The organism is Streptomyces sp. NPDC004542, from assembly GCF_040610035.1.
GTDB lineage: Bacteria > Actinomycetota > Actinomycetes > Streptomycetales > Streptomycetaceae > Streptomyces.
Window position 1 is genome coordinate 1 of record NZ_JBEXLP010000044.1, and the last position, 57,671, is coordinate 57,671.

The following is a 57,671-nucleotide window of genomic DNA, read 5'->3' on the forward strand; positions in this document are numbered from 1 at the left end:
GGGGCCGCCCCGCGGGCGGCCGCGCCCGGGGGCGGCGCGGCGGGCGGTGCGGCCCGGCACGGGGAGGGACGGAAGGCGTCCGGCCCGCCGTCCGGTCAGTTTTCCCTCACACACGTCGCCCTACGATCGCCCCGGCGAACGGGAACGCGCCGAACGGCGCCGTTCCCCCCGGGCCTCCCCCAGGCCCACGCCCGCCTCTTACGGCAGCAGCGCGGCCCCCTGGGCGGCCGAAGAGCGTCCCCGGGCCGGCCCGTCGCCCCGGACCTGCGAACCGGACGCCCACCACGGGGACATGAGGAAAGAGAGGCTGAACGAGCCGTGACCGACAGTGCGGTGGCCGGTCTGTGCCGGGTGACGGTGCAGACGTCCCAGAGGTCCGTTGATCTCGCGGTGCCCTCGGACATCCCCTTCGCCGACCTGCTGCCCATCGTGATCGGCTACGCCGGCGAGGAACTGGAGGAGTCCGGTCTGGAACACGGCGGCTGGGTGGTGCAGCGGCTCGGCGGCGCGCCCCTCGACCTGGAGGCGACCCCGCAGTCGCTCGGCCTGCGCGACGGCGACACCCTGCATCTGCGCCCACGCGTCGAGGCCCTGCCCGAGGCGCACTTCGACGACCTGGTCGACGGTATGGCCGGCACGCTGCGGGAACGCCCGTACCGCTGGACCGAGCAGACGACCCGGTGGCTGCTGCGCACGCTGCTGGCCGCCGCGTCGGCCCTCGCCCTGGTGGTGCTCGCGCTGCCGGGCGGCCCGGTGGCGGTGCGGGCCGGCACGGCGGCCGCCATCGGGCTGCTGCTGATCGCCGGCGCGGCCACCGCCAGCCGGTCCATGGCCGACAACGGCTCGGCCGCCGCCATCGCCCTCATGTCCCCTGCCTGCCTGGCGCTGGCCGGCTGGCTGCTGCCCGCGCTCAGCGCCGACGGCGGCTCCGGCCCCGGCGCCACGGGCGTCCGGCTGCTGTCCGCGTCCGCCGCGTGCGCGGCCGGTGCCGGTCTCGCGCTCATCGCCCTCTCCGGTCCGGCCCGGTTCTACCTGGCGCTTGCCGTGGTCGCGGTGGCGGCCTGGCTCGGCGGGCTGCTGATGGTGCTGCTCGACGTGCCGGCGGCGCACGCGGCGGCGGTCGTCGCGGTGGCCGCCGTCCTGCTCGGCGCGTCGGCACCGGCCTGCTCGTTCTGGCTGGCGGGCCTGCGCATGCCGCCCCTGCCCACCAACGCCGACGAACTCCAGCAGGGCATCGACCCCGAACCCGGTGAGCGGCTGGTCACCCGCACCGTCCGCGCCGAGGCGTGGATGACCGCCCTGTACGCGGCGGTCGGCGTGATCTGCACCGGCGCCCTGACCGCCCTGGCCGCCGACCCCGGCACCCCCGCGCGGGTCACCGCGGCCGTGCTGGCGCTGCTGCTGGCGCTGCACAGCCGGGGCATCGGCAACGCCTGGCAGCGCACCGCGGTGCTGGTCCCCGGCGTGTGGGGGGCGGCCGCCCTGGTGACGGCGCTCGCCGCGGAATCGGGTACGCAGACCCGGCTGCTGCTGGTCGCGGCGCTGGCCGGGGTGGCCGCGGCGCTGGCCGTCCTGTGCTGGACGCTGCCGGGCCGCCGGCTCGTACCGCACTGGGGGCGGGCCGCGGAACTGCTGCACTCCACGGCCGCGATCGCGCTGCTGCCGCTGGTGCTGTGGACCTTGGGCGTCTACGGCCGGATGCGCGGGGTCTTCGGCTGAGAGCCGGTCCGGACGCGGAAGACCCGTCCGGGAGAACGTGAGAGCCGGAGCAGGAAGAGGAAGGAACAGCGGGGATGCAGTCCAAGCGGGACCAGGTCGAGGCCCATGTCTTCATGATGGGCCGGCTGTCCTCGGGCATGCTGCTCTCGGACCCGGACGCCCCGGAGAGCCCCACCGGCCGCACCGGCCGCGGCGCCGCCATGGGCCTGCTGATCGGTGCGCTGGCGGCGGCCGGCTGCGTCCTGTTCGGACTGCTCTCGCCGGGCGGCGACAGTTCCTGGAAGAGCGCCGACGGCCTGATCGTGCGCAAGGAGACCGGGGCCCGCTATCTGTACCAGGACGGTGTCCTGCGCCCGGTCCGCAACTACGCCTCCGCCCGGCTCATCGGCGGCTCCGACCTGTCCACGACCCTGGTCTCCGGCGCCTCCCTGAGCGGCACCCCGCACGGCGCCGCCGTCGGCATCCCCGGCGCACCCGACGACCTGCCGGCCGCCCAGGACGTCAACGCCGGCCCCTGGCTGGTGTGCTCCGGACTGTTCAGCCCGGCGGGGGGCAAGCAGACGACCACCACCACCCTCGTCGTCGGCGCGCGGCCGCCGGCCGGCGACGGGCTGACCGCCGGCCAGGCCCTGCTGGTCGCCGCCCCCGACCGGGCCCGCTACCTGGTGTGGCGCGGCCGCCGGCTGAGACTGGACACCGAGCACGGCGCGGACCGGGCGCTCGGTTACGGCGGCGCACCGGTCCGGGCGGTCTCGGCGGAGTTCCTCAACACGCTGCCCGCCGGCCCCGACCTTTCGCCCCCGGCGGTGCCCGGACAGGGCGAGAAGGGTCCCACGCTGGACGGCCGGACCACCCGGGTCGGACAGCTGTTCACCGTGCAGGTGCCCAACTCGCCGGTGCAGTACTACCTGCTGTCCCGGCAGGGCCTGGTCGCGGTCACGGCCACCCAGGCGGCGCTCGCCCTCGGCGATCCACGCACCCGGGAGCACGGCTACGAGGGACACAAGCCGGTGCCGGCACCGCTGGCCACCGACACCGCCGACGCCCACCTGGCCACCGGCGCGTCGGCCGCCGCCCCGGGCTGGCCCGCCGACCCGCCGAAGCTGACCGGCCCGGCCGCGCGGGACGACGTGTGCGCGGCCCTCCGGCCGACCGGAAAGGGCCCGGTGACCAGTGTCGCCGTGGTCTCCACCCTCGGCGCCGCGCCGGCCGCCACCCCCGAGGAGGCCGCCCCCGCCTGCTCCCCGGTGGACGCCGTCGCGGTGCGCCCGGGCGCCGGAGCGGTGGTCCGCGCGCTCAGCGCGGACGGCGGAACGCTGGGCGACACCACCTACCTGGTGACCGACGCGGGCGTGAAGTACCGCATGGTCTCCTCCGGCGCCGTCACCGCGCTCGGCTACGGCGGCGCGGACGCCGTGGGCCTGCCGTCCCCGCTGCTGGCCATGCTGCCGACCGGGCCCGACCTGGACCCGGCCGCCGCCTCCGGCAGCGCCCCGGTCCGCACCACGTCCGCGGGCGGCTGCGCCACCGGCACGGCCGCCGGGCCCGGGGGCGCCCCCGCGGGCGGCAAGCCCGTCGCGTCGTCCGGGGGCACCCAGTCCCCGACCGGCTGACCGCACTTCCGGACCGTCCCCGGGCGGCCCGGACCACCGAAACCCACTCATCGGAACGAGGTACGCAATGGCAACACCGCTGCAGCAGTCGACGAGGGCTTCGACCACGGCCGGCATCAACGCCCTCCAGTCGGCCCACCAGGGCATCCAGCGCTGCAAGAACGACGTCGACACCACGGCCGGCAACCTCGCCGTCGCCTACAGCGCCAACTCCGCGGACGGCCGCGAGTTCCAGAACCTGCTGACGCAGTGGGACGGGCAGGCGCAGATCATCCTCAACAAGCTGCAGGGCCTGATCGACCGCCTGAACCTGACCCTCCAGACCCACGGCAGCACCCAGTCGAACATCACCGACATGATCCGCACCTCCAGCGGCGCGGCGGACTCGGCCTACAACCAGCTCACCTGACGACGACCCCACGGCCCGCCGGCCGGCACCCCCCGGACCGGAACCGCCCCGACCCCCAGCACGAGGAGTATCCGTGAGCGACATGACCGACGGCGTGATCCACGTCGAGTACAACCACGTCGAGCAGGGCGTGGAGGACATGATCCAGCAGACCAGGGCGATCGAGACCACCCTGGACAACCTGGAGGCCGAGCTCAGCGCGCTCAAGACCACCTGGCAGGGCGCGGACGCCGAGGCGTACACCACGGCCCAGACCGACTGGAACAACGCGGTCACCACGATGGAACAGCTGCTGATGTCCCACGCCACCCTGCTCGGCGAGATCTCCAACAACTACCGGCAGACCGAGACCAGCCTGTCGCAGATGTGGAGCGAACTGAGCTGACCGGCGGGACGGCGTCGCCCGCCACCGCCCGCCGACCGGGCCGCGCCGTCCCGGACCCGTCCCAGCCCCGATCCGGACCCGTCCCGGACCCGATCCGGACCGACTCCGAGGGAAGGAAGCAAGCACCATGGCAGACCTCACCCATCTGGACTCCGCGTCGCTCACCCAGTTCGCCGACAACGAGGTCCAGACCTTCATCGCCGAGATCAGGAAGATGCGCCAGGACACGGCCGACACCCCGTCGGTCGAGTCCCTGTTCACCATCTCCTCGACGCTCAGCAGCGCCCCCAACAAGCAGCTGACGATCGGTCAGATGGGTGCCGGGGCCACGGTGCACGGTGACAGCCTGCGCACCAACATGGTCGCGCTGGCGACCGCGATCGACAAGGTCTTCGTCAAGCACCAGGACCTCTTCCGCGACATGGACACCGACCTCCGGGACACGGTGCGCACCCTGCTCAACACCGCCGGGACGTCCCTGGACTCCATCAGCAGCGACCGGTTCATCTCCGCCATGGCCGACGTCGGCCAGGACCTCGGCGGACACAGCACCACCTGACCCTCCCGACCGAAAGGCGAGCCCCCGCGATGGCAGACGAAACGCCCGGCAAGTGGGAGACGACCGTCTACCTGATGACCGGGTACAAGGTCCCGACCCGCGACTCGGTCACCGAGGACCTCAAGGGCAAGGCCAGGAAGTACGGCGACAGCGACGACAACGCCGTGGACGCGCCCTGGATCGATCTCACCATCAGCAACGTCGGGAAGGTCGACGGCACCGCGCTGGCCAACCGGTTGGCGTCACGGGGGGACTTCCTCCTCTTCTACGCGGGTACCGGCGACGGCGGCCCGATGACGAACGCCAAGAAGCTCAACCTGTACGTGGTCCGGATCGGCTTCCCCTGGCAGCGGGGCTCAGGGCAGGCGGGCACCAACTTCCAGAAGTACTCACTCGGCTCGAACGCGGCCATCAGCCAGTTGTCCTACCCGCCGTACCGGACCACCGGCTTCTCGTTCGACGGTCTGAGCGTGGCCGAGGAGGACGCCGTCGACCTCGGCACGTTCTCCCACCGCGCCCGGTCCATCGACCGGGCCATGGCCTTCTTCGACCAGCACGAGCAACGGCTCAAGACCTGGACCGACGCGATGGACGGGCCGGGCGCGGCCTGGCAGGGCAACGCGGCCGGCGTCTTCCAGAACCTCATCACGACCCTGCACACCCAGTACAAGCACTACAAGGAGCAGTTGGCGCCGCCCGGCTTCAGCGCGCCGCTCGAGAGCAAGGTGGACCACTACCGGCCCCGGACCTACCACGGGGCCGGGCTGGTCCGCGCCGAGATGGCGCTGAGCGTCGGCCTGCGCACGCTCAAGGTCGCGTTCGACGACTGGCACAGCGACAAGGGCACGGTCTCCGGCACGGCCCCCGACGGTTCCCCGACCACCGCCGCCGCCCACTGGGACCCGGAGGTCACGGTCCGCGGCGTCCTCCACGAGGTCGCGCAGTGGATCAACGCCAACAACGCCGGCAGGGTGGTCACCCACTCGAACACCTACGGATCCACGGGGAGCAGCTCCGGCGGCGACGACTACTGGTACGACCTGATGGCGGGCTTCAAGGAGAACGTCCCGGCCTACGGTCCCCTCACCGACCCCAACACCTGGGTGAAGATCGCCCAGGAGGCCGTCACCCGCTGGAACAACAACGTCGTCGCCCACCTCGACCCGGCCGCCGAGACCGCGCAGACCGGCCTGGCGGAGGCCTGGTCGAAGCTGCTCAACACCGCCTGGGACCCGGACTACGGGTTCGAGGAGGCACCGTCGGCGACGCTCAGCTCCACCGGCAACGGGAACAGCGACGGCAACGCGAACTCGAACTTCGACCCGAACGACATCGCCAGCCTGTTCAACAACCAGAACGCGTCGGTCAACGACGCGCTCAACAACATCTCCGGCTCCATGAACAACGCGCTCAACGACCAGAACCAGGCGTTGAACGACATGGGCGCGTCCACCAACGACGCGCTCAACGACCTGTTCTCCGGCGGCGGCCCCGGCACCACCGACAGCGCGCTCAACGACACCGGCCTCGCCGGTACCCCGGGCATCGACGGGCTGCTGTCCGACCCCACCGGCTCCGGTACCGGCGACACCGGCTCCGGCGGCACCTCGGACACCGGCGCGGGGGTTTCCCCCGCCTACACCTCGCTGCTCAACGGCGCGCTCAACAGCCTGGGCACCGGCGGCGGCAGCGGCTCCACCAAGGTCAACCCCGACGGCAGCATCACCGTCACCAATCCCGACGGCAGCACGACCACGACCAAGCCGGACGGCACCGAGATCACCACCTTCCCGGACGGCAGCACCTCCACCACCGACCCCGACGGCCGCACCACCCTGGTCGACGCCGACGGCAGCACCTCGGTGCAGAACGCGGACGGCACCGTCACCACCACGTTCCCCGACGGCAGCAAGGTCACCCTCGGCCCGGACGGCTCGTACAGCACCACCAGCGCGAACGGCACCGTCACCCACGGCGACCTCCAGCCCGGTCAGAGCATCACCAACCCGGACGGCAGCACCACCAGGGCGAACGCCGACGGCAGCATCACCACCACCTTCCCGGACGGTCTGGTCAGCACGCTCAACCCGGACGGCAGCTACACCGTCGACCAGCCCGACGGCGCAGGCATCGACACGTCGTCGCTGGGCGGCGGCTCCTCGACGAGCACCACCACACCCGGCCTGAACGGCTCGACCGGCTCGGTCAACACCTCCCTGAACGGATCCCTGAACGGCGGCCTGTCGTCCGGCTCGTCCTCGGGCGTCTCCCTCCCCGCCTCCCTCACCGACTCCGCCACCGACGGGGACTTCCTCTACGACGACGTGCCGTACACCTCCTCCCTGTCCGGCGCGCTGGGCGGCACGTCGGGCACCGACGGCCTCTCCGGCGCGGGAGGGCTGAACCCCGGCGCGCTGGCCGCGGCCTCCAGAGCGGGCGCGATGGGCGGTGACCTGTCGGGGTCGGAGCGGGTCCGCTCCGGTTTCGCCGACACCGACAGCGCCGTCACGGGCACCCCGCGTACGACGGCCGCCGCCTCCCGGGCCGCCGCCGCTGCCGAGGAGGCCGCCGCGGCCCGGACCGCGACCAGCAGCTCGGGCGCCCCGTTCTTCCCCGGTGCGGGAGCCGGGCCCGGCGGCCAGCCCACGCAGAGCGAGGACCGTACCCGCACCACCTGGCTGTCCGAGGACGAGGAGGTCTGGGGGACCGAGGACGGGGGAGTGCCCGCCGTGCTCGGCCGGGACGACTGACGTATCGCACGGCCCCGGGACACGCCGGCCACGAAGACCAGCGGAAAGCAAGGAGACATACGGATGGAACCCGTCGAGGAGCGTCTTGCCAAGGCGATGGAGGCCCTGGAGTCCACCAGGGCGGCGGTCGCCGACGCCGAGCAGAAGCTGCGGAGCGCGGCGGTCACCGTCATGTCCAAGGACCGGTCGGTGGAGATCACCGTCGGCCCGCAGGGCGAGGTGACGGCCCTGAGGTTCCACGACGGCAAGTACCGGGCGATGGCCCCCGCCCAGCTGTCCGCCGTGATCATGCAGACGCTGGGACAGGCCCGTTCCCGTATGGCTCAGCAGGTGCTCGACACCTACCGGCCGATCTCCGAGAGCGTCCCGCAGCTCACCGACGTCCCCGGGGTGGAGATCGACTGGGAGGGACTGTTCGGCTCGATGGTCACCGAGGGAGAGCGCGGGCCCGGCAAGCCGGCCGGCGGACGGCTGCGCGACGAGATCGTGGAGGACCAGGACACCGCCTGAGCGCCCGCAGTCACCCAGCAGACCCGGTCCGGTGCACACCCGCACGGGACGCGTCACAGAAAGCCCCCGACCTGGAGAACCCTCATGGCTGGAAACTCGTTCCAAGCAGACCCGCACCGCACCCGCGTGGGTGCGAAGCTCCTGGAAGACATCGCCAGGGACGCGCACGAGTTCGTCACCGCCTTCGCCGGCCACCGGAACACGCTCACCGGGTGGGCCGGTGACAACGACGACTACGCCCAGCAGGTGGGACCCCAGATCCGGAAGACCTACCGGCAGACCATGGAGTCCGGGCGGCAGGTGATCGAGGCCATCGTGTCCGTGGTGGACCAGACCGCGGGCTCCGCCACACACGTCGAGAGGGCCCGGGACGAAGCGTTCGAAGGGGTCGCCGCGGAGCAGGCGGAGTACGGCGGCAGGCACTGACGATGGGTGATCTGCGTGTTTCGAAGGAGTTGAACGGGCTTCTGATCGCGTTGATCGGGGCTGGTCTGCCGCAGGCGAGTGAGACGGGTGCGGCGGCCAGCAGCCGGCAGTTGCGTGATTTCGGGCGGCGGATGGCTTCTTTGGAAGACGAGATCGCGTATTCGGTGCGGCATGTGGGTGCGTCGTTGCCGGGTGATGCGGGGCGTTCGTACGTGCGGGCGATGTCGGTGCTGACGGGTGCGGGCGGGGGGACGAACTACCTGCGGGAGTACCGGGCGAGTCTGGAGCAGGTCGGGGCCGGTCACCGTGATCAGTCGTTGAACATCCAGGAGAGCAAGTGGCAGATCATCGCCGAGTTGATCCGGCTGGTGATCGAGCTGATGATCCTGGCGGCGACGGCGTGGTTCAATCCGGCGGCGGCGGGTCAGGCGGCGGCGGCGAAGGCGCGGAGTACGACGACGTTCCTGACGGCGCTGGACCTGTTCTTGCGGCGGACGCATCTGATGCCGAGTCTGAGCGAGGCGTTGGAGGAGGCTTTCCAGACGCTGGTGGTGCGTCTGGGGCTGATGGCGTTCAACGGTCCGGACATGAAGCCGCGTGGTGTGGACTGGGTGGCGGTGTGGCAGAGCGCGGCGTTCGGTGGGGCCGCGGGGGGCTTGTCGGGGCCGTTGCGGGGGTTGGCGGACCGGTTCAACGGGTTGTTCCGCCGGGGGGCGGGCCGCGACGTGGTCAAGGATCTGCCAGGGGATGTGACGGGGAAGCTGGGGCGGGATCTGCCGGCGGGGGCGAATGGTTCGCCGTCGTTCGGTGAGCGGTTGTCGCGGGCGCCGGGGAAGGTGTCGGAGTTCGTCGCGGACGGGTTGACGGAGGCGCTTCCCGAGACGCTGCTGGCGATGGCGTTCTACGGGGTGCCGTGGTCGTGGAGTGGGTTCGCGACGAGCTTCTGGACGTCGGGGCTGAGCGAGTTCAGTGAGGGGATGCTGCACTCGGGTGTGGCGGACGGGGTGGGTGGTCTGCGGGAGGCCACGCGGAAGGCGGAGGAGGAAGGGGGAGCGCGGGGTTCGTCGGCCGGCAGCCCTGGGGTGGTGCCGGCCGGTGGGGGTGGCCTGTCGTCGAAGGCGGGGCAGGAGTCTCGTGAACTCGCCGAGCAGGCGGGCGGGTTCAATGACGTGAACGCGCTGGCGGGGCTGGGCGGGATCGCTGTGCCGGCGGTGGGGCAGGGGGCGGTGCCGTCGACCGTCGCCCCGGCGCACACCGCGGCCGGGGGTGGGGAGCCGGCGGACACCGCACGGCCGGCCACCGCGTCCGGCGCCCCCCGCACCGCCACGACCGGCGGCACCCAGCGACAGACGGAGGAGAACACCGGCCAGGACTTCGTCACCGGCGGCCCTGCCGCGGACGAGGCCCCAGCCGAGAGACAGCCCCCGGCCCCGATGGCGGCTCCCATGGCGGCCCCGATGGCGGCGGCCCCGACCGGAACCGCCTCGACCGGCGTGCCGGCCTCCGGTACGCCCCTGACCGCCACCGCCACCGCCACCGCCACCGCCACCGCCACCGCCACCGCGCCCGTCTCCGGCACGGTGACCCCGGAGGCGGGCCGCCCGACGGCCACGGGTGTCACCGAAGGGGGCCGGCCCACGAGGACGCCGTCCCAGGAAGGCTCTCGGCCGACCGCCACGGCGACTCCCGACGCCTCCCGGAACACGGCCACGGCCTCGCCCGAAGCGCCCCGCACCGCGACCACGGACCCCCGGGCGACGAGCAGCCGCCCGCCGGCCACGACGACCCCGTCGGAAGCCGGCCGCGCGGCGGCCGCGCCCCCGCAGGAGACCGGCCGTCCCCCGGCCACGGCATCCGGTGAGCCGGGCCGCCGGGCCGGCGAGCAGGCGCAGGTCGGGGAGCCGGACACCGCGTCCGCAGCGGTGGACCTCGACACCGTGCGGTCGGAGGTGGCTGCCCGGTGGTCGCAGGACCGGCCGGGTGCGGAGGAAGTGGCGACGGCGTTCAACATCGTGCGGACGCACCAGCGGCTGGATGCCTTCACGCCTGAGGCCGAGCCGTCGTTCGAAGACCTCGACGCGGGGTCGTTGGCGGTCTACGCGGTCGCGGTGGAACTGCGGGCGCACGAGGGTGACGAGCATGCGGCGGTGGAGTTGTCGCGGCAGCTGGCCGCGGGGCGTCCGAAGCCGGTGCGTGGCTATCTGCCCGGGGGGTCGGGCCGGAGGGAGCCGGGGCGGTCGGATTCCGAAGGGGCCGGTTCGAGCGGTGCCCGCCGGCTCAAGGGCCCCGAGACGTCGGCGGGTCTGTCGGGGCTGCGTGGTCCGCGTCCGGGGCCGGGGTCTCGTGCCGGTACGAGTGAGGCGGGCCGGCCGGCGGTGGTGACGCAGACGTCGGAGGCGGCCGCGCGGCGTCTGCCGCCGGAGCCGGAGACGGTGCCGTCGTGGTCGGGGAGCAGGCAGGCGCCGGGCGGACCGAGAGGCCCCATGAGTGAGCGGTCCTTGCCGACGGCCACGGCCCCGGCGACCACCACTTCGTCGTCCGCTCCGGCGGTGCCGTCCGTGTCCCGGTCCGCGTCCGAGGCCGCGGGTGGGGTCGGGGATGCGGCCGGAAGGCCGGCGGTGCGGCGGTTGCCCGCCCAGCCGGGTCGGGACGCGGTGGAGCCGGTGCGGGGTTCGTCCGTGGCGACGCAGCCGCGGCCGGTGCTGCAGAAGGTCACGGTGGACGGCGTGCCGTACGAGGTGCTGAGCGTCAAGGGTGATGGTGACTGCTTCCCCACGTCCGTGCTGGCGGGGATCGCCCGCCAGCATCCCGGTTCCGATCTGCGTGCTCTCGATGTGCGGCAGTTGCGTGACCGGGTCGCGGACTGGCTGGCCGGTGACAGTCCCGAGGCCGTGGCCAGGCGGGCGGAACTCGACTCCGGGCCGGATCCGATCCGTGTGCTGCTCGACGATCTCGACCGCCGCGGGCTGGAGACCCTCCTCGGTGAGCAGGCCCCGGAGCTGCCTCCGGACGAGGTGGCGCGTATCGAGACCGATCTGATGCGTCCGCAGTACCGAGACGAGCTTGTCAGCCGGTTCGACCGAGAGACCGACAAGGCGATCGTCACAAGTTTCACACCGGGGATGGCCGCGCGCTTCCTCCATGGCTTCGTGCCGGACCGTGGGCGCATCTCGCAACCGGCACTGCGGCGGCTGATCGAGGGGAGGAGAACGACGCGGCTGCGTGAGCTGGCGGCCGAGCGGCTGATGACCGCGACACCCGCGAGCCAGGCTCTGTACGAAAGGCTCATCGCCCGGCATCCGAGCCTGACGCGGCATTACCCGACTGTTGACAGCATGCGGCGCACGTCGACCAGTAGGGTCGTCGAGCTCGCGATCCGTTCCACGGACATGTGGACCTCACCGTTCTACGACCGGATGCCGGAGCTCACCGCCGCCGCGCTCGACCTGAACATCACCACCGTCCAGTGGGTCGAGGGCATGGCGTGGGAGCATCCGTTGAACCCGGGTGCGGCCCGCTCCCTGCACGTCTTCTACGAGGGCGGAGTCCACTACTCGGCGATGAACCGGGTCGGCGGGCCCGCCCCGGCGGAGCAGGCGCCGACGGTCAGTCAGGCGGCCCGGCTGACCGAGAGCCCGGTCGCCAAAATGGCGCCGGCTGCTCCGGGGAGTGCGCCGCCGGCGGCTCCGGGGAGTGCGCCTAAGCCTGACAGGGAGGGCCTGCCTCCTCTGGCCGAGGTTCTGCGGGCTCAGGAGGCCAGCGAGAAACTGGTGGCCGATTTGTACGGCCTGTCGGATATCGCCGTGAGGCAGCTCAACCGGATGCTCACCGCGGAACAGGACCAGCCCGCCGCCTTGTCCGCCGGGGCCCGCGCTCGTGACCGGCGCAAGGGCAGGGCCACGAGGCCCCGTGCCACCGCGGCCCCCGTGACCGTGCTGTTCGACAAGGGATCTCCGGAGATCTCCGGGGACCAGCGGCACCGGTTGGACGCGCTGGCCGAACTCCTGGCGGAGCAGGCCCTGACGAACGTCGTGAGCGGAGTGGTCCCGCTGCCGGTGGTACGGCTGCTCGGGCGCGGTCGCAGTGCCCGGTTCGCGATGTCGGGGCGGGGCCCGAAGGACGTGGCCCGGCTGCGCGAGGAGGCGGTGGAGCGCTATCTGCGCAACCAGCTGACGGAGGTGCTCGCGCGGCGGCAGGCCTCGGCGGACTATCCGCTCACCGGTGAGGACTTCCGGTTCGAGGCCGTCGGTGACCGGCAGCCGTCGCTGGACGACGCCCAGGACGACGCCCAGGACGGTGACCGGGACGGCCGGGAACTGCCCGCGGACAGCGTGGACGTCCAGCTGGACTTCACTCCCGCACCGACGCCCGAGCAGGAGAGGATCGCCCCGGAGGAGATCGCCACCAAGTGGGCCGAAGTCGAACGCGCGGTCAATCCACGGCGGGCGGTGGCGTTGTCCCTGGCGCACAACATCGTCAGGAACCACCAGCGGGTGACCGGCTTCCGGTCGGACCAGAACCCCCGGTTCGGCGAGCTCCCCCTGGCGCACCGGGCCGTCTACGCCGTCGCGGTGAGCCTGGTGCGCAACCCGAAGGACGTCGACGGCGCGCAGGCGCTGTCCCGTGAGCTCGCCGCCAACCAGCCCGCTCCCCCCGCCCCGGCCGACGCCCGGGGCCGGGTCGGTGGCGAGCGTTCGTCCCGGTGGAGGCGTGACCGGTCGGGATCGGCGAGCCGGTCCGCGAGCCGGTCGGGCAGGATCCTCCCCGCCCCGCAATCGGCACAGCAGGGAACCGACGGAACGGTGTTCACCCATCAGGCGGTGGCGCCGGTGCCGTACCACCACCCCGTGGCGCCGGGTGGGGCGCCCCGGCACAGCGGACCGTCGGACCCGCCGCCGTCGGCGCGTGCGCGGCGACTGTCGAACGACCTGCCGTCGATGAACGCCCAGGCGCGGGCGTTGGAACTCGCCGCTCTGACAGTGGCGGAGCGGCGGTGGCTGTCGTCCCACCCCGGGCTGGTCGACACCCTGAAGAACGGCCTGCCGGCCGCGGAGTTCGCGCTGACGGCGGCGCAACTGCTGGTGCACGTGCCCCAAGGCGTCAGCCGGCCGGTGTCCGCGCGGCAGGAGGCGCACGCGCTGCTGTCCCGGATGCTGCGGAACCCCGAGGTCACGGCCCGGGTACTGAAAAACGGCGCGAACGTGGTCGTGGTGCCCAAGGACGTACCGCTGACCACACTGGAACAGTTCGAACATTTGCGCGGCGAAGCGCTCGATGACGGTCGCCCCATGGACCTCATGAGGGGCATGGACGAGCTGAGCACGGCCATCTCGGAGGAGAACCTGCTCGGTGAGCGGTCCCTCCTGGCTGTGGCGGCAGGCTACGAGGACCCGGACGGATACTCCGTCACCGTCCACGAGTTCGCCCACACCATCCACAGACACGGTCTCACCGACACGGAGCAGCAGCAGATCAAGAAGGCCTACGACGACCGGATGGCCCTGGGCAGCAGCGCCCCCTGGCCCGACGGCCCGCGGCTCAACCGGCACGACGTGCCGACCGAGAACTACTCCTCGCAGGACGAGTACGAGTACTTCGCCCAGCTGACCAACGTGTACTTCGGAGTCAACACGGGCGAGGACGTGATTACCGGTCGCCCGCGCGAGAACGGTGCCGACTGGGTGAAGAGGCACGAGCCGGGTCTGTTCAAGCTGCTGGAGCAGCTGTACGGGCCGCCGGAGGAGGCCGACCTCGGCCGGCCGGTGAATCCGCGCCTGAGCAACGCCCGGGAGGAAGAGACCTTCGAGGGCGTGCGCGCCCTCTTCGGCGAAGACCCCTACGCTCCGGTTCCCAGGGCCGGGGTCCGGCCGCCGCACGCCGAGGAACTGGTACGCCAACTGCCCCTGCTGGACGACGACGAACGCGCGCAGCGGCTGGCCGAGCTGGAGCCGCAGCACCGCCGGTGGCTGGCGTCCGACACCGCCCTGGTGGACGAACTGAGCCAGAAGCTGTCGGCCGACTCCTTCGCCGACACCGCGGCGCAGCTGATGGTGGAGGTGTTGCCCGGCGCCGACCGGCCGGTCTCGGCACGGCGGGAGGCGCAGGCGCTGCTCGCCCGTGTGCTGCGCGACAAGCAGGTCGCGGTACGGCTGCTGGAGAACGACGTCGTCGTACAGGTGCTGCCACGCGACATGCCGATCACCGCTCTTCCGCCGTACCGGCACCTCAGCGGCCACATCATGCCCAACGGGCTTCCCTTCGCCTCCCTCAGGGAGGCCTCCGGCCGCGCCACCGTGGTTCCCGAAGAGAACCTGCTCGGCGACTTTTCGCCGGTGTCGGTCGCCCACCACCCCCAGCGTTATTCCTCGGCGGTTCACGCCTATGCCCAGACCGTGTACACGCTCGGTCTCACCGACGCCGAAAGGGACTGGATCCAAGCGGTCTACGAGGCGAGGCAGCGCCGAGGGCAGACGGCGCAGTGGTCCGGCGGCACGCCGCAGGACACCCCGAGCGCCCAGGCCTACTTCGCCCAGCTCACCAACGTGTATCTGGGCGTGAACGGGGGCCATGACGTCACCGGGCTGTCGCTGCCGAACAGTCCCCACTGGGTGCTCGTGAACGAGCCGGTGCTGGCTCCGCTGCTGGCACGGCTCTACGGGCCGGCCCGTAGAGCGGAGATCGACCGGTCGGTCAATCCGGTGAACGAGACCCAGGAGGAGGACGCGCGTCTCGCGGGCGTCCGCGCGCTCTTCGGCGACGAACCGCGCGTCCACGGTGCTCAGCCGCTGCGGAATCCGGGCGCCGCGGTACCCGGCGGCAGGGTGTTCGCCGCGCCGGGCCCGGTGGCACCCGCCGCGGATCCCGATGGTTCGGCCCGTGGTCCGAGGGGGCCGCGCGCCCCGCATCAGACGTCGGGGTCTCGTGCGGGTACGGGTGACAGGAGCCGGCCCACACCGGCGACGGACTCGTCCAGGGCGGCTGTGCGGCCTCTGCCGGTGGCGCCGCGGTCGACGGCGGAAGCGGGGGAAGCGGCGGAAGCGGGGGAGAGGTCGCGGTCGGGGAGCAGGACGACGCTGGCCGGGCCGAGGGGGGCGAGGAGTGAGCGGTCCCTGCCGACGGCCACGGCCAGGACCCCCTCGGCACCCGCTGCCGGGGTGCCGCCCGTGGCCCGCTCCGCGTCCGAGGCCGCGGGCAGGGCCGGGGAAGCGGCCGGTGGGCCGGGGGTGCGGCGGTTGCCCGCCCGGTCGGATCTGCCGGGAATGCACGGTCGGGACGCGGTGGAACCGGTGCGGGGTTCGTCGGTGGCGACGCGGAGCCGACGGGTGGACCGGACGGTCACGGTGGACGGCGTGCCGTTCGAGGTGCTGAACGTGGAGGGTAACGGTGACTGTTTCCCCACGTCCGTGCTGGCCGGGATCGCCCGCCAGCTTCCCGACTCCGACCTGCGTGATCTTGATGTGCAGCAGTTGCGTGACCGGGTCGCGGACTGGCTGACCGGCGACAGTCCCGAAGCGGTGGCCAGGAGGGCGGAGCTCAACTCCGGGCCGGTCCCGCTCCGGGCACTGCTCAATGATCGGAACCTCTTCCAGCTGGAGACGCTCCTCGGCAGGCAGGCTCCGGAGCCGTCACGGGAGGAGGTGGAGCGTATCGACCGTGACCTGATGCGTCCGCAGTACGTTCGTGAGCTCCTCCAGCGGTTCGGGGACCCGGCAGACCGGGCGATCGTCGGGGAATTCACGCCGGGAATGGCCGCGCGGCTCCTCCCGGACTTCGTGCCGGACCGTGGGCAGATCCGGCCGGAGAACCACCGCCGTCGCCTCGAGCAGTGGCGCACGGCCCGGCTCCGGGACCTGGCGGCCGAGCAGCTCTCCAGAGGCAACGCGGCCCTGTACCGTGCGCTCGTCGAACCCTACGGGGGCCTGGCGCGGGCGTATCCGCGCTCCAGTGACCTCCTCACCGCGTCGACCAGTGACGTCGTCGCGCGCGCCATCCGCACCACCGACATGTGGACCACGCCGTTCTACGACCGCATGCCGGAGATCACCGCCGCGGCACTCGGCCTGAACATCGTCACCGTCCAGGCCTTCGCGGGTAGCCCGGCCCTCGCCAACCAGCTCAACCCGGCCGCGGACCGGTCACTGCACGTCTTCTACCAGGACGGCGACCACTACTCCGCGATGAACCGGGCCAGGGTCAGCGACGCACCGGCTCCCGTCACCGCTCCGCCGATGATCAACACCGCCCCTCAGGTCACCGAGAGCCCGGACAGCGAACTGCCGCCCGCCGTGCCCTGGACGGGCGCGCCCACCCGGCGTACACCGGTCCCGCCCACCCTGATTGCCTTCCTGCGTGCCAACGAGGCCAGCGAGACCCTCGTGGCAAGCCTCCAGCAGCTGTCTGAGTCGGCCGTAGACCAGCTCACCCGGATGCTGCCGTCCCGGACAGGCGCCACCGGCCGCAACCGCCCCGCCCCGGTCGCCGGAGAGCCGGGCCCCGGTGCGGGCGGCGCGGTCCACGCCCCGTCCCGGGCCGCGACCGACCGCACCGGGGTGTGGCGGCCCGGCGCCGGCCGGACGGGGACCGTCCCGCCACCCCGGCTGGCGGTCCCACGCGCCGAGACCGCCCCGGATCCCGCCCGGCAGCAGTCCCACCCCCTGGCCGCTCTGGCCGCCCCCGAACCCGTCACCGTGCACTTCGACGAAGATTCGGCGAAGATCGGCCCGCAGCAGCGCCGGCAACTGGACACACTGGCCGAACTGGTCGCCGAGCAGGCCCTCGACCAGCGGAGTTCCGCAAGCCCCCTGCCGGTGATCACCGTGACGGGCCGTAAGCGGCAGCGTTCCCGGTTCGCGCTGCCCGGTACCGGCGCCAGGGACCTGGCCGGACCCCGGGCCGAGGCCGTCGAGCGTTATCTGCGGGACCACCTCACCGCCCTACTGGACGAGAAGCAGCCGCCCGGACGGGCCCACCGGCTCACCGGCGACGACTTGCTCTTCCACATCGGCACCGACGGCAGGAGCCCGTCGCGGGACGACGGCATCGCGCGCCCCCCACACAGCGTCGTCGTCGACGTCGACCTCTTCCCGCAGCCGACACGCGCCCAGCGGGAGCTGGCCCCGGAGCGCCTCGCCCATGTCTGGGGCGGGCTCGCCAACGCCACGCACCCCACCCGGCGCGTGGCGCTGGGCCTCGCGCTCGACCTGGTCGGCACGCACCAGCGGGTCACCGGCTTCCGCTCGGAGGAGAGCCCCGACTTCGACGAACTGCCGCTCGCCCACCGGACGGTCTACGCGGTCGCGGCCAAGCTCATACACCACGGCGGCGATCGCGACCGTGCCGACCGCCTCGCCGGAGAACTGGCCCACAACCAGCCCCGGCCGGCCGGCCCCGGCACCGCCTCCGGGCGCCGCGCGACCGACCCGGCGCGGCGCGCCGGCCAAGGCAGGGAACCGTCCCGCTCCCGTGACGCCTGGAAGCCCTCGGCGGCCCCGGTCATCAGCACCCCGGACGACCAGGCCGCAGCCGCGGCCCGGCCCACCGAGGACCAGTACGCCGCCCGCCTGGCGGAACTGCTGGCCGCTACACCGGTCGACACCGGCGCGGTGCGCGAGCTGCTGCTGGACCGGCTGCACGGCCCCCGGCTGCCGCTCTCGGCCGACCTCGAGGAGGCGTTTTGGCGGCAGACCGGCGGCACGCTCGTCGAGGCGGTGTACGCGGCCACAGACCGGGGGCTGTCGGACACCGACGCGGAGGAGATCCTGGAGAACGCCGGCCTCGGTCACGGCCCGCCCGTCTTCCGGACGACCGCGCAGACACGGCAGCAGCAGCCGAACGTACACCCTGACGTCGGTTCCGTCCTCGATCAGCACGCACTCCATCTCGGCTTGCAGCTCGCCGAGAGTCCGGTCCGGGTGCGCGCGGTGACCGAGACGCTGCGCCGCAGCGCCGCGGCGCCCGGCACCCGGCACCCCTTCCTGCTCGAGGAGGCCTTTGCCCGGCTGAACGGGCGGACGCTCGCGGACGCGATCGACAGCGCCGTGGGGGAGGGACGCCTCACAACGGACAGCCTGTCCCACGTCTTCGCCGAACTGGGGCTCGCCCGCGACTTCAGCACCACGGTCGGCCCGCCGGGAAGCGTCACTGCGCCTGCCGACGTGAGTCCGGGCACTCTGCCGAGCGTGCGGGCGTACACGGCGGAGCTGCACGCCGCGGTCGAGGAGTCCGACGTGGCCGCAGCCGAGTCCCTGCTCCGGATGCTGGGCGGGGACCCGCCCAGACTGTGGGCGGTCCGGGAGGCCTGGGACGACATGTACGGCACCGACCTGCGTTCCGAGCTGAACCGGCGGTGGCCCGACCACGATTTCACCCCCGTCTTCGGAGAGCCGAGCCCGTCTCCGGTGCCGTATCAGCAGGTGGTCCTCTGGTACGAGGCGCTCAAGAACGTGACCTTCGACCATCCCGAGCACGGCCCCACCCGGATCCCGACGGCCTACCCGGACGGCTGCACCACTCGGGCCCACCTGTGGGCGCTGCAGCTCATGCGGTGGGGCGTCACCCCGCGCAAGATCTTCGTCTCTCGTATACAGCCCAGGCTGAAGACGCGCAGCCCTCTCGCCCGCGACGCGCGGTACGACAGACCCGGCACGGTCGAGTGGATTTTCCATGTGGCGCCCACGGTCAAGACCGTCCGCGCCGGGCAGATCGTCACCATGGTGCTGGACCCGGCCCTCGGCGCGGGACCTCTCACCGAGGAGGAGTGGCTCGCACGGATGGACGTCGAGTCCCATTCCTACACGGCTCTCGACGACAGCCCCGCTGCCGTCCGGGCGCAGCTCATCAGGGAGAGGAAGGACGACCCCCAGGGCTGGAACGAGGTTCGCGGGCGCGCGTACCCGGTCGGTGAGGCGGTGGTGGTCCACACCGACGTGCACGCCTTCAGCTGGCCCGGTCCGAAGGGCCGCGTGTTCGATTCGCTGCAGGAGACCCACACATTCGCCAGGCAGGATTACAACCGGCTGTACGACTTCTCCGTCCAGGTCGCCCGTGACGAGTTGATGCGGGCCCTGCGGGCGGGCATCGACCGCACCCGTAACCTGCCCGACGCGCAGCGGGCCCTCATGATCGTGCGGTTCGTGACCGGCTACCCTCCCCGGGTGCGGTCGGGCCTGCTGTCCCGTTACCCGGAGCTCGACCGGCACATCCGTGTGAGTCTCCCGGCTCACCACCGGGCGCTCGCCCCGCTCTTCCCCGAGCCCGGCGGCCGGGACGCGGACGACCTCGTCACCCGGCTGAGCCACGAAGTCGAGGCCCTGCGGTCGGCGCAGGAGGCGGCACTGCTGCCCCCACCGGCCGAGGGGCAGCCGGACACGCCCGGGTCCGAGGCGCTCAAGAACGCGGAGCGGCCGCCGGCCCCCGGGTCCGTACGGCCGGCCGCCGCCTGGCGGACCACCGCCGCGGACGAGGCCGCCGTGGGCGCCGCCCGGCGGCCGACCCCGTTCGGCGAGGATCGGAGGGCGGCGGACGGACGCCGTGCGCTCGCCGAGCCGGTCACGGTGACCGCCCGCCGCTTCGAGGCCGGTGTCGAGGGCCCGGACGGCGCCGGCCGGCTGTACGGCGCGGAGGCGCCCATCGGCTACACCCTGCGCCGGTACCAGACGGCCTCCGGCGAGTGGTACACCGACCTCGAGGTGGTGCTGCGGCTCGTCCCGGGTGCCGGGGTCACCGACGCCGACCTGCGCAACGTCGCCCGTCGCGTGGCCAGGGAGGTCGAGGAGCGGTTCGACGCCCCGGGGCACCGGCTGCCCGACGGCGACCTGCTGCGGGTCCGCGTCGTCTTCGCCGACGGCGCCGAGGAGAATCCCCACCACACCGTCACGGTCACCGCCACGCCGGGCCGCACCACCACCGCGACCTGGCATCTGCGCCAGCCCGACGGCACCCCGCTGCACGTGCGGCAGCTGCTGCACGAAGTGGGCCACCACATAGGTCTGCCCGACCGCTACAAGGACGAGGAGATGCTGTTCCGCGCCGGGATCACCCTGAGCGCCGAGGCCGCCGGCTCCGTGATGGGCGGCGCCGCACACCACGGTCCGGTCCTGTCCGCCGAGGACCTGAGGATCATCCACGGCGTGGCCCGCTCCGGCCCCGTCCTACGCGACCTGCCCCACCCGGACGCCCCCGGTCCCGCCGCGCGCGCCCTGGGTCCGGCCGCCTTCGCGCTCGACCCCGGCCGCCTCACCGCGTCCTGGACGGAGGCCACCGGCAAGGCCGCCGAGGACGGCACCGATGCCGGGACGGCGCTGGCGACCGCCCTCGACATCGTCCGCGGCCATCAGCAGGTGGACGAGTTCACCGTGTCCCTCACACCTGACTTCACGGCTCTCCCGCCCGCCCACCGAGCGGTGTACGCGGTCGGTGCCGCCCTCCTCCACGGCGACGGTGACCGGCGAACGGCCGAGGCCCTCTCGGCGGCACTCGCGGAGCACCCGGCCCTCCCCGGCTCCGTCCCGCGTCCGGAGCCGGCGGCCCCCACAGCGGCCCCGGGTACGGGCCTCTTCCTGGCTCCGGCGCCGGCGGACACGGGTCTCCAGGTCTCGGGTGGTGTGGTGCTCACGGGACAGGATGCCGCGGTGCCGCAGGCCTCCCCGGGTGCGGAGCCGGAGGCGGACCCCGCCGCCGGGCAGCCGGCCACGGAGGGTGCGGATCAGGCCGGCCGGCTGGTGGCGGATCTGCTGAGCCCGGACGCGGGGCGGCGAGCGCGGGCACTGGCGGAGCTGGGACCGCAGCACCGGTCGTGGCTGTCGTCCCGTCCGGACATGGTGGACCAGCTCGGCGCGGCGCTGTCGCGGGAGCAGTTCGCGCAGGTCGTGGCCCGGGTGCTGGTGGAGGTTCCGCAGGGTGCGCATCGCCCGGTGTCGGCACGTCGGGCCGCGCACGACCTGGTCGCCCGGACGCTGTGGAATCCCGGTGTGGCGGCGGCGCTGCTGAAGAACGACCTGCGGGTGGTGGTGCTGCCCAAGGACGTGCCGCTGACAGACCTGCCGGGAATGAGCGGGCTGAGCGGCCGGAGGACCCACGACGGCCGCGCGTTCGAGGACGTGCGAGGCCTCAGGCGCGGCAACACGGTCGTGATCAGCGAGGAGAACCTGCTCGGCGAGACCACCGACATCGGTGGGAGCGGCCTTGCCCACCACGACGGTTACTCGACGACGGTTCACGAGATGGGTCACGCGATCAAGGCCTTCGCTCTCGACGACTCCGAGGTCGGCCTGATCAACGAGACCTACCAGGAGCGCCGGGCCCTGGGCCCGGACGCGTCCTGGCCCGGGGGCATCCGGCGCGACCTGGTGGGCAACCCGGCGGAGAACTACTCCGCCACCAACGTCGAGGAGTACTGGGCCGAGCTGACGGCTCTCTACCTGGGAGTGAACGCGGGCCGCGACTCCGTCACGCACCGGTGGACGGAGAAGGGCGGGGCCGAGTGGGTGGAGAAGAACGCGCCGAAACTGAAGCCACTGCTCGAGCGGCTGTACGGGCCCGCCGACCAGGCGCGCATCGAGGGACCGGTCAATCCCGTTGACGCCATGACGACGGAGGACCAGGCCTTCGAGGGCGTGCGCGCCCTGTTCGACGACGACCCGGCCCGCCTCTCCGGTCCGGCACGGCAGCAGGTGGTGCGCCCGCCGGGCGCCGACGACCTGGTACGGGATCTGCCGGGCATGACGGCCGAGGACCGCGCCGGGGTGCTGGCGGGACTGGCTCCGCAGCACCGGCGCTGGCTGTCGGTCCATCACGGACTGGTGGACGAGCTGAAGGCGCGACTGGCACCGGACGACTTCGTCGACACCGCGGTGCAGCTCATGGTGGACGTCCCGGCCGGGGCGAGCCGGCCCGCGGACACACTGCAGCGGTGGCGTGAGGAGTTCGCCGGCCTGCTGTACGACCTGGACGTGACGGCGCGGCTGCTCAAGAACGGCACGAACGTCGTGGTGCTGCCGTTCGGCCGCCGGCTGACCGATCTGCCCGGGTTCCAGGACCTGCGCGGCCGGCTGTCCGACGACGGCACGCCCTACGACGATCTGCGGACCGCCGTCCGGGACACCACCTTCGTGGTCGCGGAGGAGGACCCGCTGCGCTTCTTCGACCCTCGGCTCAGCGCGCTGAGCCGGTTGTACAGGATTCACGAACTGGCGCGTGTGATCCACAGCCAGGGCCTCGAAGAGGACGACCTGCACCTGCTCGCGGCGTCCTACGGGAGTCGGCTCCGGCAGGGCCACGACGCCTCGTGGCCCGACGGACCCCGGCGAACCCTGGCGGGGCGCCCGCAGGACAACCTGTCCTCGCTGGGCGTTCGCTCGTACTTCGGTCAGCTCACCAACGTCTACCTGGGCACCAACGAAGGCGAAGACGAAGACACCGGCCGGACGCGGGAGAACGGCGTGGCCTGGGTGGAGGAGAACGAGCCGGGAGTGCTGCCGCTGCTGGAACGGCTGTACGGCAGCGTCCGTCCGTCGGCGCTGCCCCAGCCCGCCGACGACACCCCCGTCCCGGCGCGGCACCCCGGCGCGATCACCGACGGCTCCGCCTCCCCGGTCGGTTCCGTGCGCAGGGCGGGCTCCGCGGACAGCGCCTGGGGCGGTGCCACGCTCATCTCCCCGGTCGGTTTCCAGGACGGCACGGACTCCGAGGACAGCGCCCGGGGCGGCGCCGCGGTCGACGATGTCGAGGCCGCCCCGGCTCCCGCCGGGACCGGGCTCGGTCCCGACCGGCGGCGCGCCCCGGCGGCCGGCACCGCTCCGGTGAACGACCCGGAGAGCGAATCCGCTCCCGAGACTCCCGAGACTGCCGAGACTCCCGAGACGCGGCCCGGGCCGGACGCCGACGCCCTTCCGTCCGCCGGCCAGCGGCCGTTGACCGTGCCTTTCGCACGGGGATCCCGCACGGTGGACGCGGACCAGGACCGGGCCCTGCGCGAGCTGGCGCGCACGCTGGCCCGGGAGGCGGTGCGCAACCGCGCCGAGGGACTGCCGCAGCGGGTCGTCCGGGTCAGCGGCCGGGGCAACAGCACGGGGCACGCGTCGTTCACCGGGAGGACGCGGGCGAAGAACACCGCGTGGATCCTCGAACGCCACCTGGCCGCCGAGCTGAGGGAGTTGCAGGGGGCCGCGCCGGAACCGGTGACGGTGCGGGACCTGGACATCCGCTACGGCTACGAGGACACCTCCGGGCAGGAGCGTATCGACCCGCACGAGCGCCGTACGGCCACCGTGACGGTCGGCGAGGCCGCCGCGCCCGAGGGCGTGGAGTGGACGCCGCTGCGCGAGCCGGACAGCCGCGACCGGCACGAGCTCGCCGAGACGCCGCTGACGGTGACCTTCGGCAAGGGGGACAAGGAGGTGTCGGCGCGCGACAGCCGGCACATCGAGGACCTCGCCAAGCGGATCGCGGTCAGGGCGGTACGGGAGCACCGGGCGGGTCTGAGGCCGCCGGTGATCCGGATCCCCGGGCGGGGCAACGGTCCCCGCGCGCAGGCGAACGCCCTGCTGCGGGCCGACAACACCGGGCGCGAGCTGAAGCGGTTCCTGGAGCTGGAGCTCCGGCGGCTCCAGCCGGACGACGCGGTCACGCCCCTCATGCCGGACGATGTCAGGATCGTCCCCGAGTTCGACGACGCGCCCAGGGAGCTGTACCAGGACCCCCTGACCCACCGCATCGCGACCATCCGCGTCGACTGGTCGGCCGAGGGAACCGCGGAGCCGGAGCCTCTTGCGCCGGCTTACGGGCCGGAGGACAAGGCCCTGCCCCCGTTGCCGCCGACTCCCGAGTCGAAGGGCCAGGCCACCGGACCGCTGCTGCACGTGCCGGAGTGGGAGGAGGCCGACAGTCGTCCCCAGACGCCGCCGTCGCCGGAGTGGCCGGTCACGGAGCGGCTCGTTCCGCCCGCGCGGCAGCCGGGTCCGGCGGTCGTTCCCCCGTGGCAGACGGTCGAGGAGGAGGTGGTCCGCGTCGACCGGTCGGCAGAGCGGACTGCGGAGCCGGAGGAGAAGCCTCTTCCGCCGTTGCCGCCGGGTGCCGAGGCGGAGGACCAGGTCACCGGCCCGCTGCTGCACGTGCCGGAGTGGGAGGAGGCCGACAGTCGTCCCCAGACGCCGCCGTCGCCGGAGTGGCCGGTCACGGAGCGGCTCGTTCCGCCCGCGCGGCAGCCGGGTCCGGCGGTCGTTCCCCCGTGGCAGACGGTCGAGGAGGAGGTGGTCCGCGTCGACCGGTCGGCAGAGCGGACTGCGGAGCCGGAGGAGAAGCCTCTTCCGCCGTTGCCGCCGGGTGCCGAGGCGGAGGACCAGGAGGACCAGGTCGCGGAATCGCCGCTGTTCATGCCGGAGCGGGGAGAGGAGGACGACAGCCGTCCTACGACGCCGCTGACGACGTGGCGGGCAGAGGACGGCAGCCTTCCCCCGACGCCGCTGACGACGTGGCGGGCGGCGGCGGAGGAGGCCCTTCTATCCGTGAGGACCGGAGCGGAGCGGCAGGGGTATGCGGACGTCACGACCGTCCCCCCGGGGCAGACGGGCGAGGAGGCGGTCCACGGGACGGTCACCGGGACCGGAGCACCGGACGCCGGCACTCCGGCCGCCGAGGGAACCGGTTACGTCCGGCGTCCGGGGTCGGACACCGTCGTCGGCCCGGCCGGGACCGTGCTGGAACTCCGCCCGCACCACGGACCCGGCAACGGTCTCACCGAGGCCGCGATGGACGTCGTACGCGACATGACCCCCTCCTGGTTCCGCGCCGACGGCACCCCGGACCCTGACATCGCCGACTCGCTGCGCGCCGGCCTGGCCGCCGAGCTGACGGAGGCGGATCTGTCCCTGTCCGGCCCGCTTCCCGCGTTCACCCAGGGCGAGCTGTCCGCCACCACCGAGGAACTGACGCGGACCGGTGTGACGCTCACCCCGGAACAGGTGGCGCATGCCGCGGAGAACAAGGGCGTCATCCGGGTCGGACCGGCCGACCTGACGCCGCTGCAGTACACACGGCTGCTGCTGACCCGCCCCAAGGACTGGGACCCGGCGGTCAACCGGATCGCCGCCGCGGGTCTGGCCCGCCTCCTGATGCTCGACCTCACCCTGGTCGACCTCGACACGGGCACGGAGAGCCGCTTCAGAGGGGGCCTGGCCCGGGGCGTACTCGTCCTGGACGGCGGCTACTTCCGGCCGGCGGTGCCGCGCCGGGACGCGAGCACCGGGACACCGGGCGGCGACACCACCGGGACCACCGACCATCCATCGACCCATCCCTGAGGACCGAGATCACCATGAGTGACAACCCCGCACCCGACGATCCGACCGAGGACGCCCCGGCCGCGTCGGTGGCTGAACCGGCCGACCGGGCCGAGTTCCTGGCGCCCGCGCCGGACGGCCCGGGCCTGACGTTCGACGACCTCGTCCCGGAGGCGGTCCGGGACGTGCCGCCGCCACCCGTCCTGAGCTGGCCGGCCGAGCCGGGGGACGCCTCGCCCGGCGCCGACGCGGACTCCGGGGACAGCACGGCGGCCGCCGCGGAGAACGCCCGGGACGCTGATGAGTCGTCACGCGCGATGATGCCGACGGCACCGGACCACATCCAGAACGCCGCGCTGCTCGCCCCCGACCACTGGTTCGGCCTGGTCGACTCGGCCTGGACCGGTGCCTGGCCGCCGCCCCACTGGGCCGTGGTGGGCCAGTGGCGCTCCGACGCGGCCGGACGGCTCGTCGAGTGGCAGCGCAACCCGGAGTACGTGCGGTCTCCCGCCGCGCGCGGCTGGCCCCGGCCCACCGACCCGATCGACGCGGCCGTGCAGCGCGCCGCGGCCGGCTACGGCCTGGAGAACGAGGTGCCGCGGCTGGTGGCGCGGGCCGAGGTGGCCGTGTTCGTCCGCCCGGACGGGCAGCCGGTGGCGGCGGTCGCCCCGGACGGCAGCCCCGTGGTGCCGGTCTACACCTCGCAGCACCAGCTGGACAGCGGCGGGCGTCTCGCCTACGAGATCCATGCCGTGCCGGACCTGGCGGAGTGGCTGCCCGAGGGACACGCGCTCTACCTCAACCCGTCCGCCGCCGTGGCCATGCGGGTGGATCCGGAGGCACTGGACCAGGCGCTCACCGAGTTCCTCGAGGAGACCGCCGGGCAGGACGAGGGGGCTCCGGCCGCCGACCCCGCCCCGGTCACCGGCGTGGACCAGGCCTCGGTACAGGAGGCCGGCCCCGACCCGGCGGACCTCGCCCCGGCCGACCCCGATCCGGCCGGCCCCGATCCGGCCGACCCCCGGCCGACGGCGGGGGAGGCGGACGAACCGGTCGCCGCGGCGGCGCGGATCGAGACCGCCGGTTCCGTACCCGCGCCGGTCGCGCCTGCTCCGGCCCCCACCGACACCGCCGAGGACACGTCGGTTCCGCGAGACCCCCGGAACACCGACGAGCCCGCCCCCGCCCCGGCCCTCGGTCTCGCGGAGTCCGCCGCCGCGGCCCTGATGGCACCGTCCGGCCGCTGACCGGCCCCGCGACGTCCAGGGCCCGGCGGGTGACAACCCGCCGGGCCCTGTTCCGTACGTCAGCCGGTGTCCGTACCCGCCCGGACGGGCCCTACCGGCCGGCCGCGGCCCGCCCCGCCGGTAGCAGTCCGCCCGCGACACCCGCGCCCGCGCCCGCGCCGGCAGCCCCGGTCCGCGCGGCACCACCCAGCCCGGCCCCGTCCGGCAGGTCCTCCGGCAGCAGCCGCTGGAGGTCCGCCAGATCGGGCGCGGTCAGCCCGCTCAGCCGCCGGGCCTGGCTGGTGGTCATCTCCTGGAGCAGCTGCCGCGCGGTACGGGCGTTGCCGAAGGAGCGGTCGCGCGGCAGGGCGTCGATGTGGGCGCGCAGCGCCTCGACCGTCTCGGGGACGCACGCGTAGCCGGACTCCTCGGCCTGCCCGCACACGATGGTGACCAGTTCCTCCGTGGTGTAGTCCTCGAACCGCACCTGCCGGGAGAACCGCGAGGCCAGGCCGGGGTTGGAGGCCAGGAAGCGGCCCATCTCCCCGGTGTAGCCGGCGGCGATCACCACCACGTCGTCACGGTGGTCCTCCATCAGCTTCAGCAGCGTGTCCACGGCCTCGCGGCCGAAGTCGGAGGGCGCGCCCTCGGGAGTGAGCGTGTACGCCTCGTCGATGAACAGCACACCGCCCAGGGCACGTTCGAAGACCTCGCGGGTGAGCTGGGCGGTGTGGCCGACGTAGCGGCCCACCAGGTCGGCACGGGCGACCTCCACCAGCTGGCCGCGCGGCAGCACGCCCAGGGCGTGCAGCAGGCTCGCGTACAGCCGGGCCACGGTGGTCTTGCCGGTGCCCGGTGGGCCGGTGAAGACCAGGTGGTGGCTCATCCTCGGGACGGGCAGGCCGACGGCCTCCCGCTGCCGGGCGGCGGCGAGCACGCTGACCAGGTCCCCGACCTCGCGCTTGACGGCCCGCAGACCCACCATGGCCTCGAGCTCCGCCAGCAGCGCCTGCGGGTCGCCGGCCCGTTCCCGGCCGGACGCCGCCTCCTCCTCCCCGACGTCGGCGGGCAGGAGCAACGCCAGGTCGCTCTCGGCCGGTTCGGTCATCGACGCCAGCCGGGCGGCCTGCCGGTCGATCATCTCCTCGAACACCCGGCGGGCGGCGCGTCCGTTGCCGAACGTCGCGTCGCGCGGCATCCGCGCGTAGAGCCCGGCCAGCGCGTCGCGGGTGCTGGGGTGCAGCTCGTAGCGGTGGGCCGCGCACATGTTCTCGGTGATCGTCACCATCTCGGCGTCCGAGTAGTCGGCGAACTCGATGCTGCGGGTGAACCGCGAGGCCAGGCCCGCGTTGGCGGACAGGAAGGACTCCATCTCCTCCGGGTAGCCGGCGACCACGACCACCACGTCGTCACGGTGGTCCTCCATCAGCTTCACCAGGGTGTCGATCGCCTCCCGGCCGAAGTCGGCGCCGGAGCCCTTGCTGTCGGACAGCAGGGTGTACGCCTCGTCGATGAACAGCACCCCGCCGAGGGCCTCCTTGAACGCCTCGGTGGTCTTGATGGCGGTGCCGCCGATGACCTGGGCCACCAGGTCGGCGCGGGAGACCTCGACCAGGTGCCCGGAGCGCAGGACGCCGAGCGAGGCGAGGATGCCGCCGTAGAGCCGGGCCACGGTGGTCTTGCCGGTTCCGGGCGGCCCGGAGAAGACCAGGTGACGGCTCATCGGCGGGACCGGCATGCCCAGTTTGGCGCGGCGCTGCGCCAGCTGGTTGAGGTTGACCAGCGTGGCGACCTGGCGTTTGACGCCCTCCAGGCCGACCAGGGCCTCGAGTTCGGCCATCGGGCCGGTGGGCGCCGCAGCCGGTACGGGTGCCGCGGCCGTGGCCGCCGTGCCGCCGCCCGCAGCGCCGTCGCCCGGGCCGGCGACCGGTGCGGTGCCCTGGAGGGGCGTCCCCGAGGTGCGTTCCGCGCCCCAGGAGTCGGGGGTGGCGTTGCCGCCGCTGGACAGGTCGTCCACGGCCAGCCGTTCGCTGTCGCGGGTCTGCCGCAGGCCGGAACCGCGGTTGTCCCGCAGGGTGCAGCCGGTCACCGACACCGGTTCGGCGCTGTCGACGCGGATGCCGTCGCCGAGGCTGCCGGTGATCTCGCAGTCGCCGATGGCGGCCCGCCCGCCGGCGGCCACCCGGACCCCGTGCGCCCCGGATCCGGTGATCCGGGTGCGGGTCAGGGACAGGTCCGCGCCGTCCTCGGCGAGAGCGCCGCAGCCGCCGCTGGCCGAGATCTCACCGTCGCGTACGGTCACCCGGCCGCCGGCGGTCACGGCCACGCCCGCGTCGGCCGACGAGCGCAGCACGGCGTCGCCCAGATAGGGGTTGCCGCCGTCGGCGACCCGGACGGCGGCGCCGCCCGCCCCTTCGACCACACAGCCCTCCAGCCGTCCGCGCCCGCCGTCGCAGACCTCCACGCCGTCGCCGCCCGGGGAGGTGATGACGGCCCTGCGCAGCAGCGGGTTGGCGCCGGAGCGCACGGAGACCGCCACCCCCGCCGGGTGGTCGACCTCCAGCCGGTCGAACTCGGCCGCGGAGTCCTCGGCGAGCAGCACGGCCGCCCGCGCGTCGGCGCAGTCACGGACCGCGGTGCGGGCGAACACCGGTGTGGAATGGCCGAGTACGTGGATCGCGGTGCCGGTGGAGGAGAGGAACTCGCACTCCTCGAACGTGCCCCGGGACCGCTCGGTGACGACCAGCGCGGCCCCCGCCGTCCCGCTGGTGCGGCAGCGGCGCAGCGTCGGGTCGCAGCCCGAGGCCAGCATGATGCCGCTGTCCGAGGCGTCGGTGACGGTGACGTCCTCCAGCACGGGGCGGGCGCCGGTGGTGAGGTAGAGGCCGGTGGACACGTCACGGACGGCGGTGCGCAGCACCGTCGTCGCGCTGTTCCCTTCGAGGGCGACGGCCGGCTTGTCGGTGAGGGAGATCTCGCAGTCCTCCACCGAGCCGCGCGCCTCGCCGTTGGCGAGCACACCGTTGCCCCGGGCGTCGCGCAGCCGGCAGCCCCGTACCGTCGTACGGCCCTGCTCGCCGATGACGACCGCGGAGGACCCGAGGTGCTCGATCAGGCAGTCCTCGACCACGCTGCCGCTGGGGGAGACGTCCACGACGCCCGCGCCGCCGGGGTTGCCGACGCGGCAGCCCCGCATGGCCAGCGAGCCCGACAGCCGGGCCAGTACGGCCGTCCAGCCGGAACCCACGACCGTGCACCGCTCCATGGCCACCTGGCCGCGCGGCGCGTCGACCACCGGCACGTCCTCCTCGCCGCCGCGCAGCAGCAGGTCGGTGAGCATGACCTCCTCGGCCATCAGCACCAGTGCGCTGCCGTAGCGGGGGCAGATCTCGGCGCTGTCCCGGCCGCCCTCGGCGACGATCGTCACTCTGTTCCGGACGGTCAGGTTCTCCGGGTAGCGCCCCGGGGCCACGCTGATCACGGCCCCGGCGCGTGCCCGCGCCAGTGCCTCGCCGATCGTGCGGCAACCGTCCGGGCTGTCCGGGCTGACCCGGAGCACCTGCCGTGACACTTTCCCGACCTCCTGAGTCACGTACGCGCGTGCGCGGGCCACGCGGTGACGACGACCCGGCCGCGGACCCACGCCGGCGCTGTCGGCCATGCCCCGGGATCATAGGCAGCCTGGTGTGCGTAAGAACTGACCGCGACCGTGAGCCCGCCCGGGGCGGCCCCGAGTGGACCTCGGGGCAGCGATCCGCGGTCGTGGGGGCAGAAGGCGCCGCCGACGGGACCCGGCGGGCCGCCGCCTTGCTTGGCTGGGCGTGGCCGGCACGAAGCCGGCGCCCCACACGAACTCACGAGGTGTTCATGAAGAAAGTCAGCCTGCGGCGGGCAGCCGGAATCACGGCGGCATCGGCGGTCGCCGCCGCGAGCTGCCTGGTGGCGGCCGGGTCGGCGAACGCCGCGACGGCGCACCAGTTCACGCTCTGCTCCGACGGGTACTACGACTCCTACGCGTACTTCCCCGCCAGGAACTTCTCGACCACGATCGTGAACCCGGGCACCTGCACCACCCTCTACTTCGGCGACTCGGGCCCGGAAGCCGTCCAGCTGTACGAGGGCAACGGCACGTACATCGGCGGCTTCTACTACGAGAAGAGCACGGGCACCGGCGTCTCCACCACCGGCAACGCCTCCTCCCCGGGGTACTACCGCTGGTGACCCCGTACCGGGCCGGTGCCGCTCACCCGTTCCCACGGTGAGGGGCACCGGCCCGTCGGCATGAACAGAGCCCGCGCTCCCAGGGGCCCTCGTCCCTCAGACCGTGGCCGGCGCCTCGGCCGGGGGCAGGCCGCAGGCGCGTGCGGCGGGGCACAGGCCCGCGGCCATGCCGACGGCGACCGCCCCGAGGACGCCCTTGCGGGCGGCCGTGAAGAACCTGACCTGCACCGCCGCCGCGTCCAGGCCCGCCACGTCCGCCGGCCGGTCCGGGACGACGGTCACGTCGACGGTGGCCGGCGCGGTCTGTGCCGCGGGGTCCGCGCCGGTGCCGCCCTGGACGGTGCGGCCGAGTGCCGTGACCCTGCCGCGAACCGTCCTGCCGTCGGGCAGGGTGATCCCCGCCCTGACCCCGGCCTTGACGGTCCCGACCTCGGTGGCCTCCACCGGCACGGTCACGGACCTGGCGGCGGAGGTGTAGGTGAGCAGCGCGGTGCCGGCCGCGTCGCCGGGCTGTGCACCGGGTGCGTGTCGCTCCACACCCACGCGCCGGCCCCCGCGGCGCCGACGGCCAGCAGGACGCTCACCGCGGCGGCGGTCCTACTGCTTCTTGCCACCGAACGCCTCCAGGGTGCAGTTCTTGTCGGCCTTGCTCTGCTCGGTGGCGCTCATCGTGGTGTTGCCGTCGTACGTCCAGCCGGAGTTGTCGGGCAGCGCGGTGACCTTGAGCCCCTTGCCGTTCAGGCACTTCACGTAGGCCCGGTAGTCGTCGTCGTAGTGCGGGTTCGTCGTCCGGTCCATCTCGGGCGGCTGGAGCGGCAGTTCGTCCGCGCAGGCCTTGACGGCCGCCTTGGCGGTGGCGCTGTGGTCGGTGTCGTCGATGGAGTCCGGGCCACGGGCCGTGAGCATGCGGTGCCCGTGGTCCTTGAGGCATCCGGCGTAGATGTGCCAGTAGCGGTCGCGTTCGGCGTCCGAGCTGTCGAGACGCAGCTGGGGGCGGCCGTCGTCGGGGGACGGCGCTGCGCTCGCGGTCGCCTTTCCGGCCGGGGCACCGCTCTCCAGGGAGGCCACGCCGTGCCGCGTCGGACCGTCGCCGCCCGAGTCGCCCGAGCCGCCGCAGCCGGTGAGCAGGAGGCCGCCCGCGAGGAGGCAGGCGGCGCCGAGCACCCGGCCGTGGCCGGGAGTGTCGAAGAAGTGGGTCATGGGGCCGATCCTGCGCGGCGTGTGTCGGGAGACCGTCAGGAAGCGTTGCCGGTGCGATGCCGATCCGGCGCGGGTCCGGCGCGGGTCCGGTGCGGGGCTCAGACGGGCGGCCGGACCGGGCCGCCCGGTTCCCGGGCGGGCAGTCTGAGGGAGAACACCGATCCCCTGCCGGGCACGCTCGACGCGTGCGCGCTGCCGCCGTGCGCCTCGGCGAGCTTGCGGACGATGGACAAGCCCAGCCCGCTTCCCCCGCCCCGCCGGCTCCGTGACTTCTCCGCCCGCCAGAAACGGTCGAAGACCTTGGGCAGGTCGTCCGCGCCGATGCCGGATCCGGTGTCCTCGACGCCGAACACCACCTCGCCGCCCTCCCGGTGGGCGGACAGGGTGACCGTGCCGCCGGCGGGCGTGTGCCGGATGGCGTTGGACACGAGGTTCCCGATCGCCTGGCGCAGCCGCACGGGGTCGGCGTACAGCCGGGACCCCTCCTCCTGGGCCCGCACCCGCAGCTCCACTCCCGCGGAGCCGGCGCTGCCCTGGTGGGCGCGGGCGACCTGGGCGAGCAGCGCGCCCGCGTCGACCTCCTCCGGGTGGATCGTGAGCGCGCCGGCGTCGGCCGCCGAGAGGTCGCGCAGGTCGTCGATGATGTGCTGGAGGAGCACCGCCTCCTCCAGCAGCGAGGAGATGACGCTCTCGTCCGCGGGCACGACACCGTCCTCGACGGCCTCCAGCCAGCCCCGTACGTTGCTGAGCGGCGTGCGCAGTTCATGGGCGACGTCGCTCACCAGCGCCCGGCGCAGTCGCTCCAGTTCCTGACGCCTGCTCGACATCAGGTTGAACGCCGCGGCGAGCCTGCCGAACTCGTCGTCGCCGGTCACCTCCACACGCGCGTCCTGGTCGCCTTCCGCCATCCGCCGGGCCGCGCCGGTCAGGGCCCGCAGCGGCCCGACCATGCGGGTGCCGGCGACGTAGGTGACCGTCATGGTGAGCAGCAGCACCGTGACGGTTGCTCCGGCGATCCGCATGCGGTTGGCGTCGGAGAGGTCGAAGAACGTGGTGATCTTCCGGTCGGGCGCGGTGGCGAAGAGCAGCGCGGGCGGCGCCACGTAGGGGTCGAGCTGCTCGCGCCGGGCGGTGGGCAGACAGGTCGCCACCGCCCGCGGGTCGGGAGTGCCGCGGGCGGTGGCGGCGATCCAGGTGAGGTCGTCGGCGAGCTGCACCGACGGGGCGTGACGGGCGGCGAGGCAGCCGTTGACGAGCCGGCCCAGTTGAGTCAGCGCCCGGCTCTCCGTGGCGGTGCGCGTCAGCAGGCGGTCGACCTCGCACCGGTCGCCCGCGACCAGGGGGTGGCCGCCGAGCTCGATCTCCGGCCGCCCGTTGGGCTTTCGGACGACCTCGACGCTCAAGGTCTGTCCGGGGCCGCGGAAGCACCGGGCGACCCGGGACGCCTCGGTCTCCAGCGTGGTCCTCTCCCGGCCGGTCAGCCGGAAGGGGCCGACGGCGCGCGGATCGATGCGGTCGGAGAGTGTGCCGTCGCGACGGGGTGCCAGTGTGGTGTCCACGGCGAACGCGTCGACCGTCGCCGACGCCGTCGACGGCAGCGACCTGGCCGTCCTCGGGCTCCCTCCCCCGGAGTCCGCCAGCAGGTGGCGGTCCACATCGGTCAGCGTGATACGGCGCCCGGTCCGCTCGGACAGGGCGCGGATCGTCGGCCCGACCCCGCTCCAGTCCGGGTGCGTGGCCGCGAACCCGACGAGCGTGTCGTAGATCCGCGCGTCGTCGTTGAGGGCCCGGCCGCGCTCACGGCCGATGGCGACGGCGGTGAGGCTGACGACGAGCCAGGCCGTCGCGGCGATCGAGCACAGGGAGACCAGAGCGGACAGCGCCAGCAGTCGCGACCGCAGACTCCTGTGCAGCGGTATGTCACCTCGCACGGGAACCGGTCCCGCCCTCGGACCCGTCCGGGGAACGCACTTCGGCGATCTTGTAGCCGACGCCGTAGACCGTCAGCAGCCGCTCGGGCCGGGCCGGATCGCGCTCGATCTTGCGGCGCAGGTTCATGATGTGCCCGTCGACCGTGCGGGTCGTGACATAGCGGTCGATGCCGTGCAGGTGCTCCAGCACCTGCTTCCTCGTGAACACCCGGCCCGGAGCCGAGGCCAGCACCTCGAGCACGCGGAACTCGCCGGGAGTGCAGTCGGTCAGCCGCCCGTCCACCCGGACCTCGAACCGGGCGGGGTCGACCACGAGCGAACCCACGACGAACACCGGCTCGTCCCGCCGGGCGGCGAACCCGGCACCGGGGGCGGCCGTGTGACCGGCCCGCCTGAGCAGGGTACGGACCCGGGCGACCAGTTCGCGCGGGCTGCACGGCTTGGTCAGGTAGTCGTCGGCGCCCAGGTCGAGGGCGAGCAGCAGGTCGTCCTCCTCCGCGCGCGCGGTGAGCATCAGGACCGGGACGTCGGACTCCCTGCGCAGCACCCGGCACACGTCCAGGCCGTCCGTGCGCGGCATCATCCAGTCCAGCACCACGAGATCGGGCATCCGCCGCCGGATCTCGTCCAGGGCGGCCCGGCCGTCGTGGACGACACCGACCGAATGGCCTTCCCGCTCCAGGTAACGGCGGATGAGATCGGCCTGCTTGGGGTCGTCGTCCGCGACCACAACGTACGCACACATGGTGGCCATCGTAGGAACTGCGGCAGACCGGCTCCGGCGGCCTGCGAAGAAGCCGGCAAGTGGTACCGGACGCCGACAGGAAGACGACAACTTCCCGACATTCGGCGGTGAATCTTGGCGCCGGCACCCCAGCCGACGAACCCGTCCCGGAGCCGCACACGGTCACTGTCACGGACGACCGTTCGGCTGGGCGGCAGGGCCCGAAGCGGGCCGAGGAGATCTGATGATGCGTTCATTTCCTGGTGACGGCCGTGTGTCGCGACTCGGCTAATCTTCCCGGTGTGTTGCTTATCCGCGTTCTGGGTTCGCTGGGCGCAGAGGTGCGGGGAGAACCGGTCGCGCTGGGTGCGTCGCGGCAGCGGACCGTGCTGTCGCTGCTGCTGGCGGCCCGGGGCGCCGTCGTGCCGGCCGAGCGGCTGACGGACGAGCTGTGGCGGGGAACACCGCCCGCCAAGGCGAAGGCATCCCTGCACGCCTACGTGTCGAATCTGCGCCGGCTCCTGGAACCGGACCGTCCGCCGCGCGCTCCCTCGTCGATCCTGCTCACCGCTCCTCCCGGCTATGCGCTGCGGCTGCCCGAAGAAGCCGTGGACGCCTGGCGTTTCGAGGCCTGGGTGAGCCGGGCCCGTGACGCACCGGTCGAGGAGGCCCGGCGGCTGCTCACCGAGGCGCTCGGGTGGTGGCAGGGACCGGCCTTCGCCGAACACGCCACCGAACTGTGGGCGGCCCCGGAAGTGGCCCGGCTGACCGAACTGCGGGCCGAGGCACGTGAGCTGGCGGTCGCTACCGACCTCCGGGCCGGCCGCGCGGCCGAGGCGGTGCTGGCCGCGGAGGCACTCACCGGTGAACGCCCCTTGCGCGAGGAGGGCTGGCGCCTGCTCGCGCTCGCCCAGTGGCAATGCGGCCGGCAGGCCGACGCCCTGGCCTCCCTGCGCCGCGCCGCGGCAGTGCTGCGGGAGGAACTCGGCTGTGATCCCGGCCCCGCCCTGCGCGAACTGGAGCAGGCGGTCCTGGCGCAACGGGTCGATCCGCTGCGCACGTTCCCGCACGGCGACCCGCCCGCGGAAACGATGTCCGCCACCGCCGACCCGGGGCTGCTCGACCCTGCCGCGGCCGAACACCTGCGGGGGCGGCGGCATCTCTTCGTCGGCAGGGAGAGCGAGCTGGCCGCCGTGGACGCCGCGGCGCGGGCCGCCCGTACCGGGGGCGGCACGGTTCTGGTGACCGGTGAGGCCGGTGCGGGCAAGACCGCGCTCATGGAGCAGATCGGCACGAGACTGCGCGCCGGCGGATGGCGGGTCGTCGTCGGGCGCTGCCCCGAGTACGAGGGCGCGCCACCGGCCTGGGCCTGGGTGGAAGCGCTCGGCGAGCTCGCCCGGCAGGTGCCTCCCGCCCGGCCCGAGGAACTCGCGGTCCTGCTGCGTGAGCCGGCGGACACGACCGTCAAGGACCGTGACGCGGCGGCCGCGGGTCGCTTCCGGATGCACCTCGCGTTCACCCAGTGGCTGCGGGCCGTGGCGGCCAGGTCGCCGCTGGCGGTCGTCATCGAGGACCTCCACCGGGCGGACAGCGAGACACTCGCCCTGCTCGAGGTGGCGGCGATGGACGGCGTCCCCCTGCTCCTCATCGCCAGTTACCGCCCGGCAGAGCCGGGGGAGCACCTGACGAAGACCCTGGCGGTGCTCGCCCGCAAAGCTCCCTGCCGGGTCTTCGTCGGCGGCCTGCCGCCGGACGACGTCGCCGCCGTGGTCGGGGCCGTGTGCGGCGGCCCCGTCGACGCTGACACGGTCAGGGCGCTGGCCGAACGGACCGGCGGCAACCCGTTCTACGTCCTGGAAAGCGCCCGGCTCCTGGCCAGCGAGGGCGCCCTGGTCGCGGTCTCCGAGGTCCCGCAGGGCGTGCGTGACGTTCTCCGCAGGCGGCTGGCACTCCTGCCCGCCGCGGCCCGGTCGTCGCTCCAACTGGCGGCCGCCGTCGGTCTGGAGGCCGATGTGAACCTCCTGGCCGCGGCGGACGCCGACGAGGAGCACGTACTGAAGGGACTGGACGCGGCACTGTCCGCGGACCTCCTGACCGAGGTGCGTCCCGGCCGGGTCCGGTTCGTCCACGCCCTGGTCCGTGACACCGTGTACACCGACCTGCCCGGCGTACGGCGTGCCCGTCTGCACGCCCGCATCGCGCGGGTGCTGCGCGAGCACCGGCCGGACGACTTCGCCGCGCTGGCCCACCACTTCGCCCGCTCCGGCAACACCACGGACGCCCCCATGGCCATCGACTACGCGCTGCGCGCGGCGAAGGCGGCCGAGCAGCGCTACGCCCACGACAGCGCCGTGGAACTGATCCAGCAGGCCATCGACGTGCACACCACCTCCTCGGCCGAGACGCACGGACAGCCCGACCGGACCGTGGGGCTGCTGGTGCGGCTGCTGGGCGCGCAGATCCGGGCCGGTTCCACGGAGGCGGCCCTCCACACCCGCAACCAGGCGGTGAGACTCGCCGAACAGGCCGACCGGGGCGACCTGGCCGCGGCCGTCTACGGTGCCTGGACCGAACCTTCTCCCTGGCGCAGCCGCCTGGAGGCCTTCTACGACCGCACGTCGCTGCCCCGCCTGGAGCAGCTGGCCGCCGATCCCGGCCTCGACGACGCCACACGCGCCCGGGTGCTGCAGGTACTCGTCGACGTGGTCGCCACCGAGGACGCGCCGCGGGCCCTCGACGCCGCCCGCACCCAGTTGGCGATCGCCCGCACCCACGGCGAACCGCGGCTGCTCGCGGCGGCCTTGATGACCTCGGCCAGACTGCTGCCCCATGAGGTGCATGCCGCCGCCCGGCCGCCGCTCGTGGCGGAGCTGCGGCAGCTCGCCGACGCGAACGACCTTCCCGCCTACCGCTGGGTCTGTGAGCACCTGGACGGCATGACCGCCGCCACCCGCAACGATCCGGCGGCGGTGCGCCGGCACGTGGCGGAAGGAGTGAGGATCGCGCGCCGCTACGGGCTGCAGTGGGCGCAGGGCCTCAACACGGTGACCTCCGCCATGCTGGAGGCGGCCGCCGGCCGCTTCGACGTGGCGGAGGCCGACTACGCGAAGGCGCAGAGCGTCCTGCAGAGGGTCGGCACACATCACGCGGCGAGCATGGTCATGCTGGGCCGGATCACCGTGCGGCTCGCCCAGGGGCGACTGGCGGAGGCCGAGCGCGCGATGCGCGACGCGTACGAATCCGTCGGGGCTCCGGTCGGGGCGGCACTGGCCGTCATACTGGCCCGGCTCGGCAGGCTCGACGAGGCCGGTGAGGTGCAGCTCAGCCCGAAGATCATGACCGATCACCTCTACGGCATGGAACTCGACTTCCGTGCCCAACTGGTGACCCTGCGCAGGGACGTGGACGCGGCAAACGCGCTGATCGAGCACCTGCTGCCCCTCCGGCACCAGCTCGGTGCCGTGGCCGGAGGCGCCTACGTGACCCGTCCCCTGGCGCAGGCCCTCGGAGATCTGTACCGGCTCACGGGCGAAGACCGGGCCGCTGCCGAGAACTACGCGCTCGCGGAACGCACCGCGCTCGCCTGGAACTCGCCCCATCTCGTGGCGGACGCCCGCCGGGCGCTGGCCGCTCTCGACCAGGACCGGGAGCGACGCCGCACGATCCTGAGCTGACCCCCGGGTACCGGAACGTCCGATGTCCGGCCCGGATCCGGGCGCGGGGACTTCTTGGCGAGGTCTTGGCCTCGCGTACCCGCGCCGGTCACGTCGCCGCCACCGGGTCCTTCCCTGACGTTCGGTGCTCTTGGAACACTCGCACCGCGCATCATCCGCCACGTTCCGGCCATCCCGTACGCCAGGATGAGAGGTCCCTCAGCCATGCCCGAAGCCAACCGGCGTCGATTCCTCCAACTCGCGGGCGCGACCGCGGCGTTCACCGCGCTGTCCAGCAGCATCCAGCGGGCCGCCGCGCTGCCCGCCCACCACCGCACCGGGTCGATCGAGGACGTCGAGCACATCGTCGTCCTCATGCAGGAGAACCGCTCCTTCGACCACTACTTCGGCTCGCTCAGCGGCGTCCGCGGCTTCGGCGACCCGCGTCCGGTGGTGACCCGCCAGGACGGGAAGCCGGTGTGGTACCAGTCGGACGGCACGAAGGACCTGGTGCCGTTCCACCCCGACGCCGACGACCTGGGCCTCGCGTTCATCCAGGATCTCCCGCACGGCTGGAACGACGGGCACGCCGCCTTCGACCAGGGCAGGTACGACACGTGGGTGCCGTCCAAGGGCGCCACGACCATGGCGTACCTGACGCGTGCGGACATCCCCTTCCACTACGCGCTCGCCGACGCGTTCACCATCTGCGACGCCTACCACTGCTCGTTCATCGGCTCCACCGACCCGAACCGCTACTACCTGTGGACGGGGTACACGGGCAACGACGGCAAGGGCGGCGGCCCGGTGCTCGGCAACGAGGAGGCCGGCTACAGCTGGACCACCTACCCCGAGCGCCTGGAGAAGGCCGGGGTCTCGTGGAAGATCTACCAGGACGTCGGCGACGGCCTCGACGCGAGCGGCTCCTGGGGCTGGATCCCGGACGCCTACCGCGGCAACTACGGCGACAACTCCCTGCTGTACTTCAAGCAGTACCAGGACGCGAAGCCCGGTGACCCGCTGTACGACAAGGCCCGCACCGGCACCGACGCCCGCAGGGGCGAAGGCTTCTTCGACCGGCTGAAGGCCGACGTCAAGGACGGCAAGCTGCCGCAGATCTCCTGGATCGTCGCCCCCGAGGCCTTCACCGAGCACCCCAACTGGCCCGCCAACTACGGTGCCTGGTACGTCTCCCAGGTCCTCGACGCGCTCACCGCCGACCCGGAGGTGTGGGCGAGGACGGCCCTGTTCCTCACCTACGACGAGAACGACGGCTTCTTCGACCACGTCGTACCGCCCTACCCGCCGGCCTCCGCCGCGCAGGGCAGCTCGACGGCCGACGCCGGGCCCGACCTGTTCAAGGGCGACAGCGGCCATGTCGCCGGGCCCTACGGGCTGGGGCAGCGGGTGCCGATGCTCGTCGTCTCCCCCTGGAGCAAGGGGGGTTACGTCTGCTCGGAGACGATGGACCACACCTCGGTCATCCGGTTCATGGAGCGCCGCTTCGGCGTGCACGAGCCGAACATCTCGCCCTGGCGGCGCGCCGTCTGCGGCGACCTGACCTCGGCCTTCGACTTCTCCCGCGCGGACACCCGGCCGGTCGCCCTGCCGGACACCGCCGGCTACCGGCCCCCGGACCGCGACCGCCACCCCGACTATGTGCCGGCCCCGCCCGCGAGTGGCGCCCTGCCCAGGCAGGAGCGCGGGCACCGGCCCACCCGGCCGCTGAGGTACGCGCCCGTCGTGGACGGTTCGGCGGACCCGGCGATCGGCGGGCTCACGCTCACCTTCGCCTCCGGTGCCCACGCGGGCGCCGCCTTCCTCGTCACCTCCGGCAACCGCGCCGACGGGCCCTGGAGTTACACCACCGAGGCCGGCACGTCGGTCTCCGGTACCTGGGACTCCGCCCGCTCCGGCGGCTCGCACCATCTGAGCGTGCACGGCCCGAACGGCTTCCTGCGCGTCTTCAAGGGCCCGGGGAAGACCGCGGGAGCGGAGGTCACCGCCCGGCACGCGGGCGACGGCATCGAGCTGGCCTTCACCAACCAGGGCTCCGGCACGGCCCGGTTGCGGCTGGCGAACGGCTACGGCGGACGGCCGCGGAAGGTCACCGTGCGGCCGGGGGCACGCGTCCGGCTCACGGTGGACCTCACGGCGAGCCGCCGCTGGTACGACCTCACCGTCACCTCCGACGCCGACCCGACGTTCCTGCGGCGCTTCGCCGGACATGTCGAGAACGGGCGTCCCGGTGTCAGTGACCCGGCGATCGTCACGGAGTGACGGAGCGAACGGGCGATGAATACCGCAACGTGGTGACTGGTCAGGTACCGGTCGGCTCAGGGTAGTGTGCCCCGGTGACCACGCAATCGAACACTCCTGCAGGCTGGTACCCCGATCCGCACGGTGCGCCCCGGACGCTCCGTTACTGGGACGGCGTGCAGTGGACCGATCACACCGGCCCGGACCAGGGCGGCGCCCAGCAGGCCGCCCCGCCGGCGGCCGTTCCGCAGCAGGCCGCCGGTGACGCCCGTGTGCAGCGTCAGGTCCAGCAGCAGGCCGGAGTGGCCGGCGGCGGCCCCGGCGGCGGCAGCCTGTTCACCGAGCCGGTCCTGGTGGTGAACCAGAAGGCCAAGCTGATCGAGCTGACCAACGAGTACAAGGTCATGGATCAGAACGGCAAGGAGATCGGCTCGGTCGTACAGGTCGGCCAGGGGATCATCAAGAAGATCATCCGCTTCGTCTCCAGCCTCGACCAGTTCATGACGCACAAGCTGGAGATCCGGGACGCCTTCGGACAGCCGCAGTTGCTGCTGACCCGGCCCGCGAAGATCTTCAAGTCCAAGGTGATCGTGCAGCGCCCGGACGGCTCGCCGGTGGGCGAGATCGTCCAGCAGAACATGATCGGCAAGATCAACTTCGCGATGAACGCCGGCGGTCAGAAGGTCGGCGCCATCAAGGCGGAGAACTGGCGGGCGTGGAACTTCGCCATCGTCGACCACGCGGACAACGAGGTCGCCCGGATCACCAAGACCTGGGAAGGCCTCGCCAAGACGCTGTTCACGACCGCGGACAACTACGTCCTGCAGATCCACTACCAGCTGCCCGAGCCGCTGCTCAGCCTCGTGGTGGCGACGGCGCTGACCGTCGACACCGCGCTGAAGCAGGACGCGCGGGGACTGGGCTGATCCTCGCCGACGGTATACCGGCGACGGCGGTCGGTGCGCACGGCGTTCCGCGCGCACCGGCCGCCGGGCCCGGAGGCCAGCGGCCCCGTTGCAGGACCGCAGAAGACATAACGGGTGTTTCCCCCTAGAGCGGGCTGAGCCGTCCCGGCTCCGGCTGCTGGCGTGGCACCAACGCCGGTTCGAGCGACGCCGTGCCCGGCTCCAGCGCCAGCACCGCCGCCACCGGGTGTTCGGCGCCGTCGTCGGTGGCGGGCCCGGCCGCGGGAGTCGCCCGGGTCAGCAGCACCACCCCCCAGGAGGCCAGCCCCGCCCCGGCCAGCGCCAGCAGGACCCCGGCAGTGCCGCCCCGGAGTCCCTGGCCGAGCAGGGTGAGCCCGATCACCGCGGCCGCGACCGGGTTGGCCAGGGTCACCACCGCCAGCGGGGCGCCCAGACCGCCCCGGTAGGCCGTCTGCGCCAGCAGCAGCCCGCCGGTGGCGAACGCGGCGACGAGCAGCGCGACCCCGACGGCCCCGGCGACCCCGACACCCGGCCCGTCCGCGGACCGGCCCGTCGCCGCGACCGTCACGGTCTGGGTGAGCGCCGACGCCACGCCCGAGGCGAAGCCGGACGCCGTCGCGTGCCGCAGACCCGGCCGGGCACCGGGCCGCGCCAGCAGGCCGATCAGCGCAGCCGTCGTACCGGCGACCGCCAGCGCCTGCGTCAGGCTCAGCACCTGCTCGGGGGCCGGGCCCGAGGCGGCGGCCAGCACGGCCGCCAGCCCCAGCAGCGTGAACGCGGTGCCGCGCCACTCGACCGGGCTGACCCGCCGCCCGGCGGCCCGCGCCCCCAGCGGCACGGCCGCGACCAGAGTGAGCGCGCCGAGCGGCTGGACCACCGTCAGCGGACCGTACTCGAGGGCCACCACGTGCAGCAGCGCGCCGCCCGCGTTCAACCCGACCGCGGACCACCACGCGCCGCTCGCCGGAAGCTGCCGCAGGCCGGAGCCCGGAGCCCGCGCGGCGAGCCGCTCCTGGGCGACGGCGGCCGCGGCGTAGGCGACGGCCGAGACCAGGGACAGGGCGACGGCGATCAGGTCGGCGCTCACCGGCCCGCTCCGGCCAGGACGGGCGCCTCGGGGGACACCGGCAGCGGCCGGCGGCCTCCCCGGCCGCCGCGCCGTGCGTGCGGCGCACTCGCTCCGTTCGGGGTGCGGTGCGGCGGGCGGACCAGGGCGAGTACCGCGCCGAGCAGGGCCGTCGCGGCGATCGCGTCGAGCCAGTAGTGGTTCGCCGTGCCCACGATCACCAGCAGGGTCACCAGCGGGTGCAGCAGCCACAGCGGGCGCAGGCGCGACCGGGTGGCCACGATCAGTCCGACGGCCACCATCAGGGCCCAGCCGAAGTGCAGCGAGGGCATCGCGGCGTACTGGTTGGAGAGGTGGTCGGTCTGCGGTGGACCGTAGACGGAAGGGCCGTAGACGCGAGCGGTGTCGACCAGCCCCGTCGCGGCCAGCATGCGCGGCGGGGCCAGCGGGAACGTGAAGGGCAGTACGAGGGCGGCGGCCGTGATAGCGGCGAGGACCCGGCGGGCCCAGAGGTAGTGCGCGGGCCGCCGCAGGTACAGCCAGACCAGGAAGGCGGCGGTGGCCGGGAAGTGGACGGTCGCGTAGTAGGTGTTCGCCAGGCGGACCAGGGTGTCGCCGTGCAGCAGCGCGGACTGCACCGCGCCCTCGCCGGGCAGCTGCGCGGCCCGTTCCAGGTGCCACACGCGGCGGGCGTTGTGCAGCGCCTGACCGGTGTGGCCGGTGGCCAGCTGCCGGCCGAGCTTGTAGACGAGGAAGAGCCCCGTCACGAGCAGGAGCTCACGGACGACCGGCGGCCGCGCCGTGGCGTCGGCGTCCGCTTCCGCAGGCGCGGTTCGGGCGTTCATCCCCGCCCCCTTCGCTGATGGTGGTGCCGGCTCTTCGCGATACGTCTCCGTACCGATACGCCAGTGTACCGATACGGCAGAGTACCGATACGGTCGGGTACCGGTACACTGGCGTATCGGTTGACGTAGGACACACTGGATACGGGTTTCGGGAAACCGCGCACGGGAGTGACCGCGTTACCTGAGTGACCGCGCCACGAGTGAGGAGAAGAGCACATGACGTCGCAGGCCGCGCAGGCCGCGCAGGCCGCGGACGGACCGGAGACGGTCGCCGCCGCGCGCCGCTCCAAGATCACGCCCGCGCGTGAGCGGGAGTTCTTCGACGCCGTGCTCGAGCAGATCCGCGCGTGCGGCTACGACTCCGTCACCATGGAAGGGGTCGCCGCCAGCACGCGGTGCAGCAAGTCCACGCTCTACCGGCAGTGGAAGACCAAGCCCCAGTTCGTGGCGGCGGCCCTGCGCGCCAGCCGCGAGGTGCGCTTCGCCGGGATCGACACCGGATCGCTCGCCGAGGACCTGCGCCGGGCCGCGCTCGCCGCGGGCGACTGGTCGGGCAAGGACACCCGGCTGCTGCAGGCTCTGGGGCACGCGGTCACGCAGGACCCGGAACTGCAGCAGGCGCTGCGCGAGACGCTCGTCGACCCCGAGATCGCCGCGCTCCAGGAGATGATCCGGCGCGGTGTCGAGCGGGGCGAGGTGCGGGCCGATCACCCGGCGCTGGAGTACGTGCCGGCGATGATGTTCGGCGTGCTGCGCGTGCGGCCCGTGCTGTGCGGCCGGTACGCCGACTCCGACTACCTGCTGCGGTTCGTGGAGGCCGCCGTGCTGCCCGCGCTCGGGCTGACCTGAGACCAGGCCGCCGTCCACGGGATGACTGGACGGTGGCCTGCCGGCGCCGCACCGTGGGGACGGGGGCGGCGCACCCCGGCCGGGTGGGGTGCCTCTTGAGCGGAGAGGCGCCCCACCCGGCCCGCTGTCCGGCCCGGCTCCTGTGCGGGGCGGACCGGCGGGTCAGACGTTCTGCCCGTTGCCGCCGCCCGACGACACCTTGATGCTCTTGGTGATCTCGTCGATGACCGACGCCTTCTGCCCGACGTCGACGCCGAAGCGCACCACGACGATCTGCCGCGGATCGGCGGGCGAGGGGAAGGCGAGCGACTCGACGTAGCCGTCGGCGCCCTTGCTGGTGACCGCCTGCCAGCGGACCAGGTAACCCTTCTGCCCGGCCACGGTGACCGCCTTGGAGGCCAGCACCTTGTGGGAGGTGATGCTGCCGTAGGTGGTACCGCCGTAGGACTGCTTGGCGTTCGCCGCGATGTCCGCCTTGGCGACCTCCTCGGCCGTGTCGCCCTCGCTGCGCAGCAGCAGTGCGGGCGCCGAGTAGGCGCCGCCCGCGGTGCAGCTCTTGGAGGTGTCGCCCGGGCACTTGTAGGAGTCGTCGGAGGTCACCTGCACGCCCCCGGAGAGCGTCTCCCCGGTCCAGCCGTCCGGTACCCGCATGCTGATCCCGTTGAACGGGTCGCTGATCGTGCCGCCGCCCTTGACCTTGGGCGCCCCGGACTCACCGGGCGAGGGCGACTGGCCGCCCGGCCCGCCGCCCGAGCCGCCATCCGAGCCGCCGCCCGGCCCGCCGCCCGAGCCGCCACCCGGCCCGCCGAACGGCCCGCCCTGGCCCTCGGAGCCGCCCTGCCCGCCGGGGCCGCCGGGGCCGCCCGGTCCGCCGGAGCCCTGCCGCGACCCGGCGCGGTCGCCGCCGCCGTTCCCGGAGAGCGCGTACACGCCGACCCCGATGCTCGCGAGGACCGCGGCCGCCACGGCGACCGCTATGCCCGTCCGCAGACCGCGGCGCGGCGGGGCGGGCGGATGGGCGGGATAGGCCGGGTGGGCCGGGTGGGCCGGATACGGCCCGGCGGCCGGCGAATGAGCCGGGGGACCCCATACGGTGGCCGACCCGGCGGGACGGGTCTGTTCCGTCCATGCCTTGCCGTCCCACCAGCGCTCGGTGGCGGGACCGTCACTTGTCTGCCCGGGATCGGGGTACCACCCGGGAGGAGTCACCTGCGTCATGACCCCACCGTATGAGGCGTCGGTGAAAGACGGATGAGAAGCCCCCGCATCCGCGGCCCCGGGACCGGCCCGGCGGTCATGTGCTGACGGTCCGTCGGCTCGCCCGGGCACTGGTCGGGGCCGCTGGGCGTCGCACCGCCGCACCGCCGTTCACCCGTCACGGCAACAGCTGCGCCGACCCGCCTCCCCCCGGCCCACCGGACGGCTACGCTCGAGATCGGTACGTCGTTCGAGCGAATTTGGGGAGGGAATGTGATGACGGAGGCACGGCCCCCGGTGGCCGCCTCGGCTTCCCTGTGGGAGCGCGACGCGGAGATCGCCGTCGTCACGCGGGCGCTCGACGCCCTGTGCGCCGACCGCTCGTCCTCCGGGCGCCTGCTGGTGTTCCGGGGCGAGGCGGGCCTGGGCAAGACGGCGCTGCTGGCCGAGATCCGCCGGATCGCCGAACGCCGCGGCTGCACCGTGTGGTCCACCCGCGGCGGCGAGACGCTGAGGTCCGTCCCCTTCAACGTGGTACGGCAGCTGCTCCAGCCCGCGCTGGTCTCCCTGCTGCCCGAGGAGGCCCGCGAATACCTCGGCGACTGGTACGACATCGCCGGCCCCGCCCTCGGCATAGCGGAACCCGGCGAGGGCCACGCCGATCCGCAGGGCGTGTGCGACGGACTGGTCGCCGCCGTCCGCAGGCTGGCCAAGCGGTGCTGGCCCCTCGTGCTGCTGATCGACGACGCGCACTGGGCCGACCAGGAGACCCTGCGCTGGCTCGCCGCGTTCGCCGAACGCCTCGACGACCTGTCCGTACTGGTCGTCGTCGCCCGCCGGCCCGGCGAGGTCAGCGGCGACGGCGCCCGTCACCTCGACACGGTCGCCGCGGCCGCGGCGACCGTGTCAACAACCTCAGCGCCCTCACCCCCGACGCCACCGCCGGTCTCACCCGCGCCACCCTCGGCCGGCACGCCGACGCCCCGTTCTGCCGCGAGGTGTGGGCCGTCACCGGCGGAAACCCGTACGAGACCGTCGAACTCCTCGCCAAGGTGCAGGACAGCGAGTTCGAACCCGTCGAGACCCACGCCGGTGAACTGCGCGCCCTGAACCGCTCCTCCCGCGGCGGCGGACTCGTCGCCCGCCTGGAGGGCCTCGGCACCGACGCGACCACGTTCGCCTGGGCGGCGGCCATCCTCGGCACCGGCATCACCGTCGACCTGGTCTCCCAGCTCGCCACCATGCGCGAGGACGACGCCCTGCGCTGCGCCGAACAGCTGGTGAGCGCCCGCATCCTCACCGAACCCGACCCCGCCGCCGCCGGCCCGGACGACGGCGAGCTGGAGTTCGTCCACCCGCTCATCGCCTCCGCCGTCTACAACTCCATCCCGCCCGCGATGCGCACCGCCATGCACGGCATCGCCGCCCAGGTCGTCACCGAATCCGGCCGCGGTGCCGCCGCGGCCTCCCGGCACCTGCTGGAAGTGCACCCCGACGACGACGAGGAACTCGTCGAGCAACTGCGCGAGGCGGCCCGCGAACACCTCGCCGTCGGCGCGCCCGACGCGGCCCGCCGCTGCCTGGAACGCGCCCTGGTCGAGCCGCCCCTGCCCGACATCCATCCACACGTCCTGTACGAACTGGGCTGCGCCACCCTGCTGACCGCACCCGCGATCACCATCGACCACCTGCAGACCGCCCTGGCCATGCCCGGCCTCGTGGGCGAGAAGCGCATCGACGCCGTGATCCGCCTCTCCCAGGCCCTGCTCCACAACGACCAGCTCGAGGAGGCCATCCGCACCGTCGAGGCGGAGGCCGCCCGGCAGGAACCGGGGCCCGCCAAACTCCGGCTGCAGGCCGTGCACTTCATGTGGGAGTGCCTGCACGCCGGGGAGGCGGCCACGCCCGGCCGTTCCGAGAGCCTCGCCGAACTCGCCCGCACCTGCACCGGCCGGGACAACGCCGAGCGCGCCCTGCTGATCCTGCGCGGCTTCGACGCCCTGACCCACGGTGAGAACGCCGAGGAGGTCGTCGAACTCTCCGACCGGGCCCTGGTCAACGGCCGCCTCGCGCCCGGACTCGGCTGGACCGACACCGAGTGGGGCATCGAACTGCTGCTGATGCTGGCCAACTCCTACGCCTACACCGACCGCCTCGACCGCGCCGAGGCGCTCTACACGGACGCCCTGCGCACCTACGAGACCGCCGGCTGGAGCGGCGGCCACCTCGCCCTGGCCCACGCCTACCTCGGCCTCGGCCACCGCAGACGCGGCCGGCTCCGGGAGGCGGAGACGTCCCTGCGGGAGTCGCTGCGCATCGCCGAACGCGTCGGCCGCGGCCTGCCGCTGTACTGGTCGGCCACGTGCAACCTGGTCGACACGCTGCTCGCCCGCGGGCACGCCGAGGAAGCCTGGGAAGTCGCCGAACAGTACGGCTTCGCGCCGCCGTACCCGTCCACCATCGTGCTGCCCGACCCGCGGTCCGTACGCGGCCGGCTGCTGCTCGCCGTCGGCCGCACGAAGGAAGGCGTCAACGAACTGGAGGCCGCGGAGAAGGCGGCGGACGCGCGCGGCCACCACAATCCGGTGATGGTCCCGTGGGCCCTCGACCTCGCCCGGGCCCTGGCCACCGAGGACCCGGCCCGCGCCGCCCGGCTCGCCACCGACGCCCGCCGGCAGGCGGAGCGGTTCGGCACGGACACCGCCATAGGTGAGGCCCTGCGCTGCGCCGCCGCCCTGGAGACCGGCCGGCGCGCGGTCCGCCTCGCCGCCCAGGCCGTCGCCTACCTGGAGGCCTCACCCTGCCAGTACGAACATGCGGCCGCCCGCGTCGAGTACGGCATCGCCGCCCGTTCGGTCGCCGAGCTCAACCGGGGCCTGGCGCTGGCACGGTCGTGCGGGGCGGACGGGCTGGTGGCACGGGCGCGGGAGGTGCTGGAGCGGGGACGCGGGCTGCGGTAGACCGCATACGTCTTTCGTATGCGACGTCCGCATACAGAAGTCGGTCCGTGTCCGCGGCCGTCACTTCGGCTCCGCTTCCCTCTCCGCTTCCCCCTCCTCCTGCGCCAGCACCCGCTGAGCCGTGGCGAACGCCGAGTTGGCCGCGGGCACCCCGCAGTACACGGCCGTCTGCAGCAGCACCGCACCGATCTCGTCCGGCGTGAGCCCGTTGCGCCGTGCCGCCCGCACGTGCATCGCGAGCTCCTCGTAGTGGCCGTGCGCGACCAGCGCCGTCAGCGTGATCATGCTGCGTTCGCGGCGGGAGAGCGTCGGGTCGGTCCAGATCTCGCCCCAGGCGTAGCGCGAGATGAAGTCCTGGAAGCGCGCGGTGAACCGGGTCTGCCGGGACTGCGCCCGGTCCACGTGTGCGTCGCCGAGCACCTCGCGCCGTACCGCCATACCGCGCCCGGCCGTCTTGTCGAGGTGGGTGCGCAGGGCGGTCAGCACGGCGTCGGGGCACTGGGCGGGCGCCAGGTGGGAGGCTCCGGGGAGTTCGACCAGGGTGGCCTCGGGCACGGCGTCCGCGATCTCCCGCAGATGGGCGGGCGGGGTCGCCGGGTCCTGCCGGCCGGCGACGAGCAGCGTCGGTACGGCGATGCCGGCGAGCCGGTCGCGCAGGTCGAAGGCGGCCAGCGCGTCGCAGCAGGCGGCGTACGCCTCCGGGTCGGCGTCCCGGTGGTCGTCGACCAGCCTCGGCACCGTGAACCCGGGCGTGAACCAGCGGGCGTCGGCGTTGTCGGCCAGCCACCGCAGGCCCTCCCGGCGGACCCGTTCGGCCCGCTCCCGCCACGGCTGTGCGCCGCCGAAGTGGGCCGAGGAGCAGATGACCGCGAGGGAGGAGAGCCGTTCGGGGTGGTGCACGGCGAGGTGCAGGCCCACCGCGCCGCCGAGGGACACCCCGGCGTACGCGAACCGGTCGATGCCGAGGGAGTCGGCGAGCGCGAGCACGAGGCCGGCGAGGTCGCCGACGGTCGCGCCCGGCCGGATCAGGCCGGCCGCCGAACCGCCGTGCCCGGGCAGGTCCCAGCGGACCACCCGGTGGGTGACCGACAGCTCGGGGGCGAGGGCGTCCCACAGGGCGTAGGAGGTGCCGAGCGAGGGGCCGAGCAGCAGCGGGGAAGCGGAAGCGGGTCCCTCGGCACGGTGGTTGAGCACTTCTCTTGTCAACGTCGCTCCAGGGAACGGTCGGTGAGGGCTCCGGCGGAGCCGGTGTAGCGGGCGGGGTCGGTGAGCTCGTCGAGATCGAGATCGAGGTCGACCTCGGCGTTCTGCAACTCCGGTACCCGAGCGAGCAGTTCGCGCAGATCGCGGTCCTCGGCGTGGGTCCGGCGGGCGAGTTCGGTGAGCAGCTCCTTGGCGCGGGCGCGGCCGAGGAGCGGGGCCAGCCGGGCGGAGAGCCGCTCGGAGACGATCAACCCGTGGGTGAGGCCGAGGTGGTCGCGCATGATGTCCGGGTGGACCCGCAGCCCACCGGCCAGTTCGGCGAGGTTCTCGGTGGCGCCGCCCACCGTCCGCAGCAGGTCCCGCAGCGGCTCCCACTCGGCGTGCCACGCCCCGGCGGGCCGCTCGTCCTCGGCCGCCAGCGATCCGTACAGCGTGGCCGCGAGCTGTGGTGCCCGCCGGGCGACGGCCGAAAGGAGCGTCGCCCGTACTGGGTTGGCCTTGTGCGGCATGGCCGAGGAACCGCCGCCGGTGCCCTCGGTGACCTCGCCGATCTCGGTGCGGGACAGGGTGAGCACGTCTGCCGCGATCTTGCCGAGCGCGCCGGCGGTGAAGGCCAGGCACCCGGCGAGGTCGGCGATCGGCGTGCGCAGGGTGTGCCAGGGCAGCAGGGGCTCGCGCAGACCGAGTTCGCGGGCGTAGGCGGCGGGCAGGGCGAGGGCGTCCTGGGCGCCGTAGGCGGTGAAGGCCGCCAGGGTTCCGGCGGCACCGCCGAGCTGCACCGGCAGTGAGCCCCGTACCGCCTCCGTGCGGTCCCGGGCGTCCAGCGCGAGCGACCGCCATCCGGCCGCCTTCAGGCCGAACGTGGTCGGTACGGCGTGCTGGGTCAGCGTCCGGCCGGGCATCGGGGTGTCGCGGTGCTCCGCGGCCAGCGCGGCCAGTGCACCTTCCGCGCGCGCCAGATCGGCGAGGACCAGGTCCAGGGTGCGCGCGGCCACCAGCATCGTCGCGGTGTCCATGATGTCCTGGCTGGTGGCGCCCCGGTGGACGTACGGCCCGTACTCCGCGCCGACCGCCTCGGTCAGTTCCTCGACCAGGGGGATGACCGGGTTGCCGCCCTTGCGGGCGCGGGCCGCCAGCGTCTGGACGTCGAAGCCGGCGCGGCCGGCCGCCTCGGTCACCGCGGTCGCGGCCTGCGCCGGGGCCAGCCCCAGGGTGGCCTGGGCCCGGGTCAGGGCGGCCTCCGCGTCGAGCAGCGCGCGCAGGTAGGCGTGGTCGCCGGTGGCGTCGGCCGCTGCGGCACCGGCCCACTCGGGGGCGAGCAGACCGGTGTCGGCGTGCGGAGCTGTCACCGGAACTCCAGGAAGACCGTCTCGCCCTCGCCTTGAAGGCGTACGTCGAAACGGTACGTGCCGTGCCCTTCGTCGGCGGCGATCAGCGTGCCGCGCCGCTCGGGGTCCAGGCCGGCGAGCAGCGGGTCGGCGGCGAGTGAGGCATCGTCACCGGGGAGGTAGATCCGGGTGAACAGGTGCACGAGCAGGCCGCGGGCGAACACGCACACGCTCAGGTACGGGGCGCTGTGCCCGCGTGCGCCGGGCCGCAGCGTACGCGCGTACCAGTGACCGCCTGCATCCGTCTGGACGCGTCCCCAGCCGGTGAACTCCACGCCGTTGCGGCCGAGGTAGCCGCCGCCGGCCGGATCGCGCCGCATGGAGCCGTCGGTGGCCGGCACGCGGCCGTCCGGGCCGGGTCCCCACAGCTCCAGGAAGGCGTCGGGCAGCGGATTGCCCTCGCCGTCGGTCACGTACCCCTGGACGGTGATGGTGTCGGGGTGGCCGAGCGGGGCGATGTCGCCGCCGCCGGGGAAGGGCAGCGCGTACCCGTAGAACGGGCCGACCGTGTGCGAGGGGGTGGGCAGCACGCTCTCGGGCCGGCCGGTGTCGGTCGTCGTCATGGCGGTCAGCGTCCTTCTTCGATCCAGGTGGCGTTCGGGCCGTCCAGCACGATGTCCCAGTGGTAGCCGAGGGAGAACTCGGGCACGGACAGGCTGTGGTCGTAGGCGGCGACCAGCCGCTGCCGGGCCGCGTCGTCCGTGACGGACTGCAGGATCGGGTCGTACGGGAAGAGCGGGTCGTTCGGGAAGTACATCTGGGTCACCAGCCGCTGGGTGAACGCCGTGCCGAAGACCGAGAAGTGGATGTGCGCCGGGCGCCAGGCGTTGACGTGGTTGTTCCAGGGGTAGGGGCCGGGCCGGACGGTGGTGAAGCGGTAGAACCCCTCGGCGTCGGTGAGGGTGCGGCCGACGCCGGTGAAGTTCGGGTCGAGCGGGGCGTCGTGCTGTTCGCGCTGGTGGGCGTAGCGGCCGGCCGAGTTGGCCTGCCAGATCTCGACCAGCTGGCCGCGTACCGGGCGGCCGGCGCGGTCCAGGAGGCGGCCGGAGACGGTGATGCGCTCGCCGATCGGCTCGCCGGTGTGCTGCCGGGTGAGGTCGTTGTCGATCCCGGTGATGTCGCGCTCGCCGAAGGCGGGGGAGTGCAGCTCCACCAGCTCCGGGTCCTTGGTCACGTCGATGGTGACCGGCGGCTGCTTGGGGTGGCGCAGTGTGGAGGAGCGGTAGGGGGCGTAGTCGCGGCGCGGGTGGTGCTCCACGGGGGCGCCGTCGGCGACCCGCTTGCCGTAGGCGGCGTGCTCGGCCGCGATCTCCTGGTCGATGTCGTGCTGGGTGAGGGGCATGGTGGGTGTTCCTAGCGTTCGAGGACGAGGGCGAGGCCCTGGCCCACGCCGATGCAGAGGGTGGCGACCCCGGTGCCGGAGCCGCGCCGGGCGAGCTGGTGGGCGACGGTGCCCGCGAGCCGGGCGCCGGAGGCGCCGAGCGGGTGGCCGAGCGCGATCGCTCCGCCCTGCGGGTTGAGGATCGCCGGGTCGAACTCGGGCCACTCGGCGAGGCAGCCGAGGACCTGCGCGGCGAACGCCTCGTTGAGCTCCAGCACCGACAGGTCGTCGAAGGTCCGGCCGGCCTTGGTGAGGGCCCGGTGGACGGCTTCGACGGGGGCGAGTCCGAAGTAGTGCGGGTCGGTCGCCGAGACGCCGGTGGCGGTGACCCGGGCCAGCGGCTCGCGGCCGGTGGCCTTCAGGCCTTCCTCGTCGGTGAGGAGCAGCGCGGCGGCGCCGTCGTTGAGCGGCGAGGCGTTGCCCGCGGTGACGGTGCCGCCCTCGGCCCGGAAGGACGGCTTCAGCTTGGCCATCGCGGCGAGGGAGGCGTCCGGGCGGACGCTTTCGTCGGCGTCGAAGGAGACCGGGCCGCCCTTTCGCTGCGGGACGGGTACGGGGACGATCTCGGCCTCGAAGAGGCCCTCGGCCCGGGCTCGGGCCGCCTTGTGGTGGCTGTGCAGCGCGAACTCGTCCTGCTGGGCGCGGCTGATCTTGTGCTTGTCGGCGATGAGTTCGGCCGACTCGCCCAGCGGGACCGTCCACTGGGGGTCCATCCGCGGGTTGACCATGCGCCAGCCGAGCGTGGTCGAGTACAGCTCGGCGTGTCCGGCGGGGAAGGGGCGGTCGGACTTCGGCAGCACGTACGGCGCCCGGGTCATCGACTCCACACCGCCCGCCACGACGACGGAGGCGTCACCGACGGCGATCGCGCGGGCCGCCTGGACGACCGCTTCCAGGCCGGACGCGCACAGCCGGTTCACCGTGACGCCGGGCACGGAGGTGGGCAGCCCGGCCAGCAGGGCGGCCATGCGGGCGACGTTGCGGTTCTCCTCGCCCGCCCCGTTGGCGTTGCCGAAGCAGACGTCCTCGATCCGCGCCGGGTCCAGCCGCGGGGTGCGGGCGAGGAGTTCGCGGATGGCGTGGGCGGCCAGGTCGTCCGGGCGGACACCCGCCAGGGCGCCGTTGTAGCGGCCGACGGGGGTGCGGACGGCGTCGACGACGTAGACGTCCCTCATGAGCGGGCCTCCTGCGGTACGCGCACTTCGGCGGCGGTCTTCGCGGTGATCTCCTCGGTCGTCACGCCGGGTGCGCACTCCACGAGCAGCAGGCCGTGCCCGGTCACGTCCAGGACGCCGAGGTCGGTGACGATCCGGTCGACGCACGCCCGGCCGGTGAGCGGCAGCGTGCACTCCTCGAGGATCTTCGGGGAGCCGTCCTTGGCGGTGTGCGTCATGACGACGACGACCGTGCGGGCGCCGTGCACGAGGTCCATGGCCCCGCCGATGCCGGTGACCAGCTTGCCGGGGACGGCCCAGTTGGCGAGGTCGCCGGTGGCGGAGACCTGCATGGCGCCGAGGACGGCGACGTCGATGTGACCGCCGCGGATCATCGAGAACGACAGTGCCGAGTCGAAGAAGGACGCGCCGGGCAGGACCGTGACGGTCTCCTTGCCCGCGTTGATCAGATCCGGGTCGACGGCGTCCTCGGTGGGGTACGGGCCGGTGCCCAGGATGCCGTTCTCCGACTCCAGGATCACCTCGACGCCCTCGGGCAGGTGGTTGGGGATCAGGGTCGGCAGGCCGATGCCGAGGTTGACGTACTGGCCGTCCCTCAGTTCGCGGGCCGCGCGGGCGGCCATCTGCTCACGTGTCCAGGCCATCAGGAGGTCACCGTCCGTCGTTCGATCCGCTTGTCGGCCGCCTGCTCGGGGGTGAGGGCCACCACCCGCTGCACGAAGATGCCGGGCAGGTGCACCGCGTCCGGGTCGATCTCCCCGGGTTCGACGAGTTCCTCCACCTCGGCGACCGTCACCCGGCCGGCCATGGCGGCCAGCGGGTTGAAGTTGCGGGAGGACTTGTTGAACACGAGGTTCCCGTGCCGGTCGCCCTTCGCCGCCCGGACCAGCGCGAAGTCGGTGCGGATGCCCCGCTCCAGGACGTATTCCACGCCGTCGAACTCCCGTACCTCCTTGGGCGGGGAGGCGAGCGCGACCGAGCCGGAGCCGTCGTAGCGCCAGGGCAGCCCGCCGTCGGCGACCTGGGTGCCCACCCCGGCGGGGGTGTAGAAGGCGGGGATCCCCGCGCCGCCGGCCCGCAGCCGCTCGGCCAGCGTGCCCTGCGGGATCAGCTCCACCTCCAGTTCCCCGGCCAGGTACTGGCGGGCGAACTCCTTGTTCGCGCCGATGTAGGAACCGGTCACCCGGGCGATCCGCCCGGCCGCCAGCAGCACCGCGAGCCCCGACTCCATCGCCCCGCAGTTGTTCGACACCACGCCCAGACCCGACACGCCCCGCTCGTACAGCGCCTGGATCAGCACGTTCGGCACGCCGCTCAGCCCGAAGCCGCCGACCGCCAGCGACGCGCCGTCCGGCACATCGGCCACCGCCTCCTGGGCCGTGGCGACCACCTTGTCCATCCGTGAAGCCCCATCTCTGCTAATTAATCAGCGCACTGAGTATTTCAGCGAGGTATCGAACACGCTGCCACTGGAGTGCCGCAGCGTCAAGAGCTGCGGTAAGAGGAGTAACGGCCCGAAGACAGCGAAGCCTGTACGCAGGTATCGTTCAGTGCACCAACGAATGCGATCACGGGAGCGCACATGGCCGCGGTGGATCTCACCACCCACCCCGGGCACCTGGCCCGGCGGCTCCAGCAGGCCCACTACCTGCTGTGGAACACGATGGTCTCGGAGGAGATCACCTCGCCGCAGTTCGCGGTCCTGAACGCGCTCGCCGCCGAACCGGGCCTCGACCAGCGCACCGTCGGCGAACGCGTGGGCCTCGACCGGTCGACGATCGCCGAGGTCGTCAGCCGGCTCTCCCGTCGGGGACTGCTGGACAAGGTACGCGACCCGCAGGACGGCCGGCGCTTCCTGCTGCGCCTGACCGACGACGGTCTGCGCACGCACCGCAAGCTGACCGTGCGCACGGCCCGGATGAACCAGCTCTTCCTCGCGCCGCTCTCCGCCGACGAACAGCGGCTGTTCTTCGACCTGATCCGCCGGGTCGCGGACGCCGCGGAGGGGCTGCGCAGCCCGGCGGAACCCCTCGTCGCCCAGCCCTGAGCACGGCCGCCCGAGCCGTGCCGGCCAGGCCGTGGTTCGCCTCCGCCCTCCCGGGTACCCGGGCGCCACCCCAGCAGCGAACGCGCAAGGGCGACAGGCGCGTACACGCGTCGGAGGGAGCGCGACACGATGAAGGCAGTGACCTGGCAGGGCAAGCGGGACGTACGGGTGGAGGAGGTACCCGATCCGCGGATCGAGGCGCCCACGGACGCCGTCATCCGTCTGACGTCGAGCGGGCTGTGCGGCTCCGACCTGCACCTGTACGAGGTGCTCACCCCGTTCATGACCCCGGGCGACATCCTCGGCCACGAGCCGATGGGCATCGTGGAGGAGGTCGGCCCGCAGGTGACCGACCTGCGGCCGGGCGACCGGGTGGTGGTGCCGTTCCAGATCTCCTGCGGGCACTGTTTCATGTGCTCGTCCGGACTGCAGACCCAGTGCGAGACCACCCAGGTCACCAGCGAGGGCATGGGCGCCGCACTGTTCGGCTACACCCGGCTGTACGGCGCGGTGCCCGGCGCGCAGGCCGAGTACCTGCGGGTCCCGCACGCCGACTACGGTCCGATCAAGGTGCCGCAGGGCCCGCCCGACGACCGGTTCGTCTACCTGTCCGACGTGCTGCCGACCGCCTGGCAGGCGGTCGCGTACGCCGGCGTCCCGCGCGGCGGCAGCGTCGCCGTGCTGGGTCTCGGGCCCATCGGCGACATGGCCTGCCGCGTCGCCCGGGCCCTCGGTGCCGGGCGGGTGTTCGGTGTGGACCTGGTCCCGGAGCGGCTGGCCCGGGCCCGCCGGCGTGGTGTACAGACGTTCGACCTGCGCGGTTTCGACAGCGAGAAGGAACTGGTCGAGGCGATCCGCGACGAGACCGAGGGGCGCGGCCCCGACGCCGTGATCGACGCGGTCGGCACCGAGGCACACGGCAGCGCGGCCGCCCGCCTGGTCCAGCAGGCCGCCGCGGTGATGCCCCGCAAGCTGGGCGGCCCCCTGGCCGAACGGTTCAGCGTGGACCGGCTCGCCGCCCTCTACACCGCCATCGACCTGGTGCGCCGCGGCGGCACGCTCTCCCTCGTCGGCGTGTACGGCGGCATGGCGGACCCGATGCCGATGCTCACCCTCTTCGACAAGCAGATCCAGATGCGGATGGGCCAGGCGAACGTGCGCCGCTGGAGCGGCGAGATCCTGCCCTACCTCACCGACGAGGACCCGCTCGGCGTCGACGACTTCGCCACGCACCGGGTGCCGCTGTCCGAGGCGCCGCACGCGTACGAGATGTTCCAGCGCAAGCAGGAAGGCGCGGTCAAGATCCTGTTCCAGCCCTGACCCGCCGGACGCTCACGGCGCCGGCGCTCACGGCGCTCACGGCCCGAGGATCTCCCCGAGGTCGTAGCGCACCGGCTCCTCCAACTGCGCGTACGTGCAGCTCTGCGGGGTCCGGTCGGGCCGCCAGCGGCGGAAGCGGGCCGTGTGCCGGAAGCGGGCGCCGTTCTCCATGTGGTCGTAGGCCACCTCGGCCACCCGCTCCGGCCGCAGCGGCACCCAGGACAGGTCCTTCTTGCCCGACCAGCGGCTGGGCGCCCCGGGCAGCCGGGCCGTCTCGTGCGCCGCCTCCTCGGACCAGGCCGCCCACGGATGCCCGGCCACGTCGTCCATCCGCAGCGGCTCGAGCTCCTCGATCAGCTCGGCGCGTCTCTTCATGGGGAAGGCGGCACACACGCCGACGTGCTGCAGCCGGCCCCGGTCGTCGTACAGGCCGAGCAGCAGCGAACCGACCAC

General features: G+C 73.5%; 33 protein-coding genes and 1 pseudogene (1 of these 34 running past the window's edge). 18 read left to right on the forward strand and 16 right to left on the reverse strand.

All coding sequences use genetic code 11. The features are described 5' to 3' along the window. Positions 1 to 318 precede the first annotated feature (318 nt). From eccD to ABZX30_RS23210, 10 genes are all read left to right on the forward strand, one after another. Positions 319 to 1,719: a type VII secretion integral membrane protein EccD gene (gene eccD / locus ABZX30_RS23165; protein ID WP_355936286.1), complete on the forward strand. Its 1,401-nt coding sequence runs from the start codon at positions 319 to 321 to the stop codon at positions 1,717 to 1,719. Between the two features lie 74 nt (positions 1,720 to 1,793). Then, positions 1,794 to 3,332 (forward strand): type VII secretion protein EccB, encoded by a 1,539-nt coding sequence (gene eccB, locus ABZX30_RS23170; RefSeq protein ID WP_355936288.1) that lies wholly within the window; start codon positions 1,794 to 1,796, stop codon positions 3,330 to 3,332. Positions 3,333 to 3,399: 67 nt separating this feature from the next. Then, a complete protein-coding gene (locus tag ABZX30_RS23175) occupies positions 3,400 to 3,741 on the forward strand; it encodes a hypothetical protein (RefSeq protein ID WP_355936291.1) in 342 nt (113 codons plus the stop codon). A gap of 82 nt (positions 3,742 to 3,823) precedes the next feature. Continuing rightward, positions 3,824 to 4,126 (forward strand): WXG100 family type VII secretion target, encoded by a 303-nt coding sequence (locus tag ABZX30_RS23180; protein ID WP_355936375.1) that lies wholly within the window; start codon positions 3,824 to 3,826, stop codon positions 4,124 to 4,126. A gap of 127 nt (positions 4,127 to 4,253) precedes the next feature. After that, a complete protein-coding gene (locus tag ABZX30_RS23185; protein WP_355936293.1) occupies positions 4,254 to 4,685 on the forward strand; it encodes a type VII secretion system-associated protein in 432 nt (143 codons plus the stop codon). A gap of 29 nt (positions 4,686 to 4,714) precedes the next feature. After that, the gene (locus tag ABZX30_RS23190; RefSeq protein WP_355936295.1) at positions 4,715 to 7,435 is read left to right on the forward strand and encodes an AAWKG family protein; all 2,721 of its coding nucleotides are present in this window, start codon (positions 4,715 to 4,717) and stop codon (positions 7,433 to 7,435) included. Positions 7,436 to 7,498: 63 nt separating this feature from the next. Beyond that, positions 7,499 to 7,945 (forward strand): YbaB/EbfC family nucleoid-associated protein, encoded by a 447-nt coding sequence (locus ABZX30_RS23195; protein ID WP_355936298.1) that lies wholly within the window; start codon positions 7,499 to 7,501, stop codon positions 7,943 to 7,945. A gap of 84 nt (positions 7,946 to 8,029) precedes the next feature. Then, entirely contained in the window at positions 8,030 to 8,371 is a 342-nt protein-coding gene (locus ABZX30_RS23200; RefSeq protein ID WP_355936301.1) for a hypothetical protein, read from the forward strand. Between the two features lie 221 nt (positions 8,372 to 8,592). Beyond that, complete coding sequence (locus ABZX30_RS23205) at positions 8,593 to 25,668, forward strand: protein-glutamine glutaminase family protein (RefSeq protein ID WP_355936304.1); 17,076 nt, start codon at positions 8,593 to 8,595, stop codon at positions 25,666 to 25,668. A 14-nt stretch (positions 25,669 to 25,682) separates the two neighbouring features. Then, positions 25,683 to 26,894 (forward strand): type VII secretion system-associated protein, encoded by a 1,212-nt coding sequence (locus ABZX30_RS23210; RefSeq protein WP_355936307.1) that lies wholly within the window; start codon positions 25,683 to 25,685, stop codon positions 26,892 to 26,894. A gap of 91 nt (positions 26,895 to 26,985) precedes the next feature. Here ABZX30_RS23210 and ABZX30_RS23215 read toward each other — a convergent pair whose 3' ends face one another. Continuing rightward, the gene (locus ABZX30_RS23215) at positions 26,986 to 30,444 is read right to left on the reverse strand and encodes a right-handed parallel beta-helix repeat-containing protein (RefSeq protein WP_355936310.1); all 3,459 of its coding nucleotides are present in this window, start codon (positions 30,442 to 30,444) and stop codon (positions 26,986 to 26,988) included. A 296-nt stretch (positions 30,445 to 30,740) separates the two neighbouring features. On the opposite strand from ABZX30_RS23215, the gene ABZX30_RS23220 reads away from it, so the two are divergent. Beyond that, complete coding sequence (locus tag ABZX30_RS23220; protein ID WP_355936313.1) at positions 30,741 to 31,094, forward strand: hypothetical protein; 354 nt, start codon at positions 30,741 to 30,743, stop codon at positions 31,092 to 31,094. Between the two features lie 96 nt (positions 31,095 to 31,190). Here the strand turns inward: ABZX30_RS23220 and ABZX30_RS23225 are convergent, their stop codons facing one another. From ABZX30_RS23225 to ABZX30_RS23240, 4 genes are all read right to left on the reverse strand, one after another. After that, positions 31,191 to 31,637, reverse strand: a complete 447-nt coding sequence (locus ABZX30_RS23225; protein ID WP_355936315.1) for a hypothetical protein — start codon at positions 31,635 to 31,637, stop codon at positions 31,191 to 31,193. 54 nt (positions 31,638 to 31,691) lie between these two features. Beyond that, positions 31,692 to 32,294, reverse strand: a complete 603-nt coding sequence (locus ABZX30_RS23230) for a hypothetical protein (RefSeq protein ID WP_355936317.1) — start codon at positions 32,292 to 32,294, stop codon at positions 31,692 to 31,694. Positions 32,295 to 32,392: 98 nt separating this feature from the next. Continuing rightward, positions 32,393 to 34,225, reverse strand: a complete 1,833-nt coding sequence (locus tag ABZX30_RS23235; RefSeq protein WP_355936320.1) for a HAMP domain-containing sensor histidine kinase — start codon at positions 34,223 to 34,225, stop codon at positions 32,393 to 32,395. Continuing rightward, positions 34,215 to 34,970 carry a response regulator transcription factor gene (locus tag ABZX30_RS23240; protein WP_355936323.1) on the reverse strand — a complete coding sequence of 252 codons (756 nt, stop codon included), beginning with the start codon at positions 34,968 to 34,970 and terminating at the stop codon, positions 34,215 to 34,217. Before ABZX30_RS23240 ends, ABZX30_RS23235 begins: the two co-directional genes overlap by 11 nt. Positions 34,971 to 35,251: 281 nt before the next feature. On the opposite strand from ABZX30_RS23240, the gene ABZX30_RS23245 reads away from it, so the two are divergent. From ABZX30_RS23245 to ABZX30_RS23255, 3 genes are all read left to right on the forward strand, one after another. After that, positions 35,252 to 38,623 (forward strand): BTAD domain-containing putative transcriptional regulator, encoded by a 3,372-nt coding sequence (locus ABZX30_RS23245; RefSeq protein ID WP_355936326.1) that lies wholly within the window; start codon positions 35,252 to 35,254, stop codon positions 38,621 to 38,623. Between the two features lie 204 nt (positions 38,624 to 38,827). Continuing rightward, on the forward strand, positions 38,828 to 40,882 hold the full coding sequence (locus ABZX30_RS23250; RefSeq protein ID WP_355936329.1) for a phosphocholine-specific phospholipase C: 2,055 nt from the start codon (positions 38,828 to 38,830) through the stop codon (positions 40,880 to 40,882). 74 nt (positions 40,883 to 40,956) lie between these two features. Then, on the forward strand, positions 40,957 to 41,787 hold the full coding sequence (locus ABZX30_RS23255; protein WP_355936331.1) for a phospholipid scramblase-related protein: 831 nt from the start codon (positions 40,957 to 40,959) through the stop codon (positions 41,785 to 41,787). 124 nt (positions 41,788 to 41,911) lie between these two features. Here ABZX30_RS23255 and ABZX30_RS23260 read toward each other — a convergent pair whose 3' ends face one another. Next, entirely contained in the window at positions 41,912 to 42,874 is a 963-nt protein-coding gene (locus tag ABZX30_RS23260) for a hypothetical protein (RefSeq protein WP_355936334.1), read from the reverse strand. Continuing rightward, entirely contained in the window at positions 42,871 to 43,698 is an 828-nt protein-coding gene (locus ABZX30_RS23265) for a phosphatase PAP2 family protein (RefSeq protein WP_355936337.1), read from the reverse strand. Before ABZX30_RS23265 ends, ABZX30_RS23260 begins: the two co-directional genes overlap by 4 nt. 216 nt (positions 43,699 to 43,914) lie before the next feature. Here ABZX30_RS23265 and ABZX30_RS23270 point away from each other — a divergent pair, with 216 nt between their 5' ends. Beyond that, on the forward strand, positions 43,915 to 44,547 hold the full coding sequence (locus ABZX30_RS23270) for a TetR/AcrR family transcriptional regulator C-terminal ligand-binding domain-containing protein (protein ID WP_355936340.1): 633 nt from the start codon (positions 43,915 to 43,917) through the stop codon (positions 44,545 to 44,547). A gap of 162 nt (positions 44,548 to 44,709) precedes the next feature. Here the strand turns inward: ABZX30_RS23270 and ABZX30_RS23275 are convergent, their stop codons facing one another. Then, positions 44,710 to 45,765, reverse strand: coding sequence for a DUF2510 domain-containing protein (locus ABZX30_RS23275; protein ID WP_355936343.1), 1,056 nt, complete (start codon positions 45,763 to 45,765; stop codon positions 44,710 to 44,712). Between the two features lie 255 nt (positions 45,766 to 46,020). On the opposite strand from ABZX30_RS23275, the pseudogene ABZX30_RS23280 reads away from it, so the two are divergent. Next, positions 46,021 to 48,704 (forward strand): annotated as a pseudogene (locus tag ABZX30_RS23280) (AAA family ATPase). Positions 48,705 to 48,764: 60 nt separating this feature from the next. On the opposite strand, the gene pcaD reads toward ABZX30_RS23280, so the two are convergent. From pcaD to ABZX30_RS23315, 7 genes are read right to left on the reverse strand one after another with little or no spacing between them, the layout of a single operon-like run. Continuing rightward, positions 48,765 to 49,910, reverse strand: coding sequence for a 3-oxoadipate enol-lactonase (gene pcaD, locus ABZX30_RS23285; RefSeq protein ID WP_355936345.1), 1,146 nt, complete (start codon positions 49,908 to 49,910; stop codon positions 48,765 to 48,767). Continuing rightward, positions 49,907 to 51,256, reverse strand: coding sequence for a 3-carboxy-cis,cis-muconate cycloisomerase (pcaB, locus tag ABZX30_RS23290; protein ID WP_355936347.1), 1,350 nt, complete (start codon positions 51,254 to 51,256; stop codon positions 49,907 to 49,909). The genes pcaD and pcaB overlap by 4 nt, the downstream gene beginning before the upstream one ends. Further along, positions 51,253 to 51,858, reverse strand: coding sequence for a protocatechuate 3,4-dioxygenase subunit alpha (gene pcaG, locus ABZX30_RS23295; RefSeq protein ID WP_355936350.1), 606 nt, complete (start codon positions 51,856 to 51,858; stop codon positions 51,253 to 51,255). Before pcaG ends, pcaB begins: the two co-directional genes overlap by 4 nt. Positions 51,859 to 51,863: 5 nt before the next feature. Beyond that, entirely contained in the window at positions 51,864 to 52,637 is a 774-nt protein-coding gene (pcaH, locus tag ABZX30_RS23300; RefSeq protein WP_355936353.1) for a protocatechuate 3,4-dioxygenase subunit beta, read from the reverse strand. Positions 52,638 to 52,648: 11 nt separating this feature from the next. Next, positions 52,649 to 53,851 carry a thiolase family protein gene (locus ABZX30_RS23305; RefSeq protein ID WP_355936356.1) on the reverse strand — a complete coding sequence of 401 codons (1,203 nt, stop codon included), beginning with the start codon at positions 53,849 to 53,851 and terminating at the stop codon, positions 52,649 to 52,651. Continuing rightward, entirely contained in the window at positions 53,848 to 54,495 is a 648-nt protein-coding gene (locus tag ABZX30_RS23310; protein WP_355936359.1) for a CoA transferase subunit B, read from the reverse strand. Before ABZX30_RS23310 ends, ABZX30_RS23305 begins: the two co-directional genes overlap by 4 nt. After that, entirely contained in the window at positions 54,495 to 55,250 is a 756-nt protein-coding gene (locus tag ABZX30_RS23315) for a CoA transferase subunit A (protein WP_355936362.1), read from the reverse strand. Before ABZX30_RS23315 ends, ABZX30_RS23310 begins: the two co-directional genes overlap by 1 nt. A 183-nt stretch (positions 55,251 to 55,433) precedes the next feature. Here ABZX30_RS23315 and ABZX30_RS23320 point away from each other — a divergent pair, with 183 nt between their 5' ends. Both ABZX30_RS23320 and ABZX30_RS23325 read left to right on the forward strand, forming a co-directional pair. Continuing rightward, positions 55,434 to 55,898, forward strand: coding sequence for a MarR family transcriptional regulator (locus tag ABZX30_RS23320; protein ID WP_355936365.1), 465 nt, complete (start codon positions 55,434 to 55,436; stop codon positions 55,896 to 55,898). Positions 55,899 to 56,027: 129 nt separating this feature from the next. Continuing rightward, positions 56,028 to 57,218: a zinc-dependent alcohol dehydrogenase gene (locus ABZX30_RS23325; protein ID WP_355936367.1), complete on the forward strand. Its 1,191-nt coding sequence runs from the start codon at positions 56,028 to 56,030 to the stop codon at positions 57,216 to 57,218. A gap of 36 nt (positions 57,219 to 57,254) precedes the next feature. On the opposite strand, the gene ABZX30_RS23330 is transcribed toward ABZX30_RS23325, so the two are convergent. Then, a protein-coding gene (locus ABZX30_RS23330) for an ATP-dependent DNA ligase (protein WP_355936370.1) crosses the window boundary here: on the reverse strand, positions 57,255 to 57,671 show its 3' portion. It continues 648 nt past the right edge of the window; the window shows 417 of its 1,065 coding nt (coding positions 649–1,065); the start codon falls outside the window, past its right edge; its stop codon occupies positions 57,255 to 57,257.

Excerpts from the sequence above, each read along its gene's own strand:
- eccB (WP_355936288.1), top strand. The coding sequence starts at position 1,794 with ATGCAGTCCAAGCGGGACCAGGTCGAGGCCCATGTCTTCATGATGGGC.
- ABZX30_RS23175 (WP_355936291.1), top strand. The coding sequence starts at position 3,400 with ATGGCAACACCGCTGCAGCAGTCGACGAGGGCTTCGACCACGGCCGGC.
- ABZX30_RS23180 (WP_355936375.1), top strand. The coding sequence starts at position 3,824 with ATGACCGACGGCGTGATCCACGTCGAGTACAACCACGTCGAGCAGGGC.
- ABZX30_RS23185 (WP_355936293.1), top strand. The coding sequence starts at position 4,254 with ATGGCAGACCTCACCCATCTGGACTCCGCGTCGCTCACCCAGTTCGCC.
- ABZX30_RS23190 (WP_355936295.1), top strand. The coding sequence starts at position 4,715 with ATGGCAGACGAAACGCCCGGCAAGTGGGAGACGACCGTCTACCTGATG.
- ABZX30_RS23195 (WP_355936298.1), top strand. The coding sequence starts at position 7,499 with ATGGAACCCGTCGAGGAGCGTCTTGCCAAGGCGATGGAGGCCCTGGAG.
- ABZX30_RS23200 (WP_355936301.1), top strand. The coding sequence starts at position 8,030 with ATGGCTGGAAACTCGTTCCAAGCAGACCCGCACCGCACCCGCGTGGGT.
- ABZX30_RS23205 (WP_355936304.1), top strand. The coding sequence starts at position 8,593 with ATGTCGGTGCTGACGGGTGCGGGCGGGGGGACGAACTACCTGCGGGAG.
- ABZX30_RS23210 (WP_355936307.1), top strand. The coding sequence starts at position 25,683 with ATGAGTGACAACCCCGCACCCGACGATCCGACCGAGGACGCCCCGGCC.
- ABZX30_RS23220 (WP_355936313.1), top strand. The coding sequence starts at position 30,741 with ATGAAGAAAGTCAGCCTGCGGCGGGCAGCCGGAATCACGGCGGCATCG.
- ABZX30_RS23230 (WP_355936317.1), bottom strand. The coding sequence starts at position 32,294 with ATGACCCACTTCTTCGACACTCCCGGCCACGGCCGGGTGCTCGGCGCC.
- ABZX30_RS23240 (WP_355936323.1), bottom strand. The coding sequence starts at position 34,970 with ATGTGTGCGTACGTTGTGGTCGCGGACGACGACCCCAAGCAGGCCGAT.
- ABZX30_RS23250 (WP_355936329.1), top strand. The coding sequence starts at position 38,828 with ATGCCCGAAGCCAACCGGCGTCGATTCCTCCAACTCGCGGGCGCGACC.
- ABZX30_RS23265 (WP_355936337.1), bottom strand. The coding sequence starts at position 43,698 with ATGAACGCCCGAACCGCGCCTGCGGAAGCGGACGCCGACGCCACGGCG.
- ABZX30_RS23270 (WP_355936340.1), top strand. The coding sequence starts at position 43,915 with ATGACGTCGCAGGCCGCGCAGGCCGCGCAGGCCGCGGACGGACCGGAG.
- ABZX30_RS23275 (WP_355936343.1), bottom strand. The coding sequence starts at position 45,765 with ATGACGCAGGTGACTCCTCCCGGGTGGTACCCCGATCCCGGGCAGACA.
- pcaG (WP_355936350.1), bottom strand. The coding sequence starts at position 51,858 with ATGACGACGACCGACACCGGCCGGCCCGAGAGCGTGCTGCCCACCCCC.
- pcaH (WP_355936353.1), bottom strand. The coding sequence starts at position 52,637 with ATGCCCCTCACCCAGCACGACATCGACCAGGAGATCGCGGCCGAGCAC.
- ABZX30_RS23305 (WP_355936356.1), bottom strand. The coding sequence starts at position 53,851 with ATGAGGGACGTCTACGTCGTCGACGCCGTCCGCACCCCCGTCGGCCGC.
- ABZX30_RS23310 (WP_355936359.1), bottom strand. The coding sequence starts at position 54,495 with ATGGCCTGGACACGTGAGCAGATGGCCGCCCGCGCGGCCCGCGAACTG.
- ABZX30_RS23315 (WP_355936362.1), bottom strand. The coding sequence starts at position 55,250 with ATGGACAAGGTGGTCGCCACGGCCCAGGAGGCGGTGGCCGATGTGCCG.
- ABZX30_RS23320 (WP_355936365.1), top strand. The coding sequence starts at position 55,434 with ATGGCCGCGGTGGATCTCACCACCCACCCCGGGCACCTGGCCCGGCGG.
- ABZX30_RS23325 (WP_355936367.1), top strand. The coding sequence starts at position 56,028 with ATGAAGGCAGTGACCTGGCAGGGCAAGCGGGACGTACGGGTGGAGGAG.